Genomic DNA, 56,668 nt, shown 5'->3' on the forward strand with positions numbered 1-56,668 from the left:
TCAAGTCCTGGCTGACCGGCAACGGCTTCAGCGTCGGCGAAATCCCGTCGAACCGCGCCTACGTCGAGGCCACCGGCACCGCCGGCCAGACGCAGCAGGCGTTCGACGTCAAGCTGGGCAAGTACAAGGTCAATGGCCAGACGCTCCGCGCCGCCGACAAGAACCTGTCGGTGCCGGCGAACCTGGCGAACGACGTCCTGGGCGTCGTCGGCGTGGACCAGGCGACCAACCTGTTCAAGCCGGACCACGCGACCGGTTCCGCGACGCCGGCCGACGTCCCGCCCGGCCCCGGCTTCCGCAACGCGCGGCCGTGCAGCGCCTACTACGGCGAGAAGATCGACACCACCGATCCCGCCTACAACGGCAAGCAGCTGCCGTACGCGCCCTGCGGCTACACCCCGGCGCAGCTGCGGTCGGCCTACGGCGTCGACAAGGTCGGCGCGGACGGCAAGGGCACCACGATCGCCATCATCGACGCGTTCGCCTCGCCGACCATCTACTCCGACGCGAGCACCTACGCGAAGAAGAACGACCCGCAGCACCCGCTGAAGCAGAGCCAGTTCTCGCAGCACGTCTTCCCGGTGAACCCCGAGCTGGAGCCGCCGGACCAGTGCGACGCGGCCGGCTGGTACGGCGAGGAAACCCTCGACGTCGAGGCCGCGCACGGGCTCGCGCCGGGCGCGAACATCCTCTACGTCGGCGGGTCCGACTGCCAGGACAACTCGCTCGACATCGCGCTGAACTACGTGGTCGCCGGCCACAAGGCCGACATCGTGTCGAACTCCTACGGCGACACCGGCGAGGACATCCCGGCCGACGAGGTCAAGGTGTTCAACCAGATCTCGCTGCAGGCGGTGCTCGAGGGCATCGGCGTCTACTTCTCCTCGGGTGACAACGGTGACGAGGTCGCGCGCCTCGGCACGCCGTCGCCGGACTTCTCCGCCTCGGCGCCGTGGATCACCGCGGTCGGCGGCACGTCCATCGCGATCGGCAAGGACGGCAAGCGGATCTTCGAGACCGGCTGGGAGACCAGCAAGTCGACGCTGACCAACGGCGTCTACGGTCCCGCCGCCTACACCAGCGGTTCCGGCGGCGGCACCAGCCGCCTGTTCGAGCAGCCCTTCTACCAGAAGGGTGTCGTGCCGGACGCGCTGTCCACGAAGAACCAGGTCGGTCACAAGAAGGGCCGCGTCGTCCCGGACATCTCCGCGATCGGCGACCCGAACACCGGCTTCCTGGTCGGCCAGACGCAGACCTTCCCGGACGGCGCCTACTACGACCAGTACCGGATCGGCGGCACGAGCCTCGCGTCGCCGGTGTTCGCCGGCATCATGGCGGTGGCCGACAGCTTCGACCACTTCCACCACGGCTTCATCAACCCCGTGATCTACAAGCTGACTTCGCGCACTTCGGCGATCAGCGACGTGAAGCACGTGGACGCCGCCGTGGAGCGCGTCGACTACGCGAACTCGGTCGACGCTTCGGACGGTCTGCTCACCTCGGTGCGCACGCTCGACTACCAGGGCCTGACCATCCACACCACCCCCGGCTACGACGACGTGACGGGTCTCGGTACGCCCAACGGGCTGCTGTTCCTGCTCCTCGTCTAGCAGTGCTCCGTGAAGGGCACCCCCATGGCCTCAAGAGCCGTGAGGGTGCCCTTCACGGCATTTCCACCAGGGGGATGACCGCGTGCACCGCGGTGCCGCCGTCGCCGCTCGAGACCATCAGCTCGCCGCCCAGGGCCTCGACCCGGTCGCGCAGGCCCGCCAGGCCGGTGCCGCCGTCCAGGGAGGCGCCGCCGACGCCCCGGTCGGTCACCTCGACCCGCAGTTCGGGGCCCTCGGTGGTGATCCGGACGCCGACGCGGTCGGTCTGCGCGTGCTTCAACGCGTTCGTCAGCGCCTCCGACGTCACGAAGTACGCCGTCGCCTCCACCGCCGCGTCGAGCCGGGGCACCGTGCCGACCGACAGCGCCACGTCCATCGGGCTGCGGTCGGCCAGCGACCGGACCGCCGCGACCAAGCCCGCTTCGGTGAGGATCGCCGGCCGGATGCCGCGGGCCAGCTCCCGCAGCTCGGTGATCGCCGTCTGCAGCTCGTCGACCGAGCCGCTGACCAGGGCGCGCACCTGCGGCGGCAGGCCGTCGCCGTAGCGGCGCCCGACCATCCGCAACAGCAGCACGACGCTCACCAGCCGCTGCTGGGCGCCGTCGTGCAGGTCGCGCTCCAGGCGGCGGCGCTCCTCGTCGCCGGCCGCGACCAGCCGCGCCCGCGACGCGCGGACCTCGGCCAGCCGGTGCTCCAGCTCCGCCGTGAGCCGCTGGTTGTCGAGCACCAGCCCGGCCGCGGCGTTGAGCGCGTCGATCGAGCGGCTGTCCTTCCAGACCTCGTCGTCCTGCACCAGCGCGGCGAGCCCGATGCCGTCGCGCTCCAGCAGCAGCCGGATCATCTCGGCGTTGCCGACGCGGGCGCGCAGCACCCCGACCAGGAACGCCAGCGGCCACAGGCAGAACAGGATCCGGTACGCCTGCAGGAGCGGCTGGGACAGCGGGTGCCCGTCGCCGAGCGCGGTGCCCGCGCCCGACGTGAGCGCGCCCAGCAGCGCGATGGTGATCACCGGCGACAGCAGGCGCCGCTGCGGCAGCCGCCCGGTCAGCCAGCGGTAGAGCAGCACGACGACCACGCCGGCGCTGATCGCCGTCGCGGCGAGCTCGAGCGCGCGGTCGGCGAAGGCGCCGCCGTCCGATCCGGGCCGGATCGCCAGCAGGTCGCGCGGGTCGTCGTCGGCCAGCAGCCCGACCACGCCCGAACCGAGCACCACCAGGTAGGCCGCGGCGACCAGCAGCCGTTCCCACCGCGACCGCAGCCTGCCGTGCGGGAACGCGAGCACGAGGTGCGCGATCACCGGGCTGGACGCGGCGCGCAGCGGAACGGCGATCGTGTACAGCAGCGGGTCCCGGGTGAACTGGAGGTCTTCGAGGAACAGCGCGACGCCGGCGAGCGCGATGAGCACGCCGATCGGGTTGGCCGGGCGCCGGACGTGCGCGACCGCGCCCGCGAGCAGGAAGAGGAAACCGGTCACGGTGCTGAGCGCGGTGTCGAGCGCGGAATGGGCGCCGTCGGCCACCTTCAGCGTCAGCGCGGTGACGCCGAGGGCCAGACCGGCGACCAGCAGGCCGGTCATCACGAGCGTCCGCGGGTGCTGCGCCACGCCCACCCCTCCCGGTGTGCTCCCGGACACGCAATCCGTCATTCGCCCGTTCGGGCTCTCGCGTTACACCGGGCGGCGGCGCCTTAGGGTGAGGCCCGGGGCGAACGGGAGGCAGGAAATGAGCGGACGTGGTCTGGACGCCGAGGTCTTCGGCGGGCGGATGCCCACCGGCGGCGGTGACCTGGCGATCGAAACCCACGGTATCGCGCCGGTCCCGGAGGGCAACCGGTTCGGTCGCCCGTGGCGGCTGTTCAGCGTGTGGTTCGCCCCCAACCTGACGATGACGGCGGTGTTCACCGGCACCCTCGCCGCGTCGCTCGGCCTCGGCTTCTGGACCGGGCTGGCCGCGATGCTCGCCGGCACCGTGCTCGGGTCGCTGCCGGTCGCCTACCTGTCCACCTGGGGCCCGCGCACCGGCACCGGCCAGCTGCCGCTGGCCCGGCTGCCGTTCGGCGGCGGCGTCGTCCTGCCCGGCCTGGTGCAGTGGCTCGGCTCGATCGCGTGGGACGCCCTGGTCGGGCTGTTCGGCGGCGAGGCGCTGGCCGAGCTGACCGGGCTGCCGTTCTGGGCGGCGGTGCTGATCGTGCTGGTGCTGCAGTGCGCGCTCGGCGTGTTCGGCTACGCGCTGATCCACCGCGTCCAGGCGGTGATGAGCGTGCTGCTGGTGCTCGCGTTCGCCGCGCTCGCCGTGAAGGTCCTTTCCGGGCACCCGATCGCGGCGGCGGACACGGCTTCCGGTGCCGACCTGGCCGGCGGCGTCGTCCTGTTCACGACGATCACGTTGTCGCTGGCGATCTCCTGGGCTCCGTACGCGTCGGACTTCAGCCGCTACCTGCCCGCGTCGACGTCGTCGCGCAGCGTCTTCTGGGCCACCTTGCTCGGTCTGGTCGTGTCGTACGCGATCGGCGAAGGCCTCGGGCTCGCGCTGGGGTCGTCGCTCGGCGACCACACGGCGTCCGGGATCGCCCAGCTGCTCGGCGGCGGGTTCCTGGGTGCGCTGGCGCTGGCGGTGATCGCGCTGGCGGCGGTGTCGTCGAATGCGATGAACGACTACAGCGGCTCGCTGGCGCTGCAGACCGTCGGCGTCCGGCTGCGCCGCCCGGTGTCGGCGGTGGTCGTGACGGTGCTGGCGTTCGCGCTGATCCTCTGGATGCACAGCGGCGACCTGTCCGCGAAGTTCGAGAACGTGCTGCTGTTCGTCAGCTACTGGATCCCGCCGTTCCTCGGCGTGGTCGTGCCGGACTGGCTCGCGCGCACCCGCGGCGGGCGCCGGGTGGACGTCCTGGCTTCGGTTCCGGTGCGGCCGTGGGCGGCGGTGGTGGCGTTCGTGCTCGGCTTCGCCGCGGCGGTGCCGTTCATGAACACGTCCCTCTACACCGGACCGATCGCGGCGGCGCTGCACGGCGCGGATCTCGCCTACTACGTCGGGCTCGTCGTTTCGCTGGTGGCGTACTCCTTGCTGCGCCGCCGGGTTGACCTCAAGTAATGTAGAGGTTTCACGATGGTGTGGTACCCCTCGGAGGAGGAACCATGCCAACCGCACTCGTGACCGGCGCTTCCGCCGGCTTGGGCCGCGCGCTCGCGACGGCCCTGGTGAGTCGCCGGTGGACGGTCGTCGGCGACGGCCGGGACGCGGCCGCGTTGTCCGCGGCCGCAACGGAAACCGGCTTCACCGCCATCCCCGGCGACGTCGCCGACCCGGCCCACCGCGCCCTGCTGGCCGACGCCTGTCCGTCGCTCGACCTGCTCGTCAACAACGCGAGCTCGCTGGGTGTCAGCCCGCTGCCGCCCCTTTCCGGCTATCCCGTGGCGGACCTGGAAAACGTCTACCGCGTCAACGTGTTCGCGCCGCTGGCGCTGACGCAGCTGCTCCTGCCCGCGCTGACCGCGGCGCGCGGGGTCGTGATCGACGTCAGCTCGGACGCGGCCGTCGAGCCGTACGAAGGCTGGGGCGGGTACGGCTCCGCCAAGGCCGCGCTCGATCAGCTGACGGCCGTCCTGGGCGTGGAACACCCGGACCTGTCCGTCTACGCGGTCGACCCGGGCGACCTGCGCACGGCGATGCACCAGCGCGCGTTCCCGGGCGAGGACATCTCGGACCGGCCGCTGCCGTCGTCGGCGGTCCCGGCGTTCCTGCGGCTGCTCGACGAGCGCCCGCCGAGCGGCCGCTACCGCGCGGCGGACCTCTTGGTGACCGCGTGAACATCCGGTTCGACCTGCCTGCGGAGTTGTCCGCGTCGGCGCCACCGGAGGCTCGAGGCCTGGCGCGGGACGAGGTCCGCCTGCTGGTCGCTTCGCCGTCAGGCGTCCACCACACGGTGTTTTCGGCGCTGGGCTCGTTCTTGTCCGCCGGCGACCTGCTGGTGGTGAACACGTCGGGGACGCTGCCCGCGGCGGTGGACGCGGTCCGGGCCGGACGCCCGGTGGTCGTCCACTTCGCTTCGCCTTCGGACGACGGCGGCTGGGTCGTGGAGCTGCGCGCCCCCGGCGGCCCGCTGCTCGACGGCCGTCTCGGCGAGGTCCTGGACCTGCCCGGCGGCGCGTCGCTGACGCTGCGGTCCCGGGTGACCGAGCGGCTGTGGCGCGCTTCGGTGGTGGTCGAGGGTTCGGTCCCGGGCTTCCTCGCCGCGGCGGGCCGCCCGATCCGCTACGGGTACGTCCCGGGCGAGTGGCCGTTGTCGGACTACCAGACGGTGTTCGCCCGCGAGCCGGGCAGCGCGGAGATGCCCTCGGCGTCCCGCCCGTTCACGACGGAACTGGTGACCCGCCTGGTGACGGACGGCGTGCTGTTCGCGCCGCTGCTGCTGCACACGGGGGTGTCGTCCCCGGAGGCGGACGAGCCACCCCAGCCGGAGCGTTTTCGAGTCCCGCCGACGACGGCGGCGCTGGTCTCGTGGGTCCGGTCGCGTGGCGGCCGGGTGATCGCGGTGGGCACGACAGCGGCCCGCGCCCTGGAGTCGGCCTACTCCGCCGGCGAAGTCCGCGCGGCGGAAGGCCGGACGGACCTGGTGCTGAGCCCGGACCACCCGGCCCGCCTGGTGGACGGCATCGTGACGGGCCTGCACGCCCCGGAGGCGTCCCACTTGCGGCTGCTGGAGTCGGTGGTCGGCCACGACCGCGTCCAGCGCGCTTACGACGCGGCGGTGGAGCGACGCTACCTGTGGCACGAGTTCGGCGACGTCTCGCTGCTACTGCGCCGCTGAGGATCAGCCGCCGGGGCGCGCTTCGTACCCGAAATCCAGTCCATCGGGAGCGAGGTCGACCAGCTTGGCGAGCACGGGCTCGGTGTTCCGGCCCCATCCCTTGCTCAGCAGCCAGGTCTGGTCGGCCTCGCGTAGCGGCGAATCGACGAACCAGCGGCCCAGTTTGCCCTTGACCTTGGGGTACTGAGCCACGAACTCGTCGGCGAGGTCGTCGTCGTCCGGTGTCCCCTCGATCCGAAAGAATCGGGCGCCGGGCAGGGCGCCGGCCAGCCGCGCGGCCGGCACACCAGCGGCGTGGAGTGCCGACACCAGTGCGAGTACCGCTTGGCGTTTCCGCAGCGGCTCGGTGGTGCCCTCGGGCGTGGTGATCGCGTACGGCGTCCAATCCCGGCCCTCACTGACCCGCGCGGCGCGGGCCTGCGTTTCCCGGCGCCGGAGCTGGACGGTCAGGTCGGCGGCTTCCGGGAGCGGGATGACCTGCTGCACGTCGAGGAGCAGGCGCTCACCCACCTTGTACGGGGTGAGCCGGACGCACTGGATGTCCAGGCCGTAGACCTCGTTCAACCACAGGACGGTCGTGGTGATCTCCCGGTCGAACCCGCCGGACACCAGCACCACACGTACTTCCCGGGTCAAGACGGCATCCTCGCCGCCGACGTCTTCGAGCCATTCGGCGAGCCGGGTGCGGGCGTCGTCGGCGGCGTCGGGCTCGACCTGGAGCAGGTACCGCTGGTAGGCCTCGCTGACGTCCTCGAAGGTGAGCGCGGAAACCATCGCGGCGTAGCGCAGAGCCTGGAGTTCGAGGTGGCCGCCGTCGGTGGTGCGTTTCAGCTCGATGACGACGGGCTTGCCCTCGCGGTCGATGCCGAGCAGGTCGATGCGCCGCCGGGCGCCGGCGAATTCGGCGAACTCTTCGCTGACGATGAGCACGTCTTCCGCCACGGTCTCGATCTGTGCCCTGAGCAGGCGCTGCAGATCAACGCGCTCGAGGACTTGCTCCGCCACGAAGGTGGACGACGGCACGGCTTCGAGCTTGTCGGCGGTCAGTTCGAAGAGCGGCATACTCGCCAGTTTCGCCGGGCGCCGGGCGTTCGGCCAGGGTATTGAGACCCTCCCACTGCAGCCGCTGGAAGTGCTATTCCTGGTCGATGAGCACGGACGAATACGGCCTCGGCCGACTGGAACGGCTGGCGAACCCTCGCGACGTCTGGAAGCACGAGGCCGCGAACTTCACGCCCTGGCTGGCCGAAAACATCGACGTACTCAGCGATGCCATCGGTTTGCCGCTCTCGGTGGTCGGGCAGGAGGTGCTCGTCGGCGATTTCCGCGTCGACATCCACGCGACCGATCCGGACGGCCGGAACGTCATCATCGAGAACCAGCTCGAGTCCAGCGACCACTCGCACCTCGGCCAGTTGCTCGTCTACGCCAGCGGTCTCGAAGCGGCCACCGCCATCTGGATCACGACGCGGCTGCGGGAGGAGCACCGGAGCGCGCTGGTCTGGCTCAACGAACGCACCGACGCCGACGTCCGCGCCTTCGGGATCGAGGTCGGCGTCGTCCACATCGGCACGTCCGTGCGCGCGCCGGTTCTCGACGTCGTCGTCAAACCCAATGACTGGGCGAAGGCGGCGAAAGAGACGTCCAAGGCGGTGGTTTCGCCGAAGAACCAGCAGCGCATGGCGTTCTTCGAAGACGTCTTCGACCTGATGGCCGTGAGCTATCCGGCGATCCGTGCACCGAAGACGCAAACGGCCAGTTGGTGCAGCTTCGCGTCGGGTCCCTTCGGCTACTACAGCCTCACCTTCACCAAACAGGGCTACCGGGTCGAGATCTACCTCGACACCGGGAGCAAGGAATCGAACAAGCAGGTTTTCGACGAGCTCCACGGCGAACGCCAGGTGCTGCAGCAGGCATTGGGTTTCGAATTGGACTGGGACCGGCTCGACAGCAACCGCAGCAGCCGCATCGCGACCTACCTGGACGGCTTCGACCTCGAAACCGCGGACGAGGCCGCCAGGCGGCAGGCGGTCAAGTGGAGCGTCGACCGGGCGACGGCGCTCCACCAGCAGTTCGACGGTCGGTTGCGTGAGCTGGCCAAGGTGGCGAAGGAACAGAGCACGAGCCAGGCCGACGGTGGCAGCCGATGACCCGCGGGGCGGGTGACGTGCCCTCCGGGGAGGCAACCGTGGGTGCAGTTGAGGTCGCACCCGGTTCGAGCGCTGAACAGCGGGCTGCGGAATTGCTGATGATCGAACGGGTGGCGGACGAGGTCGGAGTGGAGCTTCGACGACAGTCGATCACGTCTGCCGGCGTCCGGGTCGAGGTCGACGGTGCTGACGACGCTCGCACGGTGCTGGTCGAAGCTTGGGCGCACCAGGGCCCGCCCAAGTCCGCGCAACGGCACAAGGTGCTGGCTGACGCGTTCAAGCTCAGCTGGATCGCATCGACGCTGCCGGCGCACCCCAGGCTGATTTTGTGCTTCTCGGATGAAGCCGCTGCGAAGCCCTTTCTGACCGGTCGATCGTGGGTAGTCGAGGCATTGCGCGCACAGGGCATCGAGGTGTTCATCGCCGAACTCTCTCCGGAAGTCCGCGCCGGCATCGTGGCGGCGCAGCGCCGCCAGTACCGGTGAAGCCTGGTTGTCCACAGCCCGGGGGCCTGTGGACAACCAGGGGCTCAAGCGTTGGTCGCGTGCCGCCGTGAGCGCAGGAGGCCGGTCACCGACACCACCGCGATGCCCAGACCCACGCCGCTGACGATCGAAGCCACCAGGCTCGCCGTCGCCGTGGCCAGGCCGAACGTGCCGCCGATGTAGACCGGGATGCAGATCGCCACCGGTCCCCACACGCGCAGGGAGAACGCGCGGTCCGAAGCCAGCCACAGCACCAGCGCCACGGCGGCGCCCGTCGCGACCGGGATCGCCCAGACGACCAGGCTCGTCAGCGCGTCCATGCCGAGCGACCGGAGCCACTCGAAGGACGCCTGGCCCAGTCCGATGAACAGCACGACCAGCGCCACGCGGACGCCGGTGGCCCCGTGGCCCCGTCGGTGTGCGGTGCTCGTCATCTCTTCCCTCCCGGATCGGCCGTCATCGATACCACGTTCGGGTGACGGCCGCGGTTGCCCGCGTTACGGGATTTCTCCGAAGGGGCTTTTCTTCCCGGATGCCGGGACGAACAACGCGGTCCTCGCGTCCGGCCCGCTGAGCCCGCATGCTCTTGCGGCACCACGCTCCACCTGGTCGAACGGTCCCCGTTAGGGGCATGCGCCGCCGATGTCAAGGAATCTCACGAGAATTCCCGGGATGCGGATGGCTATGCGCCCTAGTGGGTGACCGTGCGAACCTCGCCCCGAACACCGATCCCGAAAGGCGACGCTGACGTGCGCACCCACCACAGAACCCGCTTCCTGGCCTCGGCGCTGGCCGCCCTGACCGCCGTGGGCGTGCTCGCCGGCTGCTCACGCGCGGACAGCAGCGCCGCGCCGGCCGCCAACCAGGGTGCCGCCGGGGAGGTCCGCGTCGGGTTCTTCCCGAACGTCACCCACGCGCCCGCGCTGATCGGCGCCAAAAAGGACTTCTTCAAGAACGAGCTCGGCTCGACCAAGCTCACCACCCAGACGTTCAACGCCGGCCCCGAAGAGGTCAACGCACTGCTCGGCGGCTCCCTCGACGTCGCTTTCATCGGTTCCGGCCCGGCGATCAACGCCTTCACCAAGTCCAAGGGCGCCATCCAGCTGATCTCCGGTGCCGTCTCGGGCGGCGCGCAGCTGGTCGTCAAGCCGGACATCACCAGCGTCGAGCAGCTCAAGGGCAAGAACATCGCGACGCCGCAGCTGGCCAACACCCAGGACGTCGCGCTCAAGAAGTTCCTGGCCGACAAGAAGCTGACCGACCAGGTCAAGATCACCAACCTCGACAACCCGAAGACGCTGGACGCCTTCAAGAAGGGCGAGGTCGACGGTGGCTGGCTGCCCGAGCCGTGGGCGTCCCGGCTGGTCCTCGACGCCGGCGCGAAGGTGCTCGTCGACGAGAAGACGCTGTGGCCCGGCGGCCGCTTCCCGAGCACCGTCGTCATCGTGCGCAGCGAGTTCCTGCAGCAGCACCCGGACACCGTCCGCGCGCTGCTCAAGGGCGAGCTGGCCGCGATCGACTGGGCGAAGGCCAACCCGGCGGAGGCGAAGACCGTGGTCAACGGCGCCCTCAAGGAGCTGGCCGGCAGTACCCTGAGCGCAGCGGTCCTGGACCGCGCGTTCTCCGGCATCGAGCTGACCACCGACCCCGTCGCCGCCGAATTCCCGCAGCTCGCGCAGGACTCGGTGACGGCAGGCGTGGTGAAGTCGGCGGTGGCGCTCAAGGGCTTTGCCGACTTCGGCCCGCTCAACGAGGTGCTGAAGGCCAAGAACCTGCCCGCCGTCGATGCTCCCGAACTGACCAAGTGATCCGGAGAGGCAGCCAGCGATGACCACGACCCTCCCGAGTGGCCGGGCCCGGTTCACCGGCACGACCGCGGTGCGTCTCGACGGCGTGCGCAAGACGTTCGGCCCGACCGGCCGCGCGGTGGTCGCGCTCGACGGCGTCGACCTGACGGTCGCGCCCGGCGAGTTCGTCTGCCTGCTGGGCGCGTCCGGCTGCGGCAAGAGCACGCTGCTGAACCTCGTCGCGGGGCTGGACGCGCCGTCGGCCGGGGAGATCACGCTGAACACGTCGCGGCCCGCGGTCATGTTCCAGGAGGCCGCGCTGATGCCGTGGCTGACCGCGTCCCGCAACGTGGAGCTGCCGCTTCGGCTGGCCGGGTTCGGCCGGGCCGAGCGCCGCGAAAAGGCCGCCGAGCTGCTGGAGCTCGTCCGGCTGACCGACGCGGCGAACAAGCGCCCGCACGAGCTGTCCGGCGGCATGCGGCAGCGCGTCGCCCTGGCCCGCGCGCTGGCCGCGACCCTGCGCGTCGGCGGCGACCCGGAGCAGTCGCTGCTGCTGATGGACGAGCCGTTCGCCGCGCTCGACGCCATCACCCGCGACTGCCTCCAGAGCGAGCTGCTGCGCGTCTACCGCAGCACGAACACGTCGGTGCTGTTCGTGACGCACGACGTGCGCGAGGCGGTCCGGCTCGGGCAGCGGGTCGTGCTCCTGTCGTCGCGGCCCGGCCGGGTCGTGCGCGAGTGGGCGGACGTGCCGCTGGCCGACGCCGAGGAGCTGACCGAGGAGATCACGGGCCACCTGCGCGAGGTGATCAGCACCCATGCCGCAGCTTGACCGGGCCGGTGCGGAGGTCGAGGACCTCGAAGCCGTCGGATCCGGCCTCGATGCCCTCGACGCCCCGGTGGGGGAACGCCGGCCGAGCTTCTGGAAGCGCTTCGCGTGGGGCTTCCTGCCGCCCCTGGGTGCGCTCGTGGTCCTGGTCGTCGTCTGGCAGCTCCTCTGGGCGGCGGCGTTCTGGCCGGAGTCCCAGCTGCCGGCCCCGCTGGCGGTGTGGGACGAGTTCTGGAGCATCGTCGTCGACGGCAAGGTCTTCGGCTTCGTCTGGACGTCGGTCCACCGCGCGGCCCTCGGCTTCTTCGCGGGCGTCCTGATCGGCACCCCGCTGGGCCTGGTCGTGGCGAAGGTCCGCGTGGTCCGCGCGGCGATCGGCCCGCTGCTGACGGGCCTGCAGAGCCTCCCGTCGGTAGCCTGGGTCCCGGCGGCGATCCTGTGGTTCGGCATCAACGACGCGGCGATTTACTTCGTGGTGCTGCTCGGCTCGGTCCCGTCCATCGCGAACGGCCTGGTGTCCGGCATCGACCAGATCCCGCCGATCCTGCCGCGGGTGGGCCAGGTGATGGGTGCGAACCGCCTGTCGTCGGCCCGCCACATCCTGCTGCCGGCCGCGTTGCCGGGGTTCCTGGCGGGGTTGAAGCAGGGCTGGGCGTTCTCGTGGCGCTCGTTGATGGCGGCGGAGCTGATCGCGCTGTCCCCGCAGCTGGGGATCGGGCTGGGGGCGTACCTGAACCAGGGATCTTCGTTCAACAGCATGGAGACGGTGATCGCGGCGATCTTCCTGATCCTGCTGGTGGGGATCGGGATCGAACTGCTGGTGTTCCGCCCGCTGGAACGCGCGGTGCTCCGGGCGCGGGGGCTCACGGCGTCGCTGTAGTGACGCAGGTCGCGGAACGCGGCCGTCCGGGTGTTCGTTGTCGTTACCTACGGCGCCGTAAGTTACGGTTCCGTAGGTCACGCCCCCGATCCCCGGAAGGACGCGCGCATGACCGTTCCCCAGAGCACCGCACTCATGTACGAGCTCGAGGGGACGGTCGAGGAGAACCTCAACCGCCACCTCGCCGCCGCGCAGGAATGGATGCCGCACGAGTACGTGCCGTGGAGCGAGGGGCGGAACTTCGCCGACCTGGGCGGGGAGGCGTGGGATCCGGAGCAGTCGCGGGTCACGCCCATCGCCCGGACCGCGCTCGAGGTCAACCTGCTCACCGAGGACAACCTGCCCAGCTACCACCGCGAGATCGAGCGCGCCTTCGGCCGCGACGGCGCCTGGGGCACCTGGGTGCACCGCTGGACGGCCGAGGAGGGCCGGCACGGTATCTGCATCCGGGACTACCTGCTCGTCACGCGCGCGGTCGACCCGGTCGAGCTCGAGCGGATGCGCATGGAGACCATGCAGGCCGGCTACGAGACCGGCGACAAGCCGCTGCTGCGGGTCTGCGCCTACGTCTCGTTCCAGGAGCTCGCGACGCGCCTCTCGCACCGCAACACCGGCCGCTACACGCAGGACCCGCTGGCCGAGAAGCTGCTCGCCCGCGTCTCCACCGACGAGAACCTGCACATGGTCTTCTACCGGAACCTGGTGAAAGCGGCGTTCGAGATCTCGCCGGACGCGATGATGCGGGCGATCACCGACGAGGTCCTCGACTTCGCGATGCCCGGCGCGGTCATCCCGAGCTTCGCCCGCAAGGCGGCGCTGATCGCCAAGGCGGGCATTTACGACCTGCGCATCCACCACGACGACGTCGTCATGCCGCTGCTGCGGTACTGGAAGGTGTTCGACCGGGAGGGGTTCGGCGAGGTCGGCGAAACCGCGCGCGAAGAGCTGGCCACGTTCATCAAGACCCTCGACACGCAGGCCGCCCGCTTCGAGGAGCGCCGCGACGCCGCGGCCGCCCGGGCCGCCGCCCGGGGCCTCCCCGCGTTCTGATCGCCGAAATGCGTGAAGGCCACCTGGCGGAACTTCAAGGTCCGCCAGGTGGCCTTCACGGCCTTGGCCGGGGGTGGGTCAGCGGCCGGTACGCCGGGCGCCCGCGCGGGTGCCCGACGAGAACGCCGCCGCGCCGCCCGAACGGTTGCCCGTCGCCGGGGCGCCCGAGCGGCGGGAGCCGCCGCCGGACGCGGCCGCGGTACCCGAACGCCGGGAGCCGCCCGAAGCCGGAGCGCCGGATCGGCGGGAGCCGCCCGAAGCGGCGCCGCCGGAAGCCGGAGCACCCGATCGCCGGGAGCCGCCCGAAGCAGGGGCGTCCGACCGGCGCGAGCCACCCGAAGCCGTGCCGCCCGAGCGGCGGGAGCCGCCGGAGCGGGGCTGGTCGTCACGCCGCGTCCGGGCCTGCTGGCCCCCGCGGTTCTCCTTCGGGGCCGAGCCCCGGCGGCCGCGGCCGCCACCCGGCGCCGCGCCGGAGGCCGTGACCTTCTTCGGCCGGTCGTCCACCGCGGGCGCCTTCGAGAACGTCCGCTCGCCCGGCGCCAGCTCCGCCAGCAGCGGGTGACCCGGTCCGAGCTGGGTGGTCGTCGGCTTGATGCCCGCCTTGCGGGTGAGGTCGCGCACGTCGCGGACCTGGGCGTCCGTCATCAGCGTCACCACGGTGCCCGACGCGCCGGCCCGTGCCGTGCGGCCCGAGCGGTGCAGGTAGGCCTTGTGCTCGACCGGCGGGTCCGCGTGGATGACCAGCCGGACGTCGTCGACGTGAATGCCGCGGGCCGCGATGTCGGTCGCGACCAGCGTCTTCGCCGTGCCGGAGGAGAACGCCTCGAGGTTGCGCGTCCGCGCGTTCTGGCCCAGGTTGCCGTGCAGCTCGACGGCCGGCACGCCCGAGGCCACGAGCTTGCGCGTCAGCGCCTTCGCGCGGCTCTTGGTCCGCGTGAACACCAGCGTGCGGCCGGGCGCCGCGGTCAGGTCGACCAGCACCGGCAGCCGGTGGGTCTCCTCCAGGTGCAGGACGTGGTGCTCCATCGTCGTCACCGGCGACTGCGCCGAGTCGACGCTGTGCAGCACCGGGTCGTCCATGAAGCGCTTGACCAGCACGTCGACGCCGTTGTCCAGCGTCGCCGAGAACAGCAGCCGCTGGCCGCGCTCGGGCGTCGCGTCCATGATCCGCCGGACCTCGGGCAGGAAGCCCAGGTCGGCCATGTGGTCGGCCTCGTCCAGCACGGTGATCTCGACGGCGTCGAGCTTCACGTGCCCGGAGCGCATGTGGTCGGCGAGCCGGCCGGGGCAGGCGACGACGATGTCGACGCCGTCACGCAGCTTCGTGATCTGCGGGTTCGCGCTGACGCCGCCGAAGATCGTCGTGGCCTTGAGGCCCAGCGGCTTGGCCAGCGGGACGATCGACGCCTCGATCTGCGTCGCGAGCTCGCGGGTCGGCGCCAGGATCAGCGCGCGGGGACGGCCGGGCTTGCGCCGCGTCGGGCCCGCGGCGAGGCGGGTCAGCACGGGCAGCACGAAGCCGTACGTCTTGCCGGAGCCGGTGCGGCCGCGGCCGAGGACGTCCCGGCCGGCGAGGGTGTGCGGCAGGGTCGCCGCCTGGATGGGGAAGGGCTCGGTGACGCCCTGGGAGGCCAGCGCCGCCACCAGCGGGGTGGGCAGGCCGAGTTCGGCGAAAGTACTCATAAGTCGTGCGGGCACGCGTGTGCCCTGGTCTCCGTAACCTGAGAAGGGTTGTCCTGCCCGGCGCAGACCGGTCAACGGCCGCGGCGCGTGGTAGTCGACAACAGCAGCGGGCCGAGGCAGAACTGAGCGGCCCGCATGATCAGTATAGCGGGGAAGGGTGACGTACCCCCAGTGAGATTGCCCGCACTCGCGCGGCCTTGCTAAGTTACCGGTCGGTAATCGAGGAGGACCACCATGCTGCTGAACCCGCGCGAGTACGACCCGGCGCACTTCGACGCCGAGACCCGGCGCCTGCTGCGCGCCACCATCGACTGGTTCGAACAGCGCGGCAAGGCGAAGCTGACCGAGGACTACCACAACCGCACCTTCTACGCGGACTTCCTCGAGTTCGCGGGCAAGGAAGGCCTGTTCTCGACCTTCCTGACGCCGTCCGCGAACGCCGGCGGCAACCCGGACAAGCGCTGGGACACCAGCCGCGTCGCCGCGCTGTCGGAAATCCTCGGGTTCTACGGGCTGAATTATTGGTACCCCTGGCAGGTCACCATCCTCGGCCTCGGCCCGGTGTGGCAGAGCGGCAACGCCGTCGCCCGCGAGCGCGCCGCGGCCGCCCTCGACGCCGGCGGCGTCGGCGCCTTCGGACTGTCCGAAAAGGACCACGGCGCCGACATCTACTCCTCCGACATGGTGCTGACGAAGGACGGCGACGGCTACCGCGCCACCGGCTCGAAGTACTACATCGGCAACGGCAACTGCGCGCGCACGGTGTCGGTGTTCGGCCGCATCGACGGCGTCGAAGGCCCGGACCAGTACGTCTTCTTCTACGCCGACTCCGAGCACCCGGACTACCACGTGGTCAAGAACGTGGTGCCGTCGCAGATGTACGTCGCCGAGTTCCGCCTCGAGAACTACCCGGTGCGCGCCGAAGACATCCTGCACGTCGGCGCCGAGGCGTTCAGCGCCGCGCTGAACACGGTCAACATCGGCAAGTTCAACCTCTGCTTCGGCGGCATCGGCATGGCGACGCACTCGCTGTACGAAGCCATCACGCACGCGCACAACCGCGTCCTCTACGGCAAGCCGGTCACCGACTTCCCGCACGTGCGCCGCGAGTTCGTCGAGGCGTACGCGCGGCTGACCGCGATGAAGCTGTTCTCCGACCGCGCCGTCGACTACTTCCGCAGCGCGACCGCCGACGACCGCCGCTACCTGCTGTTCAACCCGATCACCAAGATGAAGGTGACGACCGAGGCGCAGAAGGTGATCGGCCTGGTCGCCGACGTCGTGGCGGCCAAGGGCTTCGAAGCCGACACCTACCTGGCGATGTCCAAGAACGACATCGACGGCCTCCCGAAGCTCGAAGGCACGGTGGCCGTGAACCTCGCGCTGATCGCGAAGTTCATGCCCGCGTACCTGTTCGCGCCGCAGGAGTACGCGCCGGTCGGCACCCGCACCGACGCCGCGGACGACGAGTTCCTCTTCCGCCAGGGCCCGGCGCGCGGCCTGTCGAAGGTCCGGTTCCACGACTGGAAGACCGCGTACGCCGACGCCGCGCACATCCCGAACGTCGCGCTGTTCACCGAGCAGGCTGGCTACCTGGTCAAGCTGCTCACCGAGGCGGCGCCGGACGAGGCGCAGCAGGCCGACCTCGACTTCGGGCTCGCGCTGACCGAGCTGTTCACGCTGATCGTGTACGGCCAGCTGGTCCTGGAGCAGGCCCGGATCACCGGCCTGTCCGACGAGGTCACCGACCAGATCTTCGCGGTGCTGGTGCAGGACTTCAGCGCCGCGGCGGTGGACCTCAACGGCAAGGCGAGCTCGACCGAAGCCCAGCAGGCGATCGCGCTGGCGGCGCTGCGGAAGCCGGTCGTCGACGCCGCGCGGTTCGAGAACGTCTGGGCGCGGGTGCGGGAGCTCTCCGGGGTCTACGCTATGACCCCGTGATGGCGAGGAAGTACCGGCTGGGCGTGACGCGGAAGGCCGCGAACGTCGTCGTGACGGCGTTGCTGGCGCGCGGGATCCCGGTCACGGGTGGCACGGGGTTCCTGCTGACCACCCGCGGCCGGCGCACCGGCGTGGACCGGACCACTCCGGTCAACGTCCTCGACGTCGGCGGCGAGCGCTGGCTCGTCTCGCCGTACGGGCAGGTCGGCTGGGTGCACAACCTGCGCGCCGACGCCACCGCCCGGCTCCGGCGCGGCCGCACGCGCGAGACGTGGGAGGTCGAGGAGGCCGACGCCGCCACGGCCGGGCCGGTGCTGCGCGCCTACGTCCGCAAGATCCCGGTGACGGCGCCGTTCTTCGACGCGAAGCTCGGCGACCCGGCGGAGACCTTCGCCGCGGAAGCCGATCGACACCCGGTGTTCCGCTTGGCAAGATCAAGAGCGTGAACCGAGAGCGGGCGGCGGAGCTGATCTGGGACGCGTGGCAGACCGGTAAGCGCCTGGACGGGCTGCCGGACGACGCCCGCCCCCGCGACGCCGCCGAGGGCATGGCGGCCCAGACGGCCCTCGCCGAGCTGGCCGGCCCGGTGTCGGGCTGGAAGATCGCGGCGACGACCGTGTACGCCCGGCAGTACCTCGACGTCCCGGGCCCGCTGCCGGGCGCGGTGTTCGAGCGCTTCCACCACACCGAGGGCGAACCGGTCCCGGCCGACACGATGACCATGGGCGTCGCCGAACCCGAGTTCGCGTTCCGCCTGAAGGCCGGCCCGGGCCCGTCGCCGTCGCTGACCGGCGTGCTCGACGCGGTCGACACGATGTTCCTGGCGGTGGAGCTGCCGGACAGCCGCTACACCGACCACCAGCACGCGGGCGGCCCCCAGCTGCTGGCGGACGTGGCCTGCGCGGGCCGCTTCGTCGAGGGAACCGCGGTCCCGGGCTGGCGCGACCTCGACCTCCCACGCAGGCAGGTGGTCCTGCACGCGAACGGCGAGGAGTTTTCGCGCGGCAGCGGAAGCCTGGTACTGGGCGACCCGAGGCTGGCGCTGCACTGGCTGGCGATGGAGCTGCCCCGCCACGGCCTCGCGCTGCGCCCCGGCGACATCGTCACGACGGGAACGGCCACTCCGCCGTGCCCGATCCAGCCGGGCGGCGAAGTGGTGGCGGACTTCGGCGAGCTGGGCAGCGTGGCGGTGCGGTTCACTTCGCCTTGACCGTGACCAGGTCCATCCGGAAGCCGGTCACCCCAGCCAGCGCGCCCACGCAGGTCCGCTCCGCCAAGGTGGTGGGTGCCGACGTGACCCCGCAGTCGGTGAGGATGGTCGGTGACGTGTCCTCGATCTGCGCCAAGCTGACCGTCGGCAGGGTCTGCACCACCGGGCTGAGGAGCGGGACCTGGTCCGCGGCGACGATCACCTTCCCGCCGCCGCACCGGGAGAGCCGCTGCAGCAGCTGAGCGGTGGCGGTGGTTTTCCGCAGGTCGAACGTGAAAGCCCGGTTGTCGGCCCGGACCCGGTCGAGCGTGGCGCACTCCTGGTCGTCGATCCCGTCGGAGATGACGGGCGGTGCGGTGGTGGTCTCCGCATACTCGAGCTCGTAGGCGACGAGTGCCTCGCGGTTGGCGTCGGCCAGCGCGCGGAAGTCCAGATCGGTGGTGGCGATGATCGCCCGGGTGCCGTACGAGCTGAGTTCCGACTTCCCGCCGTCGAGGTCGAGTGCCGTGAGGTGGGGTGAACCACCGAGGGTCAAAGTGAAGTATTCGAACGTCAGCCGGTTCGCGTCGACGCCCCTGAGGTCACCGATGTCCTTCTGCACGAACGTCACGCTGAGGTCGTTCTCGGAGGCTTGGTTCGCCTTGCGCAGCCCGGACAGGATCTCGCTCCACTCCGGTGCCCCGACGCGGTCCAGCTCACCCACGACCTTGAGGTTCTGCCCCGTCCCCGATTTCTCGGTCTTGAATTCGGTGAGGGTGTCGCGATCGGCCGGACCGACCTCGAGATCCGTCCAGTCTTCGGCGGTCAAGGCGGTGAAACAGCCGGAGATGTCGCCGATCACGACCCGTTGCGCGCGGTCGTCGACCTGCCCGATTCCCACGTGCCGGCAGTCGGCCGGCTCCACCGAGACGATCGCCACGACCGCGGAAGCCGCGACGACCACCGCCATCAGCGCGGGCAGGTGGTTCCACCGCCGGGAATCCGTCGGCTCGGGCTCGTGGGGGGCGGCGACCAGCCGCTCCTGCAGCCGTACGTGCCAGAACTGGTACGAGCTGCCCGAGACGCGGAGCAGCCCGCGGTCACGCGCGTCGGCCAGGAACTCCATCAGCTGCCACGGCAGCTCGCCGCGCCCCGCGAGCCGGAGCCGGGCCACGGCGAACCGGGGCCAGGCGCGGATCGTCAGGATGCCGAGTGCGAACAGCGTGCCGAGCAGGACGCTGATGACGATCAGCGACGGCAGGCCGTCCCAGCCCAGCGTCCACGGCACGTGGGTTTCGACCGGGGGACGGTTCAGGCGGACCACCGCCGGCAGGCCCAGGAGCAGTGCGATGCGCTGGCCGAGGTGCCCGCCGAGCGCCGCGGCGATGGTGGCGGCCAGCACGGCCGACGTCGCGACGATCAGCGCCGCCGCCCCGGCGGAAAACAACGCCGATCGGCGTTCCCGGCGGAACAAGCTCGTCGGATCAGGTGGGTCGGTGCGCCGCGGCCGCCGGACCAGCAGGTCAGTCCAGCCGACGGCGGCACCCGACACGAGGGACAGGGCGAGCAGGGCACCGAGCAGCGCGATCGATTCCGCGGTGTCCGCCGCGGTTCTCGTGTTGGTCCAAGTCAGCCAGAGCAGGAAGCCGGGGAGGAGGACCAAGATCGCCCCGGTGAGCGCCGCGAGCCCGGCGCGCTTGAGGTTGTGCTCCGCTTTCCGGTCCCGCCGGGCCGGCGTCCGGCGGCCGCCGGCCAGCCACAGCGAGGCCACCGCGGTCCCGAAGATCGTGCCGGGCAGGGTCGGCGATTTCAGTATTTCCTCGACGAGCCCGTGCGTGGCCTCGAAGTCCACGAAGTTGTCGGCGAGGAGCCCGGTGCCCAGCGTCGCGGCGAACCAGACCGGCAGTCCCACGGCCACGGCGGCCCACGGAGAGAGTGTCCGGGACGCGAGCTGCCACCAGTTCAAATCGCGCTCGCCGTGCTTGTGCAGGTAGTTCGCCAGGTAGCTGAGCCATTGCCAGGCTTCGTCGGCCGACCAGCGATGCCGTCGTGAACCGGTCGCGTCCTCGGCGTACGCCGTCTTGATCATCGTGTCGATCAGGTGGTCCTCCACCGCGTGCCGGGTGTCGAACCGGGTCTGGTCGAACAACTCCGCCGGGTCGCGGCCGGCGTACGCCGCCTTGAACAGGGACAGCATCAGCGGAGTGCCGAGCGCCGTCACGAACGGGCTGTGCTTCGCCTGTTCGACGTGGTTCACCGCCGCCTGCCAGGCCGGGTCCTGGTCCAGCTGGTCCTTGATGTCCGCGCGGCTGACCGGCCGGATCTCGACGACCGGTGCCCGCAGCAGTTTCGGGGCGCCGCCGGTGATTTCGTCGGTGTACTCGGCCGATCGGCAGGTCAGGATCAGCGGCTGGTGGTCGCCCTGCAGCAGGGTGTTGATCTTCCCGATCGCGCTGCGCCGCAGGTGCTCGGGGAGCTCGTCGAGGCCGTCGAGGACCGGGAGGAGCCGCGGGCGGGCCAGCAGGGCGCGGGGCGTCTCCTCCTGGCCGCCGTAGTGGGTCGCCGCCAGCTCGTGGACCAGCCAGGAATCCAGCGACTCCGTGACCGGGTCCCACGACGACAGCGAGAGGAACACGGGCACCGGCTTGCCGGGGGACCAGGCGCGCAGCAGGCCGGTGGTCAGCGTGATACCGAGGAACGTCTTGCCCGAGCCGGGTTCGCCGAGCACGATGAGCCGTCTGCTGGCGATCTCTTCGAAGGCGTCCGCGAGTTTCTTCGCGGCTTCGTCCGGGTTGTCGTCCAGCCGGCCGCTCAGCTTCAGCCGCACCTCGCCGACGGGGGTGGCACTGCCGAGCACCGACGCGGGGTCCGCGGTCAGCCCGGTCGCTTCCGCCCAGGTCAAGGGGATGGTCCGGGCGTCGCCGAACCGTTCTCGCCGGTGCCGGATCTCGCGGTCCCACTGTTCGAGCAGCCGGTCGACGAGGTCGGTGGCCGCCGCGTCGATCTGCAGCGGTGGTTCGGGGCGGCGCAGGACGAGCGCGAGCGTGACGAACGTCGTGACGAGGCTGAGCAGGACCCCGGCGATGCTGCTGTACGCGTCGTTGTTCTCCAGCGAGTTCGTCAGGAGCACGAAGGCCACGACGCCGGTGACGGCGACAGCGGCGGCGACGGTCAGCCGGAAGAGCACGCGGCGCCGTCGTGGCGATACCGGCATGGGGCGGCCTGCCTCGGGGTCGGGAACGTGACGTCCTCCTGAGTCGCCGCGCGGCGGTTCCGTGCAACACCCTGGCTAAGGTGATCAGGTGAAAACACTCCGTCCCGGCTTCCTGGTCCTCGCCGTGCTCGTCGGGGCGCTCGACGCCGGGTTCTGGTGGTTCGCGCGCGGGCAGCACCAGACGAGCGCGCGGATCGGGTTCCTCGTCGCCTTCGTGCTCCTGCTGGCGCTGCTCGCGCTGGCCGCCGGGCTGGTGCGCTGGGAGGTCGCGGCGCCGCTCGGGGCCGCGTCGACGTCGGGCCTGCTGTTCGTGGGCGCGGCGGCGATCTTCAGCGTCGGCTTCGGGTTCCTGCTGCTGGCCGTCGTGGAGGCGGCGCTCGTCCGGCGGCTGGTGCTGGCCGACTCGCCGGCCGGGTGGCGCAACGGAACCGGGGTGATCAGCTCGGCGGCGGCCGTCGTGCCGGTGGCGTTGTTCGCGATCGGGCTCTTCGCGCTCCGCTGAGCCGTTTCGGTCGGTACCCCGGCCACGGCTGAAACGCCGTGAGGGCCACCTCGAGGAACTCAAGGTGGCCCTCACGAACTATCGCGTTACTTGCCGAACCCGGCCCGGCGAAGCGCGTCCGCCATCGAGCCGCTGCCGCCGCCGGAGTTCCCGCCCCGGCCGCCGCCACCGCCGCGCTGGCCGCCGCCCGAGCCGGAACCGCCGCGGCGCTGGCCGCCACCGCCGCCGCCCTGGCCGCGGTCGCGCTGGCCGCCGCCACCGCCGCCGCGGTTGCCCGACGGGGCACCCGGCTCGTCGTCCAGGCGCAGCGTCAGCGAGATCCGCTTGCGCGGCACGTCGACGTCCAGCACCTTCACCTTCACGATGTCCCCGGGCTTCACGACCTCGCGGGGGTCCTTCACGAAGTTCTTCGACAGCGCCGAAACGTGCGCCAGGCCGTCCTGGTGCACGCCGACGTCGATGAACGCGCCGAACGCGGCCACGTTCGTCACCACGCCCTCCAGCCGCATCCCGGGCTTGAGGTCGCCGATCTTGTCCACGCCCTCCGCGAACGTCGCCGTCTTGAACGCCGGGCGGGGGTCGCGGCCCGGCTTGTCGAGCTCGGCCAGGATGTCCGTCACCGTCGGGAGGCCGAACGTGTCGTCCACGAACTCGGCCGGCTTCAAGGCGGACAGCGTCCGCGTGTTGCCGATCAGCGCCCGCAGGTCCGTGCCCGTCTTCGACAGGATCCGCCGGACCACCGGGTAGGCCTCCGGGTGCACCGACGACGAGTCGAGCGGGTCGTCGCCGTCCGGGATCCGCAGGAAGCCCGCGCACTGCTCGAACGCCTTCGGGCCGAGCCGCGCGACCTCCTTGAGCGCCATCCGCGAGCGGAACGGGCCGTTCGTGTCGCGGTGCGAAACGATGTTCTCCGCCAGTCCCGTCGTGATGCCCGAAACGCGGGTCAGCAGCGGCGCCGAAGCCGTGTTCACGTCCACGCCGACCGCGTTCACGCAGTCCTCGACCACCGCGTCGAGCGAGCGCGACAGCGAAACCTCGGACAGGTCGTGCTGGTACTGCCCGACGCCGATCGACTTCGGGTCGATCTTCACCAGCTCGGCCAGCGGGTCCTGGAGCCGCCGGGCGATCGAGACCGCGCCGCGCAGCGAGACGTCCATGTTCGGCAGTTCCTGCGAAGCGAACGCCGACGCCGAGTACACCGACGCGCCCGCCTCGGAGACCACGGCCTTCGTCAGCTTCAGCTCGGGGTGCTTCTTGATCAGTTCCTGGGCCAGCTTGTCGGTCTCGCGCGACGCCGTGCCGTTGCCGATCGAGATCAGGTCCACCTTGTGCCGCGCGGCCAGCGCCGCCAGCTCGGCGATCGACTGGTCCCACTTGTTCGCCGGCTGGTGCGGGTAGATGACGTGGGTGTCGACGACCTTCCCGGTCGCGTCCACGACGGCCACCTTGACGCCGGTGCGGAAGCCCGGGTCGAGGCCCATCGTGGCGCGGGTGCCGGCCGGCGCGGCGAGCAGCAGGTCGCGCAGGTTGGCCGCGAACACGCGGACGGCGTCGTCCTCGGCCGCCTGGCGCAGCCGCATCCGCAGGTCGATGCCCAGGTGCAGGAGGATCTTGGTGCGCCACGCCCAGCGCACGGTGTCGCCGAGCCACTTGTCGCCCGGGCGGCCCTGCTGCGCGATGCCGAACTTCGCGGCGATGCGGTGCTCGTAGTCGGTCGGGCCGACCTGCGGCTCGTCCGAAGGCTCCTCGGGCGCCATCGTGAGGTCGAGGACCTCCTCCTTCTCGCCGCGCAGCATCGCGAGGATCCGGTGCGAGGGGAGCTTGGTGTACGGCTCGGAGAAGTCGAAGTAGTCGGAGAACTTCGCCCCTTCCTCCTCCTTGCCCGAGCGGACCTTGGCGACCAGGTGGCCTTGGCCCCACATCTTCTCGCGCAGGTCGCCGATGAGGTCGGCGTCCTCGGCGAAGCGCTCGACGAGGATCGCGCGGGCGCCGTCGAGGGCCGCCTGCGCGTCCGCCACGCCCTTGTCCGCGTCGACGAAGACCGCGGCCGCGGCGTGCGGGTCGGTCGTCGGGTCGTTCAGCAGGCCGTCGGCCAGCGGCTCGAGACCCGCTTCGCGCGCGATCATGGCCTTCGTGCGGCGCTTCGGCTTGTACGGGAGGTAGATGTCCTCCAGCCGCGACTTCGTGTCCGCGGCGAGGATCGAGGCTTCGAGAGCCTCGTCCAGCTTGCCCTGGCTCCGGATCGACTCGAGCACGGCGAGCCGGCGCTCGTCGAGTTCCCGCAGGTAGCGCAGCCGCTCTTCGAGCGTGCGCAGCTGCGCGTCGTCGAGCATGCCGGTGACTTCCTTGCGGTAGCGCGCGATGAAAGGCACGGTCGACCCGCCGTCGAGCAGCTCGACGGCGGCCTTGACCTGTCCTTCGCGCACGCCCAGTTCTTCGGCGATCTTCTGCTCGACCGACACGCTCACTCCAACACGCTCCCGCTTCGCCTGGCTCCGATCGTCACATTCTGCCGTTTCCACCGCCCCGACTTTCGGATGGGGCTCCTTGACAATCAGATTGGTCTAGTCCATTTTGTGGTGACCTGCCTCACCACAGCGGAGGTCTTCCGTGGTCCCCAAGGTTCGCATCGCTCTGCTCTCGTTACTTTCCGTGGTCACACTGAGTCTCGGTGTGACGTTCGTGCTCGCCGGCAGCGCTTCGGCGGCGAACATCCTGGCCAACCCCGGCTTCGAAGCCGGCACTTCGGGCTGGACCTGCACCACCGCGCCGACCGCGGTGAGCACCCCGGTGCACAGCGGGAGCCGCGCACTCAGCGCGTCGCCGTCGTCGTCGGACAACGCGCAGTGCTCGCAGACGCTCACCGTCTCGGCGAACACGGCCTACAAGCTGTCGGCGTGGGTCCAGGGCAGCTACGTCTACCTCGGTGTCTCCGGTTCCGCGACGACCAGCACGTGGACGCCGGGCACCAGCGGCTACCAGCAGCTGTCGCTGAACTTCACGACCGGCTCGAGCACGTCGCTGACGGTGTACCTGCACGGCTGGTACGGCCAGCCGACCTACTACGCCGACGACGTCAGCCTCGACGGCCCGGGCACCCCGCCGCCGACGACCCCGACGACGCCGACCACCCCCACGACGCCGACGACCCCGCCCACCACGACCACCCCGCCGACGACGACCACGCCGCCGCCGACCCAGGGTGACTTGCCGAAGCACGTCCTCACCGGCTACTGGCAGAACTTCTACAACGGCGCGAAGGCGCTGAAGCTGGCGGACGTCCCGACGAAGTACAACATCATCGCCGTGTCGTTCGCGGACGCCACCGGCTCGCCGGGCGCGGTCAGCTTCACGCTCGACTCCGGTCTGTCTTCGCAGCTCGGCGGCTACACGGACGCGCAGTTCAAGGCCGACGTCAAGACGGTCCAGGCGCGCGGCCAGAAGGTCATCATCAGCGTCGGCGGCCAGAACGGCACGATCAGCGTCGGCGACTCGACCTCGGCGAACAACTTCGCGAACAGCGTCAAGTCGCTGATCGCGAACTACGGCTTCGACGGCGTCGACATCGACCTCGAGAACGGCATCAACGCCACCTACATGGGCCAGGCGCTGCGCAGCATCTACAACGGCGGCGGCAAGGTCATCACGATGGCGCCGCAGACGATCGACATGCAGTCCACCCAGGGCGGCTACTTCCAGCTGGCGCTGGGCATCAAGGACATCCTGACGGTCGTCAACATGCAGTACTACAACTCCGGCACCATGCTCGGCTGCAACGGCAGCGTCTACGCGCAGGGCACGGTCGACTTCCTGACCGCGCTGGCCTGCATCCAGCTGCAGGGCGGCCTGCGCGCCGACCAGGTCGGGCTCGGGCTGCCGGCGTCGTCGCAGGCGGCGGGCGGTGGCTACCAGGCACCGGCCAACACGGTCTCGGCGCTGAACTGCCTGGCCAAGGGCACGTCGTGCGGCTCGTTCAAGCCGTCGGCGACCTACCCGGCGATCCGCGGCGCGATGACGTGGTCGATCAACTGGGACGCGTCGAACGGCTACGCGTTCGCCAACACGGTCTCGGCCGGGCTCGCGGGCCTGCCGTAACCGTTCTCGCCATGAAGGGGCCCTTCCGGACCAGGTCCGGAAGGGCCCCTTCATGACACCCCCAGCCGGGCGCGCGCCGTCCCCCACGGCACCCGCGCCTGCGCCGCCTACACTGCCGGACGAGGTGTGTGCGAACGTTGCGGAAACGTGGAATCCGCAGGTCGGGGAGGGAGTGCGGTGATCAGGTACAGCGTGCTCGGCACCCTCGAAGCCGAGTCCGGCGGCGCTCTCCTCGACGTCGGTCACGCGCGGCGGCGGTACGTGCTCGCGGCGCTGCTGGCCGAGCCGAACCGGCCGGTGCCGCTCGACCGGCTCGTCACGCGTGTCTGGGGCGCGCACCCGCCGCACCGGGCGGCCGCGACGGTCCGCAGCTACCTTTCGCGGCTGCGCGCCGCCGGGTGCGAGATCGACCGCACCGCGCACGGCTACGTGCTGCGCGTCGACCTGGACGCGCTCGACCTGCACCGGTTCCGCGAGAAGGTGGCGCTCGCGCGGGAGGCGGCCGCCGACGGCACCGCGGCCGCGCTGTTCGACGACGCGCTGGCGCTGTGGCGGGGAGAACCGTTCGCCGGGCTGGAGTCGCCGTGGCTGACCGAGGTCCGGGAGGGCCTGGCGGCCGAGCGGCACGCGGCCCGGCTGGACCGCAACGACGTGTCGCTGCGGCTCGGGCGGCATGCGGTGCTGCTGGCGAAGCTCCCGCGCGTCGCCGCGGACCACCCGTTCGACGAGCGGCTCGCCGGCCAGCTGATCCTCGCCTACTACCGCAGCGGGCGGCAGGCGGACGCGCTGGCGCACTTCGAGCGCGTCCGGCGGCGGCTGGCGGATTCGCTCGGCGCCGACCCGGGCCCGGCGCTGCGGGAGCTGCACCGCCGGATCCTGGCCGGCGACCCGGAGCTGGACGCGCCGCTCGCGCGCGCCGGCGCCCGGACCGGGTCCCTGATCGAGCTGGCCGCCATCCGCGCGGTCGCGACGCTGCTGATCGTGGCGCGCGAAGGCGACTTCGAAGCCGCGGCGTGGCGGGTCCGCAGCACGGCCGACGCGCTGGAGAAGGAGATCGGCGAGCTGGAAGCCGAGATCGGCGGCGCGCTGGTGGTGCCCGGCGAAGGCGGTGTCCGGCTGACGGAACTGGGGGAGCGGCTGCGCACCGGCGCCCGCGCGGGCGTGGCCGAGCTGGCGACGATCTTCACCGAGACGCGGCTGGCCGAACGCCGCATCGGCGGCCGGCTGCGCGTCGGCTACGTGGCGAGCCTCGGCGGCGACCTGGTGACGCGCGTGACGACGGAGTTCGAGCGCCGCCACCCGGCGTGCCGGGTCACCCTCACCCCGACCCGGATCGGCCAGCGCTGGAACGAAACGGACCTGCTCGCCGAGGGCGACCTCGACCTGGTGCTGCACTGGTCCCCGGGCGGCGACACGCGCTCGTTCGCGCAGCCGAACCTGCGCACGGGCCCGGCGCTGCTGACCCTGCCCCGCGGCCTCCTGCTGCGCGACGACCACCCGCTCGCCTCGCGCGCGACGGTCAGCCTGGAGGACCTCGCGGACCACCGCCTGCTCGACCCGGGCAAGGCGCTCCACCCGGTGGCGCGCGACCTGTGGGCCCCGCCGGTCACGCCGTCGGGCCGCCCGATCCCCCGCACCGAGGAGGACGTCCCCCAGCTGATCGGCCGCACCCGCATCGGCGCCGAGGACATGCTTTCCCTGGTGGCGCGCGGCATTGGCCTGCACATCTCGGTGGTGTCGCTGCTGGAGCGCTACCCGTTCCCGGGACTGCGGGTGATCCCGGTGGTCGACATCCCGCCGATGCTCGCGGTCCCGGTGTGGCGCGCGTCGGAGGAGAACGAAGCGATCCGCGCGTACGTCTCGGTGGCCGCGGAGCTGACGGCGGGTTAGCCGTTCTGCCGGCGGACCAGCTCTTCGACCGCGCTCGGCAGGGTGGTTTCGAAGTCGATCAGCTTCGCCCAGGACGGCGTGACCTTGATCCGCACCATGCCGTCGGAGTAGAGCTCACGGACCTCGGCCTCCCAGGCGGCGGCCTGCTCGGCCGGCATCCCGGCGGCCTGCCGCAGGAATTCGGCCGGGAGGTCGTCGAGCGCCTCCTGGGTGCTGCTCCCGCGGATCAGCAGGATCTTGGGTGGCTGCGCCTCGGTGTCGATCGTCAAGGCCACGGCGGGGTTCTTCTGCAGCGATCGGACCTTCGCCGCGTTCTTCGCCGTGCAGAGAACGAATTCCGCACCATTCCAGGTGAACCCGATCGGAATCACCCGCGGCGCACCGTCTTCGGCGACGTAACCGAGCCGCGCGATGGTCCGGGCGAGGAGTTCCTGGCTGTCGGGGCGGTTCAGGACGTCGATGACCTCGTTGGGCAGCACGAAGGCGAGCTTAGCGAGAATCGGCGGGCGGGTTCTGGAGAATTGATCGCGGGTGGCTCGATGTGCCAAGCTTTCCGATCGTGACTTCTTCGGACGCGGAGCAGGACGACGAGCTGGCCCCGGCGTTGCGGGAGATCGCCGTTCGTGCGCATGCTGCCGGACTGAAAGTGGGGATCCTGCGGTGGAACGATCTCCCGACGGTGGCGATCGTCGGCGAGACGGAGCTTTGTGTCGGATTTCCGGCCGGCCGCACCCAGCGGGAAGTGCACATATCGCGGCGCGACGCGCCGGACTGGGCTTCGACCGACTTCGCGCACTGGGTTTTCCTCGGCGACTACGACGCCTTCCTCGACCGGTCGTCCGGCACTGTGGTCGCTGCCCTCGACCACAGTGCCGACGGATTCGGTCTCTTCCGGAAGGAGATTCCGGGGTTGGCACCCATCCCGGAGGGCGACCCGGACCTGACTCCGCCGGAGGCCGAGGAGCGCTCTGGGACCGCCGTCCGTGAACCGGCCAGGCTGTGTGTCGAACACCCGTCGGTGGAAGGGCTGTCGATCACGATCCAGCGGCCACCACCGAGGGCTCTGCGAGTGGCTTGCCGTGCGTATCCCAATTCGTGGGGCGTCACGATCACCGGTGTCCCCACGGAGCGGCACGACCAGGCACTACGCCTGCTCGAGGAGATCTCCACCTCGTTCTTCATCGACCTCGACATGAGCTACGGCGCCGCGTTCCGCCTGAAGAAGAACGTCGGCGTGGAGTGGGCCTCCGAGCCGGGCGACAAGGAGATTCCCTCGACCAAGCTGCCGCGGTTCCCCGTGCTCACGCACAATGACGACGCCGCGTCCTTGTACCTCTACGCGCGCGCGTTGGTGTCGGCACCGTTGCTGGCGTATCTCGCGTACTACCAGGTGCTCGAGTTCTTCATGCCCAAGTACGCGCGAGCGGCCGCGGTGCAGAAACTCCGCGACGTGCTCAAGGACCCCCGCTTCGACCACGACGACGACATCACGCTCGGGCGGGTCATCGAGATGGTCACCGACACCGACCGCACCGCGGGCACCGAGCGTGAGCAGCTGAAGGCGACCGTGACGCGCTGCCTGGACGCCGGCGCGCTCGCCCGGTACCTCGAATCCCACCCGCGCGGAGCCGCGGCGATGGCCGACAAGAAGCGGATCGCCGGCATCCGGCTGCTCAACCCCAAGGACACCAGCGCGTCGCTCGTCGAGCAGATCTCCGAACGGATCTACGACCTCCGCTGCCGGATCGTCCACGGCAAGGAAGGCGGCAACGGCCGAGGCGAGCCGTTGCGTCCCTTCGGACGCGAGTCGAAACTGCTCACCTACGACCTGGCCCTCATCCGGTTCGTGGCCCAGCGGGTCCTGATCACCTCGAGCGGTCCGGCCACGTGGGGCCGCTGATCACCGCGGCACCACCGGCAACCGCAGGGCTCCCGGCGCGTCCGACGGCACCACCGGGTTCTTCGGGGCCACCGCCGCCACCCGCCGGTACTCCTCGCCCAGTTCCGGCCGCGGGTCCGCCTCGCCGCGGTTGGGCCAGAACGCCATCGCCCGCTCCGCCTGGGCCGTGATCGTCAGCGACGGGTTCACGCCCAGGTTCGCCGTGATCGCCGAGCCGTCCACCACGTGCAGGCCCGGGTACCCGTACAGCCGCTGATAGGGGTCCACCACACCTGTCGAAGGCGAGTCGCCGATCGTGCAGCCGCCGATGAAGTGGCCCGTGATCGGGATGTTCACCATGTCCGTCCACGCGCCCTGAGGGAGGCCGCCGATCTTCTCCGCCACCCGGCGCGTCACCTCGTGGCCCGCCGGGATCCACTCCGGCGACGGCGAGCCCGCGCCCTGGCGGGTCGTCATCCGGCGGCCGAACAGCCCGCGTTTCGTGTACGTCGTCACGGAGTTGTCGAGCGTCTGCATCACCAGCAGCCCGATCATCCGCTCCGACCAGTGCCGCGGGTTGTGGATCCGCAGGAGGTCACGGCGTTGCCGCCACAGCTCACGCAGCCCCAGCACCCAGCGGCGGCGGCCCGGCTCGCCGTCCACCAGCGCCGTCGCCATCAGGCCCATCACGTTGCTGCCGCGGCCGTAGCGCACCGGCTCCACGTGCGTCACCTCGTCCGGGTGGATCGACGACGTGATCGCGACGCCCCGCGTGTAGTCCGTGTCCTCGCGCAGCGACCGCGCCGCCAGCACGGCCTCGGAGTTCGTCCGCGCCAGCAGGCCGAGCCGCGGCGACACGTCCGGCAGGGTTCCGTTGTCCCGCAGGCGGTGCAGCAGCCGTTGCGTGCCCAGCGCGGCGGCGGAGAACACCACCTGCGTCGCGGTGAACGTCCGGCGCGACCGGCGGCCGGTGCGGACGGTGTCCACCGCGTACCCGCCGGCGATCGGCCGCACCGACACCGCCGTCGTCAGCGGGTGCACCACCGCGCCCGCCTGTTCGGCCAGGTACAGGTAGTTCTTCACGGTCGTGTTCTTCGCGCCGACCCGGCAGCCGGTCATGCACTCGCCGCACAGCGTGCACGACTGCCGCGCCGGGCCCGCGCCGCCGAAGAACGGGTCCACCCCGGACTGTCCGAAGTAGACGCCGACCGGCGTGCGGCGGTAGGTGTGCCCGATGCCCATGTCGCCTGCCACCTCGCGCAGGACCCGGTCCGCGGCCGTCGTCGCCGGGTTCTCGACCACGCCGAGCATCCGCTTCGCCTGGTCGTAGTACGGCGCCAGCTCGGCCTTCCAGTCCGTGATGTGCGCCCACTGCGGGTCTTCGTAGAACTTCTCCGGGGGCTCGTACAGCGTGTTCGCGTACACCAGCGAACCGCCGCCGACGCCGGAGCCGCTCATCACGAAGGTGTTCTTCAACAGCGTCAGCCGCTGGATCCCGAAACAGCCCAGCGCGGGAGCCCACAGGTACTTCCGCAGCCGCCACGACGTCTTGGCGAACTCGTCGTCGGCGAACCGGCGGCCGGTCTCCAGCACGCCGACGTGGTAGCCCTTCTCGGTCAGCCGCAACGCCGTCACGCTGCCGCCGAAGCCCGAGCCGATCACGAGGACGTCGTAGTCCATCACGCCACCACCCGGTAGTCCGCGGGATCGAGCCGCCGGGTCCGGCGGTCGTACTCGGTGACCAGGCCCGGCCAGTTGGTCGTGACGCGGCCGTCGGCCTGGCGGTACCAGCTCGTGCAGGCGCTCCACACGCTGTGGCCCAGGCGGTTCTGCACTTCGTCGTCGTAGCGCTGCTCGACGTCGGGGCGCACGTCCAAATAGGACACGCCGGGCCGGGTGAGCTGCTCCACCGCCTGCCGGATGTAGCGGGCCTGGCGCTCGATCATGTAGATGATCGACCCGGCGCCGAGGTTGGTGTTGGGGCCGTAGACGCAGAAGAGGTTCGGGAAGCCGGGCACGGCCATGCCGAGGTACGCCCGCGCGCCGCCGGACCACTCGTCCCGCAGCGACCGCCCGCCGAGGCCGCGCACCTCCATCCGGCCGAGGAACTCCGTCGCGGCGAACCCGGTGCCGTAGACCAGGACGTCCGCTTCGAGCTCGGTCCCGTCCTCGACCCGCACGCCCTTCTCGGTGATCTCGGTGATCCGCCGCGTCTCGACGTCGACGTCCGGCTGGGCCAGCGCGGGCAGGTAGTCGTTGGTGAAGAGGATCCGCTTGCAGCCCAGGGGATAGGCCGGCGTCAGCTTCGCGCGCAGCTCCCGGTCCTTGATGTGGCGGCGGCGCAGCTGCGCGGTCCGCAGCTCGAACATCTTCGCCAGCACGGGGTGCTTCGTCATCGCGTAGGTCGCGTACTCGGCGAGCAGGAAGATCCGCAGCCGGCCGAGCAGCTGCGTGGGCGGCAGGTGCTCGAACAGCCAGTGCTGCCACCGCCGGTAGCTCGGGTCGGACTTCGCCATGACGTACGGCGGCGTGCGCTGGAAGACGGTGACGTGCTGGGCGCGCTTGCGCAGCTCGGGCACGAACTGCACGGCGCTGGCCCCGGTCCCGATCACGGCGACGCGCTTGCCGGCCAGCTCGACGCCGTGGTCCCACCGCGCGGAGTGGAAGGCGTCGCCGGCGAAGGTCTCGCGGCCCGGGATGTCCGGCAGCACCGGCCGCGACAGCTGCCCGACGGCGGGGACGAAGACGGTCGCCTCGTACGTCTCGCCGTCCTTCGTCTCGACGCGCCAGACGCCGCGCCCTTCGTCGAAGGCGGCCCCGGTGACCTCGGTCCGGTACCGGATGTGCGGCTCGAGCCCGTACTTCGCGATGACGCCGCGCAGGTAGGCGAGGATGTCCGGCTGGTGCGAGAACCGCTTCGGCCACCGCGGGTTGGGCTCGAAGGAGAAGGAGTACAGCGGCGACGGGATGTCGCAGGCGGCGCCGGGGTAGGTGTTGTCGCGCCAGACCCCGCCGGCCTCGGCGGCGCTCTCCAGGATCGTGAAGTCGGTGAACCCGGCGCGCTTCAGTTCGATCGCCGTCCCGATGCCGCCGAACCCGGTGCCCACGATCAGCACCGACGGCCCCTTCGCCGAACTACTCATGCACGAAAAGCTACGCACCGAGGGGCTGTGACAACAGGCCACGATCGGTCACTCGATCGAGATTTCCGGCCAGCACGGGTAAGCTCCGGGGTGTGCAGCCGGCCACCCCGCGGTTCATGTTGATCGAGGACGACGGTGACCGCCGCATCCCGTGCCGAGGCGCCGGAGGCGTGTTCACCGGCCCCGGAGGTGAGCCGCTCCGGCTCCGGGGCTGCGCTCTGCCGGCGGAGCTACTCGACCGGCTGCGGGCCGGCCGGAAGGTCCGGCCGTCGTTGTTCTCCCTCGCCGCTGTCGACCGCTTCGGGCTCGAGACCGATCTGAGCCTGGTGTCGCTCGACGTCGCGGAATGGTTCCCGCGGGACGACGGGCTCGTGGACCTCCTCCTGCGAGAGCCGCTTCACGACCCGCCGGGACCGGCGGCGCGAGCGATCTGGGACCTGTGGTCGGCCGGGCGCCCGGCCGCGGGCAACTTCTGGGCCGCGGCGGACCGGCCCGAATGGCTCCGCGCCGCGCTGGCCCATCACCGTGCCGAAGGCCCCGATCGGCCGCCGGGCCGGACTTTCCGGCTCGACGGCACGCACGTCACCGACCTCGCGAGCTTCCTCTGCGCGCTCGGCGAGGCGGTGAACGGCCCCGGCGGGTACTTCGGCCGGAACCTCGACGCCCTCGCCGACTGCCTCCGCGGCGGTTTCGGCGCGACCACGCCGTTCACCGTCGCAGGGCCCGAGGTGCCGCGAGTCCGCGACGTGCTCGAGGCCGCCGGCGTCACGCTGCGGGCAGCACCCTGACCTCCTGGGTCTCCGCGCCCGGCTCCGCCCAGCTCATCAGCTGCCCGGCCGCGCTCTCCAGCGCCGCGAGGTCCCGCTTCGGCAGCTTCTCGAACGGCGACAGCTCCACCACCGCCGCCTTCTTCGACGTCTTGATCTCCCAGAACCCGCGGACGAACCCGCCCACCAGCAGCGTTCCCTTGACCAGGCCGTTCTGCGTGATCACCCGCTTGCGGTAGTCGTCGGAGATCACCCGCGTCCGGTCCGCGTACGACAGGATCGTCTGGTCGAACGGCCCGAGCAGCCGCGGCGGGGCCGGCACGTCGGGGTCCGGCACCGACAGCTCCGGCAGGTCCAGCAGCTCGCGCCCGTCCGGGTCGCGGTAGTGCCGCAGGTCCATCGAAGCGGCCACCTCGCCGAGCCGCGTGATGCCCGCCCACGCCTGGACGTCCGCCACGGACGCCGGACCGAACGCGCGCAGGTACCGCGAGATCAGCGAAGCGGGCGAGGGCGGTGAAAGCGGCGAGCCGACCCAGTCCTCCAGGCACGCGTACGTCGTCTGCCCGGCCTTGCCCCAGATCGCGCGCGGCGGGGTCTGCACCAGCGGCAGCCGCCCCCGCGCCAAGTGGGTCAGCGACGCCGCCGGGACGTCCCACCGCCGCGCCAGCTCCGCACCCAAGGCCGTGCTCGACAACGGCGAGCGCGCGAGCAGCTCACGCGCCACCGAAGCGATCTCGGCGTGGTCCAGCCCGGCCAGCGGAGCCGCGTGCTGGGTGTTCGTCTTCAGGTCGCGCTCGTACAGCACCTGGACCACCGGCCGCCACGCCAGCGCGTCCGCCGCCGTCACCAGGTGGACCGTGCCGCGCATCAGCGCGATCCGGACCACCTGCCGGTTTTCCAGCAGCTCGGCCAGCTCCGCCGGCCGGAACCCGTGCACCCGCGGCCACAGCGCGTAGTACGGCGGGAACGGCGCCTGCGCCTGGAGCCCGGCCAGGTGCTCCACCGCCTCGAATGCGGACAGCTTCGCGCGGCGGAGCAGCAGCTGGCGCTCCAGCGTCGCCCGGTTGAGGGCCCGTCGGCTCAAGGTCTCCACGCCGCTCACCCTAACGATCACCCCGGACGGTTCCGGTCCTCGATTGCACGGCGAAAGCCGGTGATCCATACTTCCGGCCATGGCCGAGCTCGCCGCGCCCGCCGTCGGGGATTGGGACTTCCCGCGCGGCACCGCGAGCATCGAACTGATGACCCGGTTCGCCGCCGAGCGCGGCCTGGCCGCCGAGAAGCTGCTCGCCGCGACGACGCTGTCCCCGGAGCTGCTCACCGACGCGGGCGTCCAGGTCGACGCGCGCCAGGAACTGGCCGTCGTCCGGGCGCTGATCGAGCTGGACGGTTCGGACGCGACGGCGCTCGAGCTCGGGAGCCGCTACCGCGTCACCACCTTCGGGATCTTCGGCTTCGCCTGCATCAGCAGCCCGACGCTGCGCGACGCGATGCTGTTCGCCTTGCGCTACTTCGACCTCAGCTTCGCGTTCTGCATCCCCCGCGTCACGCTCGAGAGCGACCGCCTGACGCTCGAGCTCGACGACACGCGCGTCCCCGCCGACGTCGCCCGGTTCCTCGTGCTGCGCGACCTGGCCGCCATCTTCACGGTGATGCGTGACCTGCTGCCCGAGATCGCGCTGGACGACCTGAGCTTCCGGCACGAAGCGTCCGCGGTGGACGCTTACCTGACGGCGTTCGGGCTGCGGCCCCGCTTCGGTGCCGACGCCTGCCGCGCGACGCTGGACCCGGCGCTGCTGACGCTCCCGCTGCCGCAGGCCAACGACCAGACCGTCGCCCTGTGCGCGGCGCAGTGCGAAGCGCTCGTCACGCGGCGGCGGCAGCGCTCGGGCATCTCGCAGCAGGTCCGGGAACGCCTGGTCCGCCTCGGCGGGGTCGACGCCGGGATGGACGAGATCGCCCGCCAGCTGACGCTCAGCACGCGCACGCTGCGCCGCCGCCTGACCGAAGCGGGCACGAGCTACCGGGCGCTGGTCGACGAAGTCCGGCACACGCTCGCCGAAGAGCTGCTCGACACCGGCGTGCTGTCGGTCGAGGACGTCGCCTACCGGCTCGGGTACGCGGAGGCGTCGAGCTTCATCTACGCGTTCAAGCGCTGGACCGGGATGACGCCGGCGGCGTTCGCCCGTCGCTTCCGCGCCGCCCGGCAAGCACCGCCGGGTAGGTCAGCTTCAGCAGGTTCAGGATCGAGTCGGTGAGGAAGGTGCGCAGGGCCGCGCGGTCGAGCGTGCCGCGGATCAGCCATTCGCGCGAAGCCGCCCGCAGCATCCCGCCGAACGACCGGATCATCGCGCGCAGCTCTTCACGGCCTTCGGTCACGCCGCTCATCAGCGCGGCCTCCAGGACACGGTCGGCGGCGATTTCGTCGGCCTCCAGCATGATCCGCTCGATCTCGGGGTCGCGCCCGGCCGACTCCGGCCCGATGACGGTCAGCCACGCGTCGCGGTTGCGGTCCACGACTTCGATCCAGCGCTCGACGCCGATCGCCAGCCGCTGCTCCATCGTGGTGTCCGGCAGCGCTTCGGTGACCGGCGCGGGCACGATCATCAGCTGCCGCACGACTTCCAGGTAGAGCTCGCGCTTGCCGCCGAAGTAGTGGTTGATCAGCGGGCGCGCCACCCCGGCCGCCTCGGCGATGTCCGAAGTGGACACCGACGCGTAGCTGCCCGCCCCGAACAGGTGCCGTGCGGCGGCGAGGATCTCCGCCCGCCGCTCGGCCGGTTCGAGGCGGCGGCGCCGCGGCCGGGTCCCACTGGTCATCCGCTCAGCCTCGCGGGGGATCGGCACGCTGTCAACAAGTAGTTGACCTGTTGTCAAGAGGAGTGGCCCCGGTGGCGGGCAGGGGATGTTTCACGCCAACCTTTGTCGTTATGCAACCGGAACAACCCGCCGGTAACTCCCCGGCACCCGGATGCGACGAGACGGCAGGGACCCGCGACCGGGGGCAGGAGCAGATGACCGAAGAAGACGCGCCGATCCGGCCGGCCGGACGCTGGGTGAGCGTCCGCCTGCAGCATCGCCACGTCAGCTTCGACGAGGGCTTCGAGGTCGAAGAACCGTCGCCGGACGGCGACTGCGCGGACGAGGCCTCACTGTCCTATTCCGGCATCGTGATCACCGGCTACGACGAGGGTGAGAAAGTCTCCGAGCAGTGGATCCCGCTCGGCATCGACCCGTCCGAAGCGGACGATGAACGGCTGATCGAGCAGCTGCGCGAGGCGCTGCTCTGGCAGGCGGGCCGGCCGCCGCAGGCCGCGGGGGAGTGACGGCTACGCGCCGGCGTCGCCCTCGCGCAGCGAGCGGATCATGCTCTGCAGGCTGCGGAACGCGGCCGACTGCTCGGCCTCCGTCATGCCGGCCAGCATCCTGACCTCGACCGCCCGGACCGCCGCGGTCGCCTTCTCCAGGCTCCGCTTGCCGCGGGGCGTGAGCCGCGTGGGGAGCACCTTCCCGACGGGTGCCGCCGCCGGCCTGGTCACGTAGCCGTCTCGCTCCAGGGCCTGGAGCAGCACGTTCATCGTCTGCCGGGTCACGAACGCGCCCCGCGCGAGCTCGGAGTTCGACAAGCCCGGCCGCTGGGCCAGCAGTTCGAGGCAGGAGTAGTGCGTCACGCTCATCCCGAGCGGCCGCAGCACCTCCTCCATCGACGCACGTAGAGCGCTCGACGCCTCTTTCAGCAGGTAGCCCAGCGACGTCTTCAGGTCGACCCCGTCTTGACTCATGTCAGCATTCTGACATAGGTTGGTGCGTGTCAGAAGACTGACACGAAAGAAGGAGTGCGCACCATGCCCGTCACCGGCCCCGACTTCATCTCGCTCCAGGCGCGCGACCTCGCCGCCTCGCAGGCGTTCTACGAGCAGTACCTCGGCCTCGTCCGCTCGCCGGCCGGACCGCCGCACGCCGTCGTCTTCGAAACGAAGCCGATCGCGTTCGCGCTCCGCGACGTCGTTCCCGGCACCGACCTCGCATCCGTTGCCCAGCCGGGCATCGGCGCCGCGATCTGGCTCCACGCCACGGACGTCCAGGCGATCCACGACGCACTGGCCGCCGACGGCCACCCCATCGTCTCCGCGCCGATCGACGGCCCCTTCGGCCGCACGTTCACCTTCGCCGACCCAGACGGCTACCAGGTCACGCTCCACGACCGCGCCTGAACCGCCGGCCGGGCGCTCAGGGCGATCCGGTGCGCAGGCCTTCGAACGCCACCTTGCACACCGCGTCCGCGACCTCCTCCGCCGACGAGCCCCGCCGCGGGCGGTACCACTCGATCAGCGAGTTCACCATGCCGAAGACGAGCCGGGCGGTCACCGCGGGATCGACGTCCGGGCGGATGTCGCCCTCGGCCGCCGCCTGCTTGACCAGGTCCGTGACCAGGCGGTCGAACTCGCGCCGCCGGGTGAGTGCCGCCCGCTCGACCTTCGTGTTGCCGCGCACGCGCAGCAGCAGCGTGACGAACGGGAGCCGGTCGGCCAGCACCAGGACGCTGCCGCGGACCAGGTGCTCCAGCCGGTCGATCGCGCGCCCGTCGAGCCGCTCGGTCGACGCCGCCACGTCGAACAGCCCGTCCAGTGCCCGGTCCACCGCCAGCCGCAGGAGTTCCTCCTTGCTGGGTACGTGGTGGTAGATCGCCGACTTCGTGATGCCGAGCTTGCGGGAGAGGTCCTCCATGCTCGTGCCGTCGTAGCCGCGCTCGTTGAACAGCTTCACCGCCACCCGCAGCAGCGATTCGAGGTCGTACCCGGGGCGCCCGCGGCGGGGCGCCGTCACGGCGTCTTCCGCTGGTCGACGATCCGCCGCATCTTGCCCATCGAGCGCTCGAGGGTGTCCGGGTCGACGACGTCCACCGAAACGGTGACGCCGACGCCGTCCTTGACGCCCGTGACCAGCGCGGCGGCGGCCGACTCCCGCACCGGGCCCGAAGCGTCGTGGCGCGCCTCGACCCGCACGGTCAGGTGGTCGAGCCGCCCGCGCGTGGACCGGACGAGCTGGAAGTGCGGGCTCAGTCCCTCGGTCCGCAGCACGATCTCCTCGATCTGCGTCGGGAAGACGTTGACCCCGCGCAGGATGATGAGGTCGTCGGTGCGGCCGGTGACCTTGTCCATCCGCCGGAACGCCGGCCGGGCGGTGCCGGGGCGCAACGCGGTGAGGTCGCGGGTGCGGTAGCGGATGATCGGCAGCGCCTGCTTGGTCAGCGACGTGAAGAGCAGCTCGCCGGTCTCGCCGGCTTCCAGCACGTGCTCGTCGAAGGGGTCGATCACCTCGGGGTAGAAGTGGTCCTCCCAGATGTGCAGGCCGTCCTTCGTCTCGACGCACTCCTGCGCGACGCCCGGCCCCATCACCTCGGACAGCCCGTAGATGTCGACGGCGTCGAGCGCGAACCGCTCTTCGATCTCCGCGCGCATCTGCTCGGTCCACGGCTCGGCGCCGAAGATGCCGACCTTGAGGGAACTCCGCCGGGGGTCCACGCCCTGCCGCTCGAACTCGTCGAGCAGCGTGAGCATGTACGACGGCGTGACCATGATGATCTCGGGCTCGAAGTCGGTGATCAGCTGCACCTGCCGCGCGGTCATGCCGCCCGACGCCGGGATCACCGTGCAGCCCAGCTTTTCGGCGCCGTAGTGCGCGCCGAGCCCGCCGGTGAACAGGCCGTAGCCGTACGCGTTGTGCAGCTTGTGGCCCGGACGGCCGCCGGCGGCGTGGATCGACCGGGCCATCACCGTCGCCCAGGTGTCGATGTCCTGCTCGGTGTAGCCGACGACGGTGGCCTTGCCGGTGGTGCCGCTGGACGCGTGGATGCGCCGGACCTGCGCCTGCGGCACGGCGAACATCCCGAACGGGTAGTTCTCGCGCAGGTCCTGCTTGGTCGTGAACGGGAACTTCGCCAGGTCGGCGAGCTCCTTGCAGTCGTCGGGGTGGACGCCGGCCTCGTCGAACTTCCGCGTGTAGGCGGGCACGTTGGCGTACGCGTGCCGGAGTGTCCACTGCAGACGCTCCAGCTGGAGGGCGGCCAGCTCGTCCGCGCCGATGTTCGCCTCGATCATGGTCGGTCCCGTTTCGCGGAGAGGGTGCGGCTGCGGCCGCGGAATTCGGCGACGACCTCGGGCCCGCCGGGGGTCTCCCGGTGGACGGTGACGTCGTAGATGCCGTTGCGGCCGTAGCGGGTGCGCTCGGTGGCCGTGGCGACGAGGTGGTCGCCGAGCCGGCCGGCCGCGACGAAGGAGATTTCGGCGCCCGACGCCACGGTCACCGGGCCGTGGGTGTTGCACGCGCAGGCGAACGCGGTGTCGGCCAGCAGGAAGACGTACCCGCCGTGCGCGATGTCGTGGCCGTTGACCATCTCGCGCGTGATCGTCATGGTCGCGACCGCCCGGCCCTCGCCCGCTTCGACCAGTTCGATCCCCAGCGCGCGGGAAGCCTCGTCGGCGGCGAACATGGTGTGCGCGGCGTTGGTCATCGACCCTCCGAGTTGACTGACCGAATGGACGGTCACCATGCGGGTGCCGCTCAGTAAAGGCAGTGCCCGGGGCCCTGTCAAGCGCCACCCCTTCCGATCTCCGTGGTCAGCGGCTACCATGGCAATTACTGAACGTCCGGTAGGTAATTCGGCGGGAGAGGTCGGACCTGATGGCATTGCTGCGCAGCTACGTCTCCGGGGAGTGGCACACGGCGACCGGCGAGGGCGTCCCGCTGCACGACGCGGCCACGGGCGAGGAGGTCGCCCGGATCTCGTCGGCGGGCGTCGACTTCGCGGGCGCGCTGGCGTACGGCCGCCGGGTCGGTGGTCCGGCGCTGCGCGAACTGACGTTCCACCAGCGGGCGGCCCTGCTGAAGGCGCTGGCTTCGCACCTGCGTGAGCACCGCGAGGAGCTGTACGCGCTCTCCGCCCGCACCGGCGCGACGCTGGGCGACTCGAAGTTCGACATCGACGGCGGCATCGGCGTCCTGTTCAGCTACGGCTCGAAGGGCAAGCGCGAGCTGCCGAACGACACCGTCTACGTCGAAGGCGCCGTCGAGCCGCTGTCGCGCGGCGGGACGTTCGTCGCCCAGCACATCGCGACCCCGCTGCGGGGCGTGGCGGTGCAGATCAACGCGTTCAACTTCCCCGTGTGGGGTCCGCTGGAGAAGTTCGCCCCCGCGTTCCTCGCCGGGGTCCCGAGCCTGGTCAAGCCGGCCAGCTCGACGGCGTACCTGACCGCGCGGCTGGTCGAGCTGATCATCGAGTCGGGGATCCTGCCCGAGGGTTCGCTGCAGTTCGTCGCCGGCAGCGTCGGCGACCTGCTCGACCACGTGACCGCGCAGGACCTGGTGTCCTTCACCGGCTCGGCGTCGACCGCCCAGAAGCTGCGGGCGCACCCGGCGATCATCCGCAACGCCGTGCGGTTCAACGCCGAGGCCGACTCGCTGAACTGCTCGATCCTCGGCCCGGACGCGGTCAAGGGCACCACCGAGTTCGACCTGTTCGTCAAGCAGCTGACCACCGAGATGACGGTCAAGGCGGGCCAGAAGTGCACCGCCATCCGGCGCGCGTTCGTCCCGGCGTCGCTGCTCGACGACGTCGCTTCCGCCGCGGCCGAGCGGCTCGCGAAGGTCACCGTCGGCAACCCCACCGCCGAAGGTGTGCGGATGGGCGCGCTGGCCAGCCTGGAGCAGCGCGAGGAGGTCCGGCGGTCGCTGAAGGCACTGCTGGACGCCGGCAGCGTCGTCTTCGGGGACCCGGAAAAGGTCGAGGTCGTCGACGCCGACGCCGAGCGCGGCGCGTTCATCTCCCCGGTGCTGCTCAAGGCCGACCCGGAGCGCTCGGAGCCGCACGAGGTCGAGGCGTTCGGCCCGGTCTCGACGCTGATGCCGTACACGTCCACCGAGCAGGTCGTCGACTTCGCCGCGCGTGGCGGCGGCAGCCTGGCCGGGTCCGTCGTTTCCGCCGACCCGGAGTTCGTGCGCGAGGTCGTGCTGGGTGCGGCGCCGTTCCACGGCCGGCTGCTGGTCCTGGACGCCGAGGACGCCAAGGAGTCGACCGGGCACGGCTCGCCGATGCCGCAGCTGGTCCACGGCGGCCCCGGGCGGGCCGGCGGCGGCGAGGAGATGGGCGGCATCCGCGGCGTGCTGCACCACATGCAGCGCACGGCGGTCCAGGGTTCGCCCGCGGTCCTCTCCGCGGTGACCGGCCGCTGGGTGACCGGCGCGCCGCGCACCGAAGGCGACGTCCACCCGTTCCGCAAGTCCCTGGCCGAGCTGAAGATCGGCGACTCCGTCGTCGCCGGGCCGCGCACGGTCACGCAGGAGGACGTGGACCACTTCGCCGAGTTCACCGGCGACACGTTCTACGCCCACACCGACCCCGAGGCCGCGGCCGCGAACCCGCTGTTCGGCGGGATCGTCGCGCACGGCTACCTGGTCGTCTCGTTCGCGGCGGGCCTGTTCGTCTCGCCCGAGCCCGGCCCGGTGCTGGCCAACTACGGCCTGGAGAACCTGCGGTTCCTCACCCCGGTCAAGGTCGGCGACTCGCTGACGGTGACGCTGACCGCCAAGCAGATCACCCCGCGGATCGACCAGGAGTACGGCGAGGTCCGCTGGGACGCCGACGTCACCAACGCCGAGGGCGAGTCCGTCGCCAAGTACGACGTCCTGACGCTCGTGTCGAAGGAGCAGCCGTGACCGCCACCGTCTCGCTCGAGGAGCACTTCGAGCACACCATCGAGCGCGACCAGCGGATCGAGCCGCGCGACTGGGTGCCCGAGGGTTACCGCAAGACGATGATCCGGCAGATCGCGCAGCACGCGCACTCGGAGATCATCGGCATGCAGCCCGAGGGCAACTGGATCACGCGCGCGCCGTCGTTGCGGCGCAAGGCGATCCTGCTGGCCAAGGTCCAGGACGAAGCCGGCCACGGCTTGTACCTGTACTCCGCCGCGGCGACGCTGGGTGCCGACCGCGCGGACCTGACCGACAAGCTGATCACCGGGCGCCAGAAGTACTCGTCGATCTTCAACTACCCGACGCTGACCTTCGCCGACGTCGGCGTGATCGGCTGGCTGGTCGACGGCGCGGCGATCTGCAACCAGGTGCCGCTGTGCCGGTCGTCGTACGGGCCGTACGCGCGGGCGATGATCCGGATCTGCAAGGAGGAGTCGTTCCACCAGCGGCAGGGCTTCGAGCTGCTGATGACGATGATGAAGGGCACCGAGCAGCAGCGGGAGATGGTCCAGGAGGCCGTGAACCGCTGGTGGTGGCCGTCGCTGATGATGTTCGGCCCGCCGGACGCCGACTCGCCGAACACCGCGCAGTCGATGGCGTGGAAGGTCAAGCGGCACACCAACGACGAGCTGCGGCAGCGCTTCGTCGACATGTCGGTGCCGCAGGCCGCCGCCCTCGGTGTCTCGTTCCCGGACCCTGCGCTCAAGTGGAATTCCGAGCGCGGGCACTACGACTTCGGCGCGGTGGACTGGGACGAGTTCAAGAACGTGCTGAAGGGCAACGGCCCGTGCAACGCGTCGCGGATCGCCCACCGGCGCCGCGCGCACGAAGACGGTGCGTGGGTGCGGGAAGCCGCCGTGGCGCACGCGGAGAAGAAGGAGCGCAAGTGAGCGACCTGACGGCCGAAGGCGGCCACGGCGCCGTCCCGCTGGAGGGCGTTCCCGCCGCCCCGGGGCCGGTGAAGCACGACTGGCCGCTGTACGAGGTGTTCGTCCGCGGCAAGCGCGGGCTGAACCACGTGCACGTCGGCTCGCTGCACGCGGCCGACGACGAGATGGCGCTGCACCACGCGCGCGACCTCTACACCCGCCGCAACGAAGGGGTGTCGATCTGGGTCGTCCGGGCGTCGGACATCACCGCGTCGTCGCCGGACGAGAAGGACCCGTTCTTCGCGCCGAGCGGTGACAAGGTCTACCGGCACCCGACGTTCTACGACATCCCCGAGGAGGTGCCGCACATATGAGTTTCGACAACGTGTACGAGTCGCTGACCGAGGAGAACGACGCCCGCTGGGCGTTCGGCACCGGCTTCGAGGACCCGCTGTCCGGAGTGGACACCTCGGTGCCGTCCGGGGTGGACGGCGCGCAGCTCGCGGCGTACTGCCTGATGCTCGGTGACGACGCGCTGATCTTCTCCCACCGGCTGCAGGAGTGGTGCACGAACGCGCCCGAGCTGGAGGACGAGGTGGCGATCGCCAACATCGGCCTCGACCTGCTCGGCCAGGCCCGGCTGCTGCTGGCGCGCGCCGGCAAGGCCGACGGCTCGTCGCGCACGGAGGACTCGTTCGCGTTCCTGCGCGCCGAAAACGAGTTCCGCAACGTCCGGCTCGCCGAGCTGGGCGGCGGCCACTTCGGGCACCTGATCGCGCGCCTGTTCGTGTTCTCGACGTGGCGGCTGGCGCTGCTGCAGCGGCTGGTGCCGTCCGCCGACCCGGTGCTCGCCGCGATCGCCGACAAGGGCGTCAAGGAGCTGACCTACCACCGCGACTACGCGGCGCAGTGGCTGGTCCGCCTCGGCGACGGCACGCCGTTGTCGCACGAGCGGATGCAGGAGGGCCTCGACGCGGTCTGGCCGTACGTCGGGGAGCTGTTCCGCACCCACCCGGTCGAGCTGGTGGACGCGGCTTCGCTGCGGCCGGAGTTCGACGCGGTGCTGGACCAGGCCCTCGCGGCGGCGACGCTTGTTTTGCCCACCGCCGGTGAGCTGGCGGGCGTCTCGGGCCGGACCGGCCGCGACGGCGTCCACACCGAGCAGATGGGGTTCCTGCTGGCGGAGCTGCAGAGCGTGGCCCGGGCGATGCCGGACGCGAAGTGGTGACCGCGGCGGCCGTCGCGGCCACGGTCACCGACCCCGAGCTGCCGATGCTGACCCTGGCGGACCTGGGCGTGCTGCGCTCGGTGGCCGAGGAGGACGGCCGCGTGGTCGTGGCGATCACGCCGACGTACACCGGCTGCCCGGCGATGGACACCATGCGCGACGACCTGGAGCACGCGCTGCTTTCGGCGGGCTTCGCGGACGTCGAGATCCGGACCCAGCTGGCCCCGGCGTGGACGTCGGACTGGATTTCGGCGGCCGGCCGGGAAAAGCTGGCCTCGGCGGGAATCGCCCCACCGGGCGCGGCGCCCCGGCGCTCGGGCCCGATCCCGCTGACGCTGTCGGCGCCGGTCACCCGGGTTTCCTGTCCGCTGTGCGGTTCCGAAGACACGGAAGAACAGTCCCGCTTCGGCGCGACGGCGTGCAAAGCCTTGTGGCGCTGCCGGTCGTGCGCGGAGCCGTTCGAGCACGTCAAGGAGATCTGAGGTGGCGTTCCATCCCCTGAAGGTCGCGGGCGTCACGCGGTTGTGCGACGACGCGGTCGCCGTGACGTTCGACGTGCCGGCTTCCCTGGCGTCCGACTACGCCTTCAAACCGGGGCAGTCGCTGACTTTGCGGCGTTCGGTCGACGGCCGTGACGAACGCCGCTCGTACTCGATCTGCGCGGCGGCGGGCACGGCGCCCCGGGTGGGCGTCCGCCTGGTCCCGGACGGCCTGTTCTCGTCCTGGCTGGTGCACGAGGTCCGCCCGGGCGACACGATCGAGGTGGCCACGCCCACCGGATCGTTCACCCCCGACCTGTCCGAAGGCGGCCACCACGTCCTGATCGCGGCGGGTTCGGGCATCACCCCGGTGCTGTCGATCGTGGCGTCGCTGCTGGACACCCCGGACGCGACGGTGACGGTGCTGTACGGCAACCGCCGCACGGACACGGTGATGTTCGCGGACGAGCTGGCGGACCTGAAGGACCGCGCGCCCGCGCGCCTGGAGCTGATCCACGTGCTCTCGCGCGAACCGCGCGAGGCGGAGCTGTTCACCGGACGCCTGGACGTGCCGAAGCTGCGTGCGCTGTTCTCCTCGCTGGTTCCGGTGTCCTCGGTGGACCACTGGTGGCTGTGCGGCCCGTTCGAGATGGTGACGGGCGCGCAGGAGCTGCTGACGTCCCTGGATGTGCCCCGCTCGCGAATCCACCAGGAGCTGTTCTACGTGGACACGCCACCGGAGCCGGTGGCGCACCTGGACCCGGCGGTGGCGGGGGAGTCCTCCGAGGTCCGCGTGGTCCTGGACGGCCGCTCTTCGACGATGACGCTGCCGCGGACGTCATCGGTGCTGGACGGCGCCCAGAAGTTCCGCCCGGACCTCCCGTTCGCCTGCAAGGGCGGCGTGTGCGGCACGTGCCGGGCTCGTGTGACGGAGGGCAAGGTGGACCTGCGCCGGAACTTCGCCCTGGAGGAGGCGGAGGTGGCGGCGGGTTTCGTGCTGACGTGCCAGTCGTACCCGGTCTCGGAGGAGATCACGGTCGACTTCGACGCCTGAGGCCGGCTAGCGGATCGAGTTGTCCACATCGGACTCGTCGGCGTCCGCGAAGCCCCAGCCGCGGGCCATTCGCGTCAGGGCGTTCGTCGCCAAGGCGCGTCGCTCGGCGCGGCCGAGCCCGATGGGGGCGACCACCGTCACCACACCCTGCGGGCCCGGCTGCTCGTCCGACTTCCCGAACACCGACAAGTCGGCCACGTCGAGCAGCCGGCGTCGCTGGACGGCGACCTCGTCGTCCAGCTTGATCTGCAGTTCGACCGCCGGCGGTGCCAGCAGCGCGGCAGTTTCCGGATCGGGCACGAGCGCGCCGGGCACGACGACGGTCGCGGCGTCCCACGCCGCCGTCCACAACTCCACGATTTCGTTCGCCGTGATGCGGAGATCGGCCGCGACCGCGCCGTCGGTGGCGGCCACCAGCGCCGCTCGCCACGCCGGGAAGTCCACCTGGTACTCGACGCTCACCGTCATCGCCGACGACAGGGCGCTGGGGAGCATGAGGCGCGCGACGGCGCGAACAGCGGCGCTCCCGTCGATCGGACTCGGCAACGTCTGGTCGTACCGGGCGTGTTGCCCGGAGGAGCGGGCGTTCGGCCCGCTCGCCCGTTCCCACTGCGGTGCGGTGACGGGTGCGCCCCGCCGGAGGGACAAGGTCCGGGTCAGCGCGGTGAGTTCGGCGAGCGGTAAGGCCGCTTCGATCCGCTGCCGGGTCCGCCCGGTGATCTCGAGGTCTTCGGCCAGCGGCCAGGGCAGCGTGGCGATCGCGCGGACGGTCACGTCCGCGGACTCCGCCAGCGGCAGCCGGAAGGCCTCTCGGGCGTTCGGGCTCAGCCGGGGCTTGGGCTGCCACCGCGCCGGCCGCGCCTCGGTGGACCGGTGCAGGACGCCCTCGCCCCACGCGCCGCCCGCGAGGTCGACCAGTCGGGCGCCGGCGTCGGCTCGCGCTTTCGGCAGGCCCTGCGCCGGAAAACCGGGCAAGGCCGACAGGTCGTCCCACACCGGTCCGGCCACGACCACAGCGGGCTGACCGTCGAAAGCGCAGATCACGGCGTCGCTCTCACCGGCCCCGGTGAAGTGCTGGACGAAAACCGGTCCCTCTTCGAAGACCTTGTCGGTCGGCCGGCCCAGGTGGTCCGCGCCGCCGGCTTGGCGAAACGCGTTCTCGAACGCTCTCCTGGTCCGAAGACCAGCGCCTTCCCCGACCTGGATGCCGGCGGTGGCCGTGACGGACCCGATGCTCCCGGCCTGTATCACGGTTCCACTGACTCCACCGTTGACCACGTTCCGGACGACGGGGCCGGGTGGCTGTTCTCGTGCCGCCGGCGGGGACGGCCGCGGCGGCAGCACCGGCGTCGCACCCAACGGCGGCTGGAGGACCTCGGGTTGGTCGGTGAGCAGCCGCACGAGCTTTTCCGCGCCTTCGACGGTGAAGTCCGAGACGTGGTAGACGGTCGAGCCGGCCGGGGACAGGAAATCCGGTACCCCGGCGGCGCTCTGGCCGGGCAGCACCACGGGAACGAACCGGTTCAGCGCGTGCTGGTCGGCGTAGAAAGCATCGCGGATCAGGCGGGCTTCCCACTGAACGCCGCGCCCCTGGTCCGGCCCGCTCCGGCCCTCGGCACGTTCGCGGTACGCGCGAGACGCGATCACGAGCACGTAGTCCGCTTCCCGGATCTGCTTCCCCATCCACAGCGGCCAGTCCTGGCGTCGCTGCGCCGCATCCAGATCGAGGCGGGCGTCGATGCGACAGGACCTCAGCAACTCCCAGAGCCTTCGCACCGACTGGCTGTGCGCCGGGTCGTCCGAGTCCCACGCGTAGGAGATGAACACGACGGGCGGCCGCGGCTGGTCTTCGTCGACGACGATCGACCGGCCCCGGGAGGTGAGGACGAGCCTGACCGGGTAGTCCTGCTCATCGACGCGTACGCCATCGACAAGCCCACGGTCGTCCAGCCATCGGATGACGCGGACGAATTCGTCGTGCTCGACCTGCTCGCCGTCGACGCGTGACTCCGGAAGCTCGAGGAAGTCGTCGGCGAAGGGGTATGCATCGTTTTCGACGTACAGCCAGTGGAGTACGGCTCGGGCGATCGCGGTGCGGCGCGCTTGCTGGGTCACGCCGCGCCGCCCATGGCGTGTCGCCGACGCAGTCCGGCCCGGGAGAGGGTGGCAGCCGGCTCACCGAGGCCGAAGTCGTGCCGTGCCACGTGTCCACCTCTCCGCCTTGTTCGTGGGGAGGCAAGTTTACCGGCGTGAGGGTGAGCAACGGCCCGTACACCGCCGGCGCCGGCGCGCGGCCGGTCAGCGGAGGCGACGGCGGCGACGGCGGCGAGGTCGTTCCTCGTCGTGCTCCGCACGCTCCTCGGCCGGCTCGGCTTCCGCGGTGGCGCCGGTCAGCCCCAGCATCTCCGCCGCCAGCTCCTGCGAGCTGGCGAACATCCCCGTCGGGACCTCCTGGGCGCGGCGCAGGGCGGCCGGGCGGAGGCGGTTGTAGCCGCGGACCGTCACCGGGCGGCGGAGACGGAGTTCGTACGCCTTTTCGTCCGAGAGCTCCGATGCCAGCTCGCGGTCGACCAGGATCGTGCCCGGGCGGGCCACCGAGGTCAGGCGGGCCGCCAGGTTGACCACCGAGCCGTACACGTCGCCGAAACGGGACAGGATGCGGCCCGAGGCCATGCCCGCGCGGACTGCCGGCAGGCTGTCGTCCGCCGACGTGCGCTCGGTCAGGGCCAGGGCGATCTCCGCCGCGTCGACCGCCGAGTCCGCGACGAACAGGACCTCGTCGCCGATCATCTTCACCACGCGCCCGTGGTGCTCGGCGATCACCTCCGTGGCCAGCGTCTCGAACGCGTCGAGGACGCGGCTCAGCTCGTCCTCGTCGATCTGGCGGGTCAGCCGCGTGTAGCCCACCATGTCGACGAAGCCGACGACCTCGGTGCGCGCCTCGACGTTGTCGCCCGCGGCCGCGAACGCTCGCCCGGCGTAGGCCGCCAGGTGGCGGCGCCAGACGAAGTTCTGCACCCGTTCCAGCTCCGGCAGCAGCCGGTCGACCAGGCGGGTCACCTGGCGCTCGCTGCGGCCCAGCTCCGGCTGCTCCCGGATCAGCTCCCACAGCATGTCGACTTGCCACTCGGCCAGCCGCGACAGGTGCTGGCCGAGCGCGCGCGTCACCGACACCTCGATGCTCGGGTCGATCAGCCCCGACTGGACCAGCTGGTCCGCCGTCCGCATGGCTTCGACGTCCGCGTCGGTGAAGACCACCTCGTCGTCGCGGACCGTGGCGAAGCCCAGCGCGCGCCAGAGCCGGCGTGACCGTTCGTCGGGCACGCCGGCCTTCTCCGCCACTTCGAGCCGGGTGTACTTCCGCCGGCCGCCGAGCAGGACGCGTTCGAGCCGCTGCTGAAGTTCCTCGCTCGGATCGGTCACGGCTCAGGTCGTGTGGACGATGAGCACGTCCACGCCGGACTTGCGCGCCACCTCGGACGGCACCGAGCCGAGGATCCGGCCGGCGATCGTGTTCAGCCCGCGGTTCCCGACGACCAGCAGGTCGGCCTCGCGCTCGCGCACGACCTTGCGCAGCGAGTCGACCGGGTCGCCCTTCACCGCGACCGTGTCGATCTTCTCCGCCCCCGCGCGCGCCGCCCGGTCCCGCGCGGACTGCAGGGTGTCTTCGGCCGGAGCCGAGCCGACGACCTGGTACGCCTCTTCACCGAGGGCGTCCTGGGCCTTGTCGACGTCGGACTGGCTGGCCGGGTAGTACGCACACGCGATGACGAGCGTGGCACCGGCGTCGCCGGCCACCGCCGCCGCGCGGTCCACCGCCGCGAACGAAGACTCCGAGCCGTCCGTGCCCACCACCACGGTCCGATATGCCGCACCCATGCGCAAAACCTCCACGTGATCCCGCGTGAGCAGGGACGATAACCGGTCGGCAGCGACCGCGCAGGCTCGTCCGCGCCCGTGTCGGGTGGAAGGTTACTCGCCAGTCGCTTTCTGCGCTCCGCTTGCCCGCGGAGCCGGCTTCGGCGCCGGCTTGGGGGCGGGCTTGGGAGCCTGCTTCGGCTTGGGCACGTCGGACGCCTTGATCCGGATCGTCTCCTCGACGTCACCCACCGGCGTCGTCTTCCCGGTGTCGGCCGCCGGCTTCTCCGCCTTGAGGTCGGACGCCTTCAGGTCGGCCGTGACGTCCGCGGGCACCTTGACCTCGTCGCCGAGCACGGTGTGCGCCTCGGCCAGCACCGCCCGCGCGGCGCGGACCTGCTCGGCCAGCCCACCGCGGACCTTGCGCAGCGCGTCGACCCGCTCGTTGGCCTGGGTGATCCGCCGGTTCGACTCGTCGGTCGCCGTCGTCACGCGGCGGCGTGCCTCGTCGGCGGCCTCCGCGAGCCGGGCGTTGGCCTCGGTGATCGAGTCCTGGCGGCGCTTGTTCGCCTCCGCGACCGACTCCCGCTGGCGGCGGTCGATGTCCGCCTTCGCCGCCTTCTCCTCTTCGAGGACCTTCGCGCGGATGTCGGCGGCGTCCTGCGTGGCCTCCTGGACGCGCCGCGCGGCTTCGGCCTTGCTCGCCGCCTCCTGCTCGGCCAGCACCCGCATCGCCTCGGTGCGGCGCGAGGCCATCGCGATCTCGAAGTCCTCTTCGACCTTGGTCCGGCGGTCCTGCGACTCGGTGTCGAGCCGCTTGCGCTCCGCCTCGGCCTTGTCGGTGATCTCCTTGGCCTGCGCGCGGGCGTCCTCGAGAACCTTCCGGTGCTCGGCTTCCATCTCCTTGCGCCGCAGGTCGAGCTCGGTGAGCAGCTGCTCGTAGCGGGCGCGCATGGCGCTCGCGTCCGTCTCGGCCTTGGCCCGGATGTGGCCGGCTTCGGCCTCGGCGCGGGCGCGCGTGTCGGCGGATTCGTCCTGCGCCAGGCGCAGCATCCGCTGAAGTCGTTCGGAGAGGCCTTCGACGCTCGTCGGCGGCTGGGCGAGCCGGTCGACCTGCCCGCGCAGGTCCGCGATCTCGCCGCGCGCGATCTCCAGCTGGCGCGCCAGGTCGCCGGCCTGCGCGATGGCGGCGTCCCGGTCCGCGGTGAGCATCTTCAGGTCGGCGTCCAGCCGTTCGAGGTGCTCGTCGACCTGTGCTCGGCTGTACCCGCGCTTCGCCACGTCGAAGCCGGCTCCCAGCGGCACAAGCTCCCGTTCATCGCCAAGGCTCATGCGCCTACCGTAGTCGCAGCCGGGTCACGGAAGGGTGAGCACCCGTGCGGTGCGCCGAACGAGCCGCGTCGTGCGGCGAGAGGATCTTGCCGCACGCAGGCGCCCCGGCGTCCGGGATCGCCTGCGTGCGGCCGGTTTCAGGCGCCGCGGAAGGCGTTGATCCCGTCGATGTGCTTCGCGCGCTTCTCTTCGTCCCGGACCCCGAGGCCCTCCTGCGGCGCGAGCGCGAGCACGCCGACCTTGCCCTGGTGCGCGTTGCGGTGCACGTCCAGCGCGGCCTGCCCGGTCTCCTCGAGCGGGTAGGTCTTGGACAGCGTCGGGTGGATCAGCCCCTTCGCGATCAGCCGGTTCGCCTCCCAGGACTCGCGGTAGTTCGCGAAGTGGGAGCCGATGATCCGCTTCAGGTTCATCCAGAGGTAGCGGTTGTCGTACTGGTGCATGTACCCCGAGGTCGACGCGCAGGTGACGATCGTGCCGCCCTTGCGCGCGGCGTAGACGGACGCGCCGAAGGTCTCCCGGCCCGGGTGCTCGAACACGATGTCCGGGTCGTCACCGCCGGTCAGCTCGCGGATCTTCGCGCCGAAGCGCTGCCACTCCTTCGGGTCCTGCTCGGTGTCGTTCTTCCAGAACTTGTAGCCCTCGGCACTGCGGTCGATGATCAGCTCGGCGCCGAGCTTGCGGCAGATCGCGGCCTTCTCGGGGCTGGACACGATGCACACCGGGATCGCGCCGCCGTTCAGCGCGTACTGCGTCGCGTAGGAGCCGAGGCCACCCGAAGCACCCCAGATCAGGACGACGTCCCCCTGCTTCATGTCCGCACCGTTGCGCGAGACCAGCTGCCGGTAGGCGGTGGAGTTGACCAGCCCGGGCGAGGCGGCTTCCTCCCAGGTCAGGTGGTCCGGCTTCGGCATCAGCTGGTTGGCCTTGACCAGCGCGATCTCGGCGAGCCCGCCGAAGTTCGTCTCGAAGCCCCAGATCCGCTGTTCGGTGTCGAGCATCGTGTCGTTGTGCCCGTCGGGGCTCTCGAGCTCGACGTTCAGGCAGTGCGCGACCACCTCGTCGCCCGGCTTCCAGTTGTGCACGCCGACGCCGGTGCGCAGCACGACACCGGACAGGTCCGACCCGACGACGTGGTACGGCAGGTCGTGCCGCTTGGCCAGCGGCGAGAGCTTGCCGTACTTCTTGAGGAACTTGAACGTGGGGATCGGCTCGAAGATCGACGTCCACACGGTGTTGTAGTTGATCGCGCTCGCCATCACCGCGACCAGCGCCTCGCCGGGACCCAGCTCGGGCACGGCGACCTCGTCGACGTGCAGCGACTTGCGCGGATCCTTGTCGCGGCTTTCGAGGCCCTCGAACATGTCGACCTCGCCGGCGTGCACCGTCACCCCGCGGTAGCTCTCGGGAACGGGCAACGAGCCGAGCGCGGCGGACTCGCCGTTCAGGATGGCCTGCTGGATCTCGCCGAGCTGCGTCATTGATTTCCTCCGGGGTCAACGGCGTTGGCGGCAGAAATTACTCGCCGGTAACTCGCGTCCACAACTGTACGAGACGGACAGCACCATTACACGTCGAACTGTGACCGGGCTATCTTGACCGGCTGGCCAGTCAAGCGGATCATCGGCGGTGGGTACACCCACCCGACCAGCAGTTTCACCGACGGAGGTGAGCACGAATGAGTGAAGTCTCTACGCGCGCCTGGGCCCGGCCGCACGACTGGGCCGAGGTCGTCATCGGGGTGGTCGCCGCTCTTTCACCCCTTTGGCTGAGCACGGACTCGACCGCGATGTGGACGATGGTCGTCCTGGGCGCCTTGATCGCACTCGACGGCTTGGTCTCGCTGGCCATGCCGGGCATGGTCTACGGCGAAGGCATCCAGATCGCGCTCGGCGTGCTGCTGTTCATCGCGCCGTGGGTGATGGGGTACACCGAGTTCAACGGCGCTTCCTGGACGTCCTGGATCGCCGGGGTGCTGACGGTCGTCGCCGGCGCGGCAGCGATGCCGGTCGCGACCGCCGCGCACCGCACGGCCGGTCAGCACTGACGCTGTAGGAGGCACGAATGACCGAGGATTCGGCGAAGGAGCGCATCCTCTGCGCCGCCGAGGCGCTCTTCGCCGAGTCCGGCTTCGACGCCACCCCGACCTCTCGCATCGCCGAGCAGGCCGGAGTGCCGAAGGGGCTGGTGCACTACTACTTCCGGCACAAGTCGGACCTGCTCACGGCGCTCGTCGCGCGCCTGCCCGACGAGCGCATCGAGCCGGCCGTGGTCGTCGTCCCCGGCGACCTGGCGGGCAGCCTGCGGCGGCTCGTCCGCGAACTCGACCACCGCTTCAGCCGGTCACTGGGGCTCTCGCACCTGCTGTGGCGCGAGGCCGACACCCACCACGTCGTCCGCGACGCCCTCCACGAGCGCTTCCAGATCCTGGTCCGCCAGGTCCGCGCGGTGATCCTGGCAGCCACCGGCGGCGGCCTCCCCTCCGCCGACGTCGAGCGCGCCTCGGGCCTGCTGGCCCGCGCGGTCAGCCACCGCCACGCAACGGCCCGCCACTCGGACGACGACCTCCCCGCCGAGTTCGACGGCGAGCTGACCTTCATCGCCGACGCCCTAGCCTCGAAGGCGGCGCCGGCTTAGCGGCCTCGGGTTCGCGCGCTCGGGGGTGGCCGGGGTTCGCGCGGCCGCAGGGTTGCGGCCGGGGGTTCGCGCGGCCGCGGGGTTCTGGCGCGGGCGGCCGGACCCCGCTTCGGGGTCCGGCCGGCTGCTGGCCGGCCCGGCTGACCCTTCCCGGACCTGGCCAGGGCGGACCTTCGCCGAACGTGGCTGCCGTGGCCTGGATGCGCAGACCTTGCCCGAACCCGGTCCGGGCGCGGCTCGCTGTCACCTGGATGCGCGGACCTACCCGGGGCCCGGCCCGCTGTCACCCGGGCGCGGTCCGGGCGGATCGGAGTTGTTACGCCGGAACGGGTTCAGTGTGCGCCGGCGTCCTTTGCCGGCTCGACCAGTTCCACCAGGACGCCGCCCGCGTCCTTCGGGTGGACGAAGTTCACCCGGCTGTTGGACGTGCCGCGCTTGGCCGCCTCGTACAGGAGGCGCAGGCCCTGCTCGCGCAGTGCCGCCGCCGCCGCGTCCACATCGGACACGCGGTACGCCAGCTGCTGCAGGCCCGGGCCGCTCTTGGCCAGGAACTTGCCGATCGCCGAGTCTTCGCGCAGCGGGGCCAGGAGCTGGATCTGCGTCTCCGTGCCCGCCGTGCCGGGCGCGCGCAGCATCGCCTCCCGCACTCCCTGCTCCTCGTTCACCTCCTCGTGCGCGACCTCCAGGCCGAAGTGCGCGCGGTGGAACTCGATGGCCGCGTCCAGGTCCGGGACCGCGATGCCGACGTGGTCGATGGCCGTCACGAACGGCCGCAGGGCGTCATTCATGGAGGCAGGATAGGGGGCCGCGGGAGGGCGTCGAGGCGGAATCGTCGCGTGCCCCGCCTCACACTGGCTCCATCAAGAAGCCCGGCTCCCGGGTATGGTCGGCGAAACTGCCCATGCGCCGACGCTTGGAGGACGCCGTGTCCGGTTCCGTGATCCTGGGTGCCGCCCGTACGCCGATCGGGCGCCTGCTCGGCTCCCTCAAGGACTTCACGGGAGCCCAGCTGGGCGGGTTCGCGATCAAAGCGGCCCTCGAACGCGCCGGGGTCTCCCCGGACGCGGTCCAGTACACGATCATGGGCCAGGTGCTGACCGCCGGCGCCGGCCAGATCCCCGCCCGCCAGGCCGCGGTCGCCGCGGGCATCCCGATGAGCGTGCCCGCGCTGACGATCAACAAGGTCTGCCTCTCCGGCCTCGACGCCATCGCGCTCGCCGACCAGCTGATCCGGGCCGGCGAGTTCGACCTCGTCGTCGCGGGCGGCCAGGAGTCGATGACCCAGGCGCCGCACCTGCTGCCCAAGTCGCGCTCCGGCTTCAAGTACGGCGACACCACGCTGGTCGACCACATGGCCTACGACGGCCTGTTCTGCGCCTTCGACCAGGTCGCCATGGGTTCTTCGACGGAGAAGTACAACTCCCGCTACGGCGTCACCCGCGAGCAGCAGGACGCGTTCTCCGCCCGCTCCCACCAGCGCGCCGCCGAGGCGATCAAGAACGGCTACTTCGCCGACGAGATCGCGCCCGTCGCCATCCCGCAGCGCAAGGGCGACCCGGTCGTCTTCGACACCGACGAGGGCGTCCGCGCCGACACCACCGCCGAGGGCCTCGCCAAGCTGCGCCCGGCCTTCGCCTCCGACGGCACCATCACCGCCGGCTCGGCCTCGCAGATCTCCGACGGCGCCGCCGCGGTCATCGTGGCCAGCAAGGCGAAGGCCGAGGAGCTCGGCCTCACCCCGCTCGCCGAGATCGGCGCCCACGGTGTCGTCGCCGGGCCGGACGCGAGCCTGCACGAGCAGCCGTCGAACGCCATTCTCGCCGCGCTGGCGAAGGAGAAGCTGACCGCCGACGCGCTCGACCTCGTCGAGATCAACGAGGCCTTCGCCGCGGTCGGGCTCGTCTCGACCGAGAAACTCGGCCTCGACGCGGAGAAGGTCAACGTCAACGGCGGCGCGATCGCGCTCGGCCACCCGATCGGCGCCTCCGGGGCCCGGCTCGCCGTGCACCTGATCCACGAGCTGCGCCGCCGCGGCGGTGGCCTCGGCGCGGCCGCGCTGTGCGGCGGCGGTGGCCAGGGCGACGCCCTGCTGCTGCGGGTGCCGTCCGCGTAAGTGGCCGGTTCCCTCGACCTCGACGACCTGGTCGGCCGCGCACGGGACGGGCAGCCCCGTGCCGTCGCGCGGCTGCTGTCGCTCGTCGAGGACGCCCACCCCCGGGTCGCCGAGATCGCGCGGGCGCTGACCCCGCACACCGGGCGGGCCCGGGTCGTCGGGCTCACCGGGCCGCCCGGCGTCGGCAAGTCGACTTCGACTTCGGCGCTGCTCACCGCCTTGCGCGCGGAGGGCAAGCGGGTCGGGGTGCTCGCGATCGACCCGTCTTCGCCGTTTTCGGGCGGCGCGCTCCTCGGCGACCGCATCCGGATGACCGAGCACGCCACCGACCCGGGTGTGTTCATCCGCTCGATGGCCACCCGCGGGCACCTCGGCGGGCTCTCGTGGGCGACCCCGCAGGCGGTGCGCGTGCTCGACGCCGCCGGCTTCGACGTGGTGCTGATCGAG

The 56,668-nt window shown here is 71.2% G+C and carries 52 protein-coding genes (2 of these 52 running past the window's edge); 31 read left to right on the forward strand and 21 right to left on the reverse strand.

The window, feature by feature from the left end; translation table 11 throughout:
- Positions 1–1,610, forward strand: the 3' portion of a protein-coding gene (locus AB5J73_RS20185) for a protease pro-enzyme activation domain-containing protein (RefSeq protein ID WP_370971229.1). 322 nt of this gene lie to the left of the window's left edge; the window shows 1,610 of its 1,932 coding nt (coding positions 323–1,932); its start codon lies off the left edge, out of view; it ends in the stop codon at positions 1,608–1,610.
- A gap of 52 nt (positions 1,611–1,662) precedes the next feature.
- On the opposite strand, the gene AB5J73_RS20190 is transcribed toward AB5J73_RS20185, so the two are convergent.
- Positions 1,663–3,186 (reverse strand): sensor histidine kinase, encoded by a 1,524-nt coding sequence (locus AB5J73_RS20190; RefSeq protein WP_370973247.1) that lies wholly within the window; start codon positions 3,184–3,186, stop codon positions 1,663–1,665.
- 145 nt (positions 3,187–3,331) lie between these two features.
- Here AB5J73_RS20190 and AB5J73_RS20195 point away from each other — a divergent pair, with 145 nt between their 5' ends.
- Genes AB5J73_RS20195 through AB5J73_RS20205 form a run of 3 tightly spaced genes read left to right on the forward strand, consistent with a single transcriptional unit; the run spans position 3,332 to position 6,416 of the window.
- Entirely contained in the window at positions 3,332–4,699 is a 1,368-nt protein-coding gene (locus AB5J73_RS20195; RefSeq protein WP_370971230.1) for a cytosine permease, read from the forward strand.
- 44 nt (positions 4,700–4,743) lie between these two features.
- Complete coding sequence (locus tag AB5J73_RS20200) at positions 4,744–5,415, forward strand: SDR family NAD(P)-dependent oxidoreductase (RefSeq protein ID WP_370971231.1); 672 nt, start codon at positions 4,744–4,746, stop codon at positions 5,413–5,415.
- Complete coding sequence (locus AB5J73_RS20205) at positions 5,412–6,416, forward strand: S-adenosylmethionine:tRNA ribosyltransferase-isomerase (RefSeq protein ID WP_370971232.1); 1,005 nt, start codon at positions 5,412–5,414, stop codon at positions 6,414–6,416. Before AB5J73_RS20200 ends, AB5J73_RS20205 begins: the two co-directional genes overlap by 4 nt.
- Positions 6,417–6,419: 3 nt before the next feature.
- On the opposite strand, the gene AB5J73_RS20210 is transcribed toward AB5J73_RS20205, so the two are convergent.
- Positions 6,420–7,478, reverse strand: coding sequence for a hypothetical protein (locus AB5J73_RS20210; RefSeq protein WP_370971233.1), 1,059 nt, complete (start codon positions 7,476–7,478; stop codon positions 6,420–6,422).
- 86 nt (positions 7,479–7,564) lie between these two features.
- Here AB5J73_RS20210 and AB5J73_RS20215 point away from each other — a divergent pair, with 86 nt between their 5' ends.
- Entirely contained in the window at positions 7,565–8,566 is a 1,002-nt protein-coding gene (locus tag AB5J73_RS20215) for a DUF4268 domain-containing protein (protein WP_370971234.1), read from the forward strand.
- Between the two features lie 38 nt (positions 8,567–8,604).
- Positions 8,605–9,051, forward strand: coding sequence for a hypothetical protein (locus tag AB5J73_RS20220; protein ID WP_370971235.1), 447 nt, complete (start codon positions 8,605–8,607; stop codon positions 9,049–9,051).
- A gap of 44 nt (positions 9,052–9,095) precedes the next feature.
- Here AB5J73_RS20220 and AB5J73_RS20225 read toward each other — a convergent pair whose 3' ends face one another.
- The gene (locus AB5J73_RS20225) at positions 9,096–9,485 is read right to left on the reverse strand and encodes a hypothetical protein (protein WP_370971236.1); all 390 of its coding nucleotides are present in this window, start codon (positions 9,483–9,485) and stop codon (positions 9,096–9,098) included.
- Positions 9,486–9,800: 315 nt separating this feature from the next.
- Between AB5J73_RS20225 and AB5J73_RS20230 the strand changes: the two genes are divergently transcribed.
- From AB5J73_RS20230 to AB5J73_RS20245, 4 genes are all read left to right on the forward strand, one after another.
- On the forward strand, positions 9,801–10,859 hold the full coding sequence (locus AB5J73_RS20230) for an ABC transporter substrate-binding protein (protein WP_370971237.1): 1,059 nt from the start codon (positions 9,801–9,803) through the stop codon (positions 10,857–10,859).
- A 19-nt stretch (positions 10,860–10,878) separates the two neighbouring features.
- A complete protein-coding gene (locus tag AB5J73_RS20235; protein ID WP_370971238.1) occupies positions 10,879–11,670 on the forward strand; it encodes an ABC transporter ATP-binding protein in 792 nt (263 codons plus the stop codon).
- Complete coding sequence (locus tag AB5J73_RS20240) at positions 11,657–12,547, forward strand: ABC transporter permease (protein ID WP_370971239.1); 891 nt, start codon at positions 11,657–11,659, stop codon at positions 12,545–12,547. The genes AB5J73_RS20235 and AB5J73_RS20240 overlap by 14 nt, the downstream gene beginning before the upstream one ends.
- A gap of 108 nt (positions 12,548–12,655) precedes the next feature.
- On the forward strand, positions 12,656–13,597 hold the full coding sequence (locus AB5J73_RS20245) for an acyl-ACP desaturase (protein ID WP_370971240.1): 942 nt from the start codon (positions 12,656–12,658) through the stop codon (positions 13,595–13,597).
- Positions 13,598–13,675: 78 nt separating this feature from the next.
- Here AB5J73_RS20245 and AB5J73_RS20250 read toward each other — a convergent pair whose 3' ends face one another.
- The gene (locus AB5J73_RS20250) at positions 13,676–15,280 is read right to left on the reverse strand and encodes a DEAD/DEAH box helicase (protein ID WP_370971241.1); all 1,605 of its coding nucleotides are present in this window, start codon (positions 15,278–15,280) and stop codon (positions 13,676–13,678) included.
- 234 nt (positions 15,281–15,514) lie between these two features.
- Here AB5J73_RS20250 and AB5J73_RS20255 point away from each other — a divergent pair, with 234 nt between their 5' ends.
- From AB5J73_RS20255 to AB5J73_RS20265, 3 genes are read left to right on the forward strand one after another with little or no spacing between them, the layout of a single operon-like run.
- Positions 15,515–17,221 carry an acyl-CoA dehydrogenase gene (locus tag AB5J73_RS20255; RefSeq protein WP_370971242.1) on the forward strand — a complete coding sequence of 569 codons (1,707 nt, stop codon included), beginning with the start codon at positions 15,515–15,517 and terminating at the stop codon, positions 17,219–17,221.
- Entirely contained in the window at positions 17,221–17,667 is a 447-nt protein-coding gene (locus AB5J73_RS20260; RefSeq protein ID WP_370973249.1) for a nitroreductase family deazaflavin-dependent oxidoreductase, read from the forward strand. The genes AB5J73_RS20255 and AB5J73_RS20260 overlap by 1 nt, the downstream gene beginning before the upstream one ends.
- Positions 17,664–18,431: a 2-keto-4-pentenoate hydratase gene (locus tag AB5J73_RS20265; RefSeq protein ID WP_370971243.1), complete on the forward strand. Its 768-nt coding sequence runs from the start codon at positions 17,664–17,666 to the stop codon at positions 18,429–18,431. The genes AB5J73_RS20260 and AB5J73_RS20265 overlap by 4 nt, the downstream gene beginning before the upstream one ends.
- On the opposite strand, the gene AB5J73_RS20270 is transcribed toward AB5J73_RS20265, so the two are convergent.
- A complete protein-coding gene (locus AB5J73_RS20270; RefSeq protein ID WP_370971244.1) occupies positions 18,418–21,624 on the reverse strand; it encodes an NACHT domain-containing protein in 3,207 nt (1,068 codons plus the stop codon). The genes AB5J73_RS20265 and AB5J73_RS20270 overlap by 14 nt on opposite strands.
- An 88-nt stretch (positions 21,625–21,712) precedes the next feature.
- On the opposite strand from AB5J73_RS20270, the gene AB5J73_RS20275 reads away from it, so the two are divergent.
- The gene (locus AB5J73_RS20275) at positions 21,713–22,126 is read left to right on the forward strand and encodes a hypothetical protein (RefSeq protein WP_370971245.1); all 414 of its coding nucleotides are present in this window, start codon (positions 21,713–21,715) and stop codon (positions 22,124–22,126) included.
- Positions 22,127–22,212: 86 nt separating this feature from the next.
- Here AB5J73_RS20275 and AB5J73_RS20280 read toward each other — a convergent pair whose 3' ends face one another.
- Positions 22,213–24,594 (reverse strand): Tex family protein, encoded by a 2,382-nt coding sequence (locus tag AB5J73_RS20280; protein ID WP_370971246.1) that lies wholly within the window; start codon positions 24,592–24,594, stop codon positions 22,213–22,215.
- 142 nt (positions 24,595–24,736) lie between these two features.
- Here AB5J73_RS20280 and AB5J73_RS20285 point away from each other — a divergent pair, with 142 nt between their 5' ends.
- Both AB5J73_RS20285 and AB5J73_RS20290 read left to right on the forward strand, forming a co-directional pair.
- Positions 24,737–26,221, forward strand: a complete 1,485-nt coding sequence (locus AB5J73_RS20285; protein ID WP_370971247.1) for a chitinase — start codon at positions 24,737–24,739, stop codon at positions 26,219–26,221.
- 177 nt (positions 26,222–26,398) lie between these two features.
- The gene (locus AB5J73_RS20290) at positions 26,399–28,111 is read left to right on the forward strand and encodes a BTAD domain-containing putative transcriptional regulator (RefSeq protein ID WP_370971248.1); all 1,713 of its coding nucleotides are present in this window, start codon (positions 26,399–26,401) and stop codon (positions 28,109–28,111) included.
- Here the strand turns inward: AB5J73_RS20290 and AB5J73_RS20295 are convergent.
- Complete coding sequence (locus AB5J73_RS20295) at positions 28,108–28,590, reverse strand: pyridoxamine 5'-phosphate oxidase family protein (protein ID WP_370971249.1); 483 nt, start codon at positions 28,588–28,590, stop codon at positions 28,108–28,110. The genes AB5J73_RS20290 and AB5J73_RS20295 overlap by 4 nt on opposite strands.
- Positions 28,591–28,670: 80 nt before the next feature.
- On the opposite strand from AB5J73_RS20295, the gene AB5J73_RS20300 reads away from it, so the two are divergent.
- On the forward strand, positions 28,671–30,011 hold the full coding sequence (locus AB5J73_RS20300) for a hypothetical protein (RefSeq protein WP_370971250.1): 1,341 nt from the start codon (positions 28,671–28,673) through the stop codon (positions 30,009–30,011).
- Here the strand turns inward: AB5J73_RS20300 and AB5J73_RS20305 are convergent, their stop codons facing one another.
- Positions 30,012–31,670, reverse strand: coding sequence for a GMC oxidoreductase (locus AB5J73_RS20305; protein WP_370971251.1), 1,659 nt, complete (start codon positions 31,668–31,670; stop codon positions 30,012–30,014). It abuts the gene before it with no gap.
- Entirely contained in the window at positions 31,670–33,133 is a 1,464-nt protein-coding gene (locus AB5J73_RS20310) for a flavin-containing monooxygenase (RefSeq protein ID WP_370971252.1), read from the reverse strand. The genes AB5J73_RS20305 and AB5J73_RS20310 overlap by 1 nt, the downstream gene beginning before the upstream one ends.
- A 92-nt stretch (positions 33,134–33,225) precedes the next feature.
- Here AB5J73_RS20310 and AB5J73_RS20315 point away from each other — a divergent pair, with 92 nt between their 5' ends.
- Positions 33,226–33,921, forward strand: a complete 696-nt coding sequence (locus tag AB5J73_RS20315; RefSeq protein WP_370971253.1) for a barstar family protein — start codon at positions 33,226–33,228, stop codon at positions 33,919–33,921.
- On the opposite strand, the gene AB5J73_RS20320 is transcribed toward AB5J73_RS20315, so the two are convergent.
- Complete coding sequence (locus AB5J73_RS20320) at positions 33,899–34,993, reverse strand: winged helix DNA-binding domain-containing protein (RefSeq protein ID WP_370971254.1); 1,095 nt, start codon at positions 34,991–34,993, stop codon at positions 33,899–33,901. The genes AB5J73_RS20315 and AB5J73_RS20320 overlap by 23 nt on opposite strands.
- Before the next feature lie 79 nt (positions 34,994–35,072).
- Here AB5J73_RS20320 and AB5J73_RS20325 point away from each other — a divergent pair, with 79 nt between their 5' ends.
- Positions 35,073–36,158: an AraC family transcriptional regulator gene (locus tag AB5J73_RS20325; RefSeq protein ID WP_370971255.1), complete on the forward strand. Its 1,086-nt coding sequence runs from the start codon at positions 35,073–35,075 to the stop codon at positions 36,156–36,158.
- On the opposite strand, the gene AB5J73_RS20330 is transcribed toward AB5J73_RS20325, so the two are convergent.
- On the reverse strand, positions 36,049–36,720 hold the full coding sequence (locus AB5J73_RS20330) for a TetR/AcrR family transcriptional regulator (RefSeq protein WP_370971256.1): 672 nt from the start codon (positions 36,718–36,720) through the stop codon (positions 36,049–36,051). The two genes, AB5J73_RS20325 and AB5J73_RS20330, sit on opposite strands and share 110 nt — an antisense overlap.
- Positions 36,721–36,914: 194 nt before the next feature.
- Here AB5J73_RS20330 and AB5J73_RS20335 point away from each other — a divergent pair, with 194 nt between their 5' ends.
- Positions 36,915–37,226: a hypothetical protein gene (locus AB5J73_RS20335; protein ID WP_370971257.1), complete on the forward strand. Its 312-nt coding sequence runs from the start codon at positions 36,915–36,917 to the stop codon at positions 37,224–37,226.
- A gap of 3 nt (positions 37,227–37,229) precedes the next feature.
- Here AB5J73_RS20335 and AB5J73_RS20340 read toward each other — a convergent pair whose 3' ends face one another.
- Positions 37,230–37,682, reverse strand: a complete 453-nt coding sequence (locus tag AB5J73_RS20340) for a MarR family winged helix-turn-helix transcriptional regulator (RefSeq protein ID WP_370971258.1) — start codon at positions 37,680–37,682, stop codon at positions 37,230–37,232.
- Positions 37,683–37,745: 63 nt separating this feature from the next.
- Here AB5J73_RS20340 and AB5J73_RS20345 point away from each other — a divergent pair, with 63 nt between their 5' ends.
- Positions 37,746–38,114 (forward strand): VOC family protein, encoded by a 369-nt coding sequence (locus AB5J73_RS20345; RefSeq protein ID WP_370971259.1) that lies wholly within the window; start codon positions 37,746–37,748, stop codon positions 38,112–38,114.
- 16 nt (positions 38,115–38,130) lie between these two features.
- Here AB5J73_RS20345 and AB5J73_RS20350 read toward each other — a convergent pair whose 3' ends face one another.
- The 3 genes from AB5J73_RS20350 to paaI are packed head-to-tail and all read right to left on the reverse strand — an operon-like array spanning position 38,131 to position 40,414.
- Positions 38,131–38,727: a TetR/AcrR family transcriptional regulator gene (locus tag AB5J73_RS20350; protein ID WP_370971260.1), complete on the reverse strand. Its 597-nt coding sequence runs from the start codon at positions 38,725–38,727 to the stop codon at positions 38,131–38,133.
- Complete coding sequence (gene paaK / locus AB5J73_RS20355) at positions 38,724–40,001, reverse strand: phenylacetate--CoA ligase PaaK (RefSeq protein WP_370971261.1); 1,278 nt, start codon at positions 39,999–40,001, stop codon at positions 38,724–38,726. Before paaK ends, AB5J73_RS20350 begins: the two co-directional genes overlap by 4 nt.
- Positions 39,998–40,414 carry a hydroxyphenylacetyl-CoA thioesterase PaaI gene (paaI, locus tag AB5J73_RS20360; protein WP_370971262.1) on the reverse strand — a complete coding sequence of 139 codons (417 nt, stop codon included), beginning with the start codon at positions 40,412–40,414 and terminating at the stop codon, positions 39,998–40,000. The genes paaK and paaI overlap by 4 nt, the downstream gene beginning before the upstream one ends.
- Positions 40,415–40,584: 170 nt before the next feature.
- On the opposite strand from paaI, the gene paaZ reads away from it, so the two are divergent.
- The 6 genes from paaZ to paaE all read left to right on the forward strand — a co-directional run bounded on the left by paaZ (position 40,585) and on the right by paaE (position 46,284).
- A complete protein-coding gene (gene paaZ / locus AB5J73_RS20365) occupies positions 40,585–42,615 on the forward strand; it encodes a phenylacetic acid degradation bifunctional protein PaaZ (protein ID WP_370971263.1) in 2,031 nt (676 codons plus the stop codon).
- Entirely contained in the window at positions 42,612–43,544 is a 933-nt protein-coding gene (gene paaA / locus AB5J73_RS20370; RefSeq protein ID WP_370971264.1) for a 1,2-phenylacetyl-CoA epoxidase subunit PaaA, read from the forward strand. The genes paaZ and paaA overlap by 4 nt, the downstream gene beginning before the upstream one ends.
- A gap of 68 nt (positions 43,545–43,612) precedes the next feature.
- Positions 43,613–43,897, forward strand: a complete 285-nt coding sequence (gene paaB / locus AB5J73_RS20375) for a 1,2-phenylacetyl-CoA epoxidase subunit PaaB (protein ID WP_323332469.1) — start codon at positions 43,613–43,615, stop codon at positions 43,895–43,897.
- Positions 43,894–44,751: a 1,2-phenylacetyl-CoA epoxidase subunit PaaC gene (gene paaC / locus AB5J73_RS20380; RefSeq protein WP_370971265.1), complete on the forward strand. Its 858-nt coding sequence runs from the start codon at positions 43,894–43,896 to the stop codon at positions 44,749–44,751. Before paaB ends, paaC begins: the two co-directional genes overlap by 4 nt.
- On the forward strand, positions 44,745–45,233 hold the full coding sequence (gene paaD, locus AB5J73_RS20385; protein ID WP_370971266.1) for a 1,2-phenylacetyl-CoA epoxidase subunit PaaD: 489 nt from the start codon (positions 44,745–44,747) through the stop codon (positions 45,231–45,233). Before paaC ends, paaD begins: the two co-directional genes overlap by 7 nt.
- Position 45,234: 1 nt before the next feature.
- Positions 45,235–46,284 (forward strand): 1,2-phenylacetyl-CoA epoxidase subunit PaaE, encoded by a 1,050-nt coding sequence (gene paaE, locus AB5J73_RS20390; RefSeq protein WP_370971267.1) that lies wholly within the window; start codon positions 45,235–45,237, stop codon positions 46,282–46,284.
- Between the two features lie 6 nt (positions 46,285–46,290).
- On the opposite strand, the gene AB5J73_RS20395 is transcribed toward paaE, so the two are convergent.
- The 5 genes from AB5J73_RS20395 to ccrA form a co-directional block, all read right to left on the reverse strand.
- The gene (locus AB5J73_RS20395; RefSeq protein ID WP_370971268.1) at positions 46,291–48,399 is read right to left on the reverse strand and encodes an SEFIR domain-containing protein; all 2,109 of its coding nucleotides are present in this window, start codon (positions 48,397–48,399) and stop codon (positions 46,291–46,293) included.
- A gap of 183 nt (positions 48,400–48,582) precedes the next feature.
- Positions 48,583–49,707 carry an adenylate/guanylate cyclase domain-containing protein gene (locus tag AB5J73_RS20400; RefSeq protein ID WP_370971269.1) on the reverse strand — a complete coding sequence of 375 codons (1,125 nt, stop codon included), beginning with the start codon at positions 49,705–49,707 and terminating at the stop codon, positions 48,583–48,585.
- Between the two features lie 3 nt (positions 49,708–49,710).
- A complete protein-coding gene (locus tag AB5J73_RS20405; protein ID WP_093950331.1) occupies positions 49,711–50,163 on the reverse strand; it encodes a universal stress protein in 453 nt (150 codons plus the stop codon).
- Positions 50,164–50,256: 93 nt separating this feature from the next.
- Complete coding sequence (locus AB5J73_RS20410; protein WP_370971270.1) at positions 50,257–51,474, reverse strand: chromosome segregation protein; 1,218 nt, start codon at positions 51,472–51,474, stop codon at positions 50,257–50,259.
- Positions 51,475–51,611: 137 nt separating this feature from the next.
- On the reverse strand, positions 51,612–52,952 hold the full coding sequence (ccrA, locus tag AB5J73_RS20415) for a crotonyl-CoA carboxylase/reductase (protein WP_370971271.1): 1,341 nt from the start codon (positions 52,950–52,952) through the stop codon (positions 51,612–51,614).
- Between the two features lie 197 nt (positions 52,953–53,149).
- Here ccrA and AB5J73_RS20420 point away from each other — a divergent pair, with 197 nt between their 5' ends.
- Together AB5J73_RS20420 and AB5J73_RS20425 are read left to right on the forward strand one after the other, a co-directional pair.
- Positions 53,150–53,518, forward strand: coding sequence for an SPW repeat protein (locus AB5J73_RS20420; RefSeq protein WP_370971272.1), 369 nt, complete (start codon positions 53,150–53,152; stop codon positions 53,516–53,518).
- Positions 53,519–53,535: 17 nt separating this feature from the next.
- Positions 53,536–54,108: a TetR/AcrR family transcriptional regulator gene (locus tag AB5J73_RS20425; protein ID WP_370971273.1), complete on the forward strand. Its 573-nt coding sequence runs from the start codon at positions 53,536–53,538 to the stop codon at positions 54,106–54,108.
- 332 nt (positions 54,109–54,440) lie between these two features.
- Here the strand turns inward: AB5J73_RS20425 and mce are convergent, their stop codons facing one another.
- Complete coding sequence (gene mce, locus AB5J73_RS20430) at positions 54,441–54,896, reverse strand: methylmalonyl-CoA epimerase (protein ID WP_370971274.1); 456 nt, start codon at positions 54,894–54,896, stop codon at positions 54,441–54,443.
- Positions 54,897–55,033: 137 nt separating this feature from the next.
- Between mce and AB5J73_RS20435 the strand changes: the two genes are divergently transcribed.
- Together AB5J73_RS20435 and meaB are read left to right on the forward strand one after the other, a co-directional pair.
- Positions 55,034–56,221, forward strand: a complete 1,188-nt coding sequence (locus AB5J73_RS20435) for an acetyl-CoA C-acetyltransferase (RefSeq protein WP_370971275.1) — start codon at positions 55,034–55,036, stop codon at positions 56,219–56,221.
- Positions 56,222–56,668, forward strand: partial view of a methylmalonyl Co-A mutase-associated GTPase MeaB gene (meaB, locus tag AB5J73_RS20440; RefSeq protein ID WP_370971276.1) — the start only. Its footprint extends 519 nt past the window's final position; 447 of the gene's 966 nt are visible here — the first part of the coding sequence; the start codon lies at positions 56,222–56,224; the stop codon falls past the right edge of the window. It begins immediately after the preceding gene.

Origin of the sequence: Amycolatopsis sp. cg9 (genome assembly GCF_041346945.1) — a bacterium.
GTDB lineage: Bacteria > Actinomycetota > Actinomycetes > Mycobacteriales > Pseudonocardiaceae > Amycolatopsis.

Coding starts and splice junctions, on each gene's coding strand:
- AB5J73_RS20190 (WP_370973247.1), bottom strand. CDS start 3,186: ATGACCGGCCTGCTGGTCGCCGGTCTGGCCCTCGGCGTCACCGCGCTG.
- AB5J73_RS20195 (WP_370971230.1), top strand. CDS start 3,332: ATGAGCGGACGTGGTCTGGACGCCGAGGTCTTCGGCGGGCGGATGCCC.
- AB5J73_RS20200 (WP_370971231.1), top strand. CDS start 4,744: ATGCCAACCGCACTCGTGACCGGCGCTTCCGCCGGCTTGGGCCGCGCG.
- AB5J73_RS20210 (WP_370971233.1), bottom strand. CDS start 7,478: ATGCCGCTCTTCGAACTGACCGCCGACAAGCTCGAAGCCGTGCCGTCG.
- AB5J73_RS20215 (WP_370971234.1), top strand. CDS start 7,565: ATGAGCACGGACGAATACGGCCTCGGCCGACTGGAACGGCTGGCGAAC.
- AB5J73_RS20225 (WP_370971236.1), bottom strand. CDS start 9,485: ATGACGAGCACCGCACACCGACGGGGCCACGGGGCCACCGGCGTCCGC.
- AB5J73_RS20235 (WP_370971238.1), top strand. CDS start 10,879: ATGACCACGACCCTCCCGAGTGGCCGGGCCCGGTTCACCGGCACGACC.
- AB5J73_RS20240 (WP_370971239.1), top strand. CDS start 11,657: ATGCCGCAGCTTGACCGGGCCGGTGCGGAGGTCGAGGACCTCGAAGCC.
- AB5J73_RS20245 (WP_370971240.1), top strand. CDS start 12,656: ATGACCGTTCCCCAGAGCACCGCACTCATGTACGAGCTCGAGGGGACG.
- AB5J73_RS20250 (WP_370971241.1), bottom strand. CDS start 15,280: ATGAGTACTTTCGCCGAACTCGGCCTGCCCACCCCGCTGGTGGCGGCG.
- AB5J73_RS20255 (WP_370971242.1), top strand. CDS start 15,515: ATGCTGCTGAACCCGCGCGAGTACGACCCGGCGCACTTCGACGCCGAG.
- AB5J73_RS20260 (WP_370973249.1), top strand. CDS start 17,221: ATGGCGAGGAAGTACCGGCTGGGCGTGACGCGGAAGGCCGCGAACGTC.
- AB5J73_RS20270 (WP_370971244.1), bottom strand. CDS start 21,624: ATGCCGGTATCGCCACGACGGCGCCGCGTGCTCTTCCGGCTGACCGTC.
- AB5J73_RS20305 (WP_370971251.1), bottom strand. CDS start 31,670: ATGGACTACGACGTCCTCGTGATCGGCTCGGGCTTCGGCGGCAGCGTG.
- AB5J73_RS20310 (WP_370971252.1), bottom strand. CDS start 33,133: ATGAGTAGTTCGGCGAAGGGGCCGTCGGTGCTGATCGTGGGCACCGGG.
- AB5J73_RS20325 (WP_370971255.1), top strand. CDS start 35,073: ATGGCCGAGCTCGCCGCGCCCGCCGTCGGGGATTGGGACTTCCCGCGC.
- AB5J73_RS20330 (WP_370971256.1), bottom strand. CDS start 36,720: ATGACCAGTGGGACCCGGCCGCGGCGCCGCCGCCTCGAACCGGCCGAG.
- AB5J73_RS20335 (WP_370971257.1), top strand. CDS start 36,915: ATGACCGAAGAAGACGCGCCGATCCGGCCGGCCGGACGCTGGGTGAGC.
- AB5J73_RS20340 (WP_370971258.1), bottom strand. CDS start 37,682: ATGAGTCAAGACGGGGTCGACCTGAAGACGTCGCTGGGCTACCTGCTG.
- AB5J73_RS20345 (WP_370971259.1), top strand. CDS start 37,746: ATGCCCGTCACCGGCCCCGACTTCATCTCGCTCCAGGCGCGCGACCTC.
- paaK (WP_370971261.1), bottom strand. CDS start 40,001: ATGATCGAGGCGAACATCGGCGCGGACGAGCTGGCCGCCCTCCAGCTG.
- paaI (WP_370971262.1), bottom strand. CDS start 40,414: ATGACCAACGCCGCGCACACCATGTTCGCCGCCGACGAGGCTTCCCGC.
- paaZ (WP_370971263.1), top strand. CDS start 40,585: ATGGCATTGCTGCGCAGCTACGTCTCCGGGGAGTGGCACACGGCGACC.
- paaC (WP_370971265.1), top strand. CDS start 43,894: ATGAGTTTCGACAACGTGTACGAGTCGCTGACCGAGGAGAACGACGCC.
- AB5J73_RS20405 (WP_093950331.1), bottom strand. CDS start 50,163: ATGGGTGCGGCATATCGGACCGTGGTGGTGGGCACGGACGGCTCGGAG.
- AB5J73_RS20410 (WP_370971270.1), bottom strand. CDS start 51,474: ATGAGCCTTGGCGATGAACGGGAGCTTGTGCCGCTGGGAGCCGGCTTC.
- ccrA (WP_370971271.1), bottom strand. CDS start 52,952: ATGACGCAGCTCGGCGAGATCCAGCAGGCCATCCTGAACGGCGAGTCC.
- AB5J73_RS20420 (WP_370971272.1), top strand. CDS start 53,150: ATGAGTGAAGTCTCTACGCGCGCCTGGGCCCGGCCGCACGACTGGGCC.
- AB5J73_RS20425 (WP_370971273.1), top strand. CDS start 53,536: ATGACCGAGGATTCGGCGAAGGAGCGCATCCTCTGCGCCGCCGAGGCG.
- mce (WP_370971274.1), bottom strand. CDS start 54,896: ATGAATGACGCCCTGCGGCCGTTCGTGACGGCCATCGACCACGTCGGC.